General features: G+C 56.6%; 37 protein-coding genes and 1 tRNA gene. 21 read left to right on the forward strand and 17 right to left on the reverse strand.

What is annotated here, in order from left to right; translation table 11 throughout:
- Positions 1-912 precede the first annotated feature (912 nt).
- Positions 913-1902 (reverse strand): hypothetical protein, encoded by a 990-nt coding sequence (locus GTP69_RS28140; RefSeq protein WP_161057983.1) that lies wholly within the window; start codon positions 1900-1902, stop codon positions 913-915.
- A gap of 80 nt (positions 1903-1982) precedes the next feature.
- A complete protein-coding gene (locus GTP69_RS28145) occupies positions 1983-3986 on the reverse strand; it encodes a DNA primase family protein (RefSeq protein ID WP_161057984.1) in 2004 nt (667 codons plus the stop codon).
- Between the two features lie 769 nt (positions 3987-4755).
- On the opposite strand from GTP69_RS28145, the gene GTP69_RS28150 reads away from it, so the two are divergent.
- The gene (locus GTP69_RS28150; protein ID WP_161057985.1) at positions 4756-4917 is read left to right on the forward strand and encodes a hypothetical protein; all 162 of its coding nucleotides are present in this window, start codon (positions 4756-4758) and stop codon (positions 4915-4917) included.
- Between the two features lie 101 nt (positions 4918-5018).
- On the forward strand, positions 5019-5606 hold the full coding sequence (locus GTP69_RS28155) for a hypothetical protein (RefSeq protein WP_161057986.1): 588 nt from the start codon (positions 5019-5021) through the stop codon (positions 5604-5606).
- Positions 5607-5651: 45 nt separating this feature from the next.
- Here GTP69_RS28155 and GTP69_RS28160 read toward each other — a convergent pair whose 3' ends face one another.
- Complete coding sequence (locus tag GTP69_RS28160; RefSeq protein ID WP_161057987.1) at positions 5652-6101, reverse strand: hypothetical protein; 450 nt, start codon at positions 6099-6101, stop codon at positions 5652-5654.
- Between the two features lie 175 nt (positions 6102-6276).
- On the opposite strand from GTP69_RS28160, the gene GTP69_RS28165 reads away from it, so the two are divergent.
- The 5 genes from GTP69_RS28165 (at position 6277) to GTP69_RS28185 (ending at position 11380) form a co-directional block, all read left to right on the forward strand.
- On the forward strand, positions 6277-6819 hold the full coding sequence (locus GTP69_RS28165) for a hypothetical protein (RefSeq protein ID WP_161057988.1): 543 nt from the start codon (positions 6277-6279) through the stop codon (positions 6817-6819).
- A gap of 277 nt (positions 6820-7096) precedes the next feature.
- Positions 7097-8278: a radical SAM family protein gene (locus tag GTP69_RS28170; RefSeq protein WP_161057989.1), complete on the forward strand. Its 1182-nt coding sequence runs from the start codon at positions 7097-7099 to the stop codon at positions 8276-8278.
- 13 nt (positions 8279-8291) lie between these two features.
- Entirely contained in the window at positions 8292-9035 is a 744-nt protein-coding gene (locus GTP69_RS28175) for a hypothetical protein (protein ID WP_161057990.1), read from the forward strand.
- 296 nt (positions 9036-9331) lie between these two features.
- Positions 9332-9628: a hypothetical protein gene (locus GTP69_RS28180; protein ID WP_161057991.1), complete on the forward strand. Its 297-nt coding sequence runs from the start codon at positions 9332-9334 to the stop codon at positions 9626-9628.
- 585 nt (positions 9629-10213) lie between these two features.
- The gene (locus tag GTP69_RS28185; protein WP_161057992.1) at positions 10214-11380 is read left to right on the forward strand and encodes a tyrosine-type recombinase/integrase; all 1167 of its coding nucleotides are present in this window, start codon (positions 10214-10216) and stop codon (positions 11378-11380) included.
- A gap of 162 nt (positions 11381-11542) precedes the next feature.
- Here the strand turns inward: GTP69_RS28185 and GTP69_RS31910 are convergent, their stop codons facing one another.
- The 3 genes from GTP69_RS31910 to GTP69_RS28195 are packed head-to-tail and all read right to left on the reverse strand — an operon-like array spanning position 11543 to position 13429.
- A complete protein-coding gene (locus GTP69_RS31910; protein WP_371868170.1) occupies positions 11543-11938 on the reverse strand; it encodes a ubiquitination-like system serine protease family protein in 396 nt (131 codons plus the stop codon).
- Between the two features lie 35 nt (positions 11939-11973).
- Positions 11974-13170, reverse strand: coding sequence for a ThiF family adenylyltransferase (locus tag GTP69_RS28190; RefSeq protein WP_161057993.1), 1197 nt, complete (start codon positions 13168-13170; stop codon positions 11974-11976).
- Positions 13145-13429: a multiubiquitin domain-containing protein gene (locus GTP69_RS28195; protein WP_161057994.1), complete on the reverse strand. Its 285-nt coding sequence runs from the start codon at positions 13427-13429 to the stop codon at positions 13145-13147. The genes GTP69_RS28190 and GTP69_RS28195 overlap by 26 nt, the downstream gene beginning before the upstream one ends.
- A gap of 156 nt (positions 13430-13585) precedes the next feature.
- Between GTP69_RS28195 and GTP69_RS28200 the strand changes: the two genes are divergently transcribed.
- From GTP69_RS28200 to GTP69_RS28215, 4 genes are all read left to right on the forward strand, one after another.
- Positions 13586-14473 carry a BrxR family transcriptional regulator gene (locus tag GTP69_RS28200; protein WP_161057995.1) on the forward strand — a complete coding sequence of 296 codons (888 nt, stop codon included), beginning with the start codon at positions 13586-13588 and terminating at the stop codon, positions 14471-14473.
- 118 nt (positions 14474-14591) lie between these two features.
- Complete coding sequence (locus tag GTP69_RS28205; protein WP_161057996.1) at positions 14592-17693, forward strand: type I restriction endonuclease subunit R; 3102 nt, start codon at positions 14592-14594, stop codon at positions 17691-17693.
- A 14-nt stretch (positions 17694-17707) separates the two neighbouring features.
- Positions 17708-19342, forward strand: a complete 1635-nt coding sequence (locus GTP69_RS28210) for an HsdM family class I SAM-dependent methyltransferase (protein ID WP_161057997.1) — start codon at positions 17708-17710, stop codon at positions 19340-19342.
- Positions 19335-20510, forward strand: coding sequence for a restriction endonuclease subunit S (locus GTP69_RS28215; protein WP_161057998.1), 1176 nt, complete (start codon positions 19335-19337; stop codon positions 20508-20510). The genes GTP69_RS28210 and GTP69_RS28215 overlap by 8 nt, the downstream gene beginning before the upstream one ends.
- A gap of 438 nt (positions 20511-20948) precedes the next feature.
- Here the strand turns inward: GTP69_RS28215 and GTP69_RS28220 are convergent, their stop codons facing one another.
- Both GTP69_RS28220 and GTP69_RS28225 read right to left on the reverse strand, forming a co-directional pair.
- A complete protein-coding gene (locus GTP69_RS28220) occupies positions 20949-21722 on the reverse strand; it encodes a hypothetical protein (protein WP_161057999.1) in 774 nt (257 codons plus the stop codon).
- A gap of 183 nt (positions 21723-21905) precedes the next feature.
- Positions 21906-21981 (reverse strand) — tRNA-Phe (locus GTP69_RS28225).
- A gap of 77 nt (positions 21982-22058) precedes the next feature.
- On the opposite strand from GTP69_RS28225, the gene GTP69_RS28230 reads away from it, so the two are divergent.
- From GTP69_RS28230 to GTP69_RS28260, 7 genes are all read left to right on the forward strand, one after another.
- Entirely contained in the window at positions 22059-23279 is a 1221-nt protein-coding gene (locus GTP69_RS28230) for an FAD-dependent monooxygenase (RefSeq protein WP_161058000.1), read from the forward strand.
- A gap of 21 nt (positions 23280-23300) precedes the next feature.
- Positions 23301-24029 carry a DsbC family protein gene (locus GTP69_RS28235; protein ID WP_161058001.1) on the forward strand — a complete coding sequence of 243 codons (729 nt, stop codon included), beginning with the start codon at positions 23301-23303 and terminating at the stop codon, positions 24027-24029.
- Positions 24030-24057: 28 nt separating this feature from the next.
- Positions 24058-24516: a (2Fe-2S)-binding protein gene (locus GTP69_RS28240; RefSeq protein ID WP_161058002.1), complete on the forward strand. Its 459-nt coding sequence runs from the start codon at positions 24058-24060 to the stop codon at positions 24514-24516.
- A 10-nt stretch (positions 24517-24526) separates the two neighbouring features.
- Positions 24527-26749, forward strand: coding sequence for a xanthine dehydrogenase family protein molybdopterin-binding subunit (locus GTP69_RS28245; RefSeq protein ID WP_161058003.1), 2223 nt, complete (start codon positions 24527-24529; stop codon positions 26747-26749).
- Positions 26750-26754: 5 nt separating this feature from the next.
- Entirely contained in the window at positions 26755-27321 is a 567-nt protein-coding gene (locus GTP69_RS28250) for a nucleotidyltransferase family protein (protein WP_161058004.1), read from the forward strand.
- Positions 27321-29141, forward strand: a complete 1821-nt coding sequence (locus tag GTP69_RS28255; protein ID WP_161058005.1) for a M61 family metallopeptidase — start codon at positions 27321-27323, stop codon at positions 29139-29141. Before GTP69_RS28250 ends, GTP69_RS28255 begins: the two co-directional genes overlap by 1 nt.
- 144 nt (positions 29142-29285) lie before the next feature.
- Positions 29286-30458, forward strand: coding sequence for a GGDEF domain-containing protein (locus tag GTP69_RS28260; protein ID WP_229261189.1), 1173 nt, complete (start codon positions 29286-29288; stop codon positions 30456-30458).
- On the opposite strand, the gene trpC is transcribed toward GTP69_RS28260, so the two are convergent.
- The 7 genes from trpC to rpe form a co-directional block, all read right to left on the reverse strand.
- Positions 30455-31261, reverse strand: coding sequence for an indole-3-glycerol phosphate synthase TrpC (trpC, locus tag GTP69_RS28265; RefSeq protein ID WP_161058006.1), 807 nt, complete (start codon positions 31259-31261; stop codon positions 30455-30457). The two genes, GTP69_RS28260 and trpC, sit on opposite strands and share 4 nt — an antisense overlap.
- 68 nt (positions 31262-31329) lie before the next feature.
- The gene (locus GTP69_RS28270; protein ID WP_308494475.1) at positions 31330-31902 is read right to left on the reverse strand and encodes a LysE family translocator; all 573 of its coding nucleotides are present in this window, start codon (positions 31900-31902) and stop codon (positions 31330-31332) included.
- 2 nt (positions 31903-31904) lie between these two features.
- Positions 31905-32942, reverse strand: coding sequence for an anthranilate phosphoribosyltransferase (trpD, locus tag GTP69_RS28275; RefSeq protein ID WP_161058007.1), 1038 nt, complete (start codon positions 32940-32942; stop codon positions 31905-31907).
- Positions 32943-32959: 17 nt separating this feature from the next.
- Entirely contained in the window at positions 32960-33523 is a 564-nt protein-coding gene (locus GTP69_RS28280; protein ID WP_110846629.1) for an anthranilate synthase component II, read from the reverse strand.
- Between the two features lies 1 nt (position 33524).
- Positions 33525-35021: an anthranilate synthase component I gene (gene trpE / locus GTP69_RS28285; RefSeq protein ID WP_161058008.1), complete on the reverse strand. Its 1497-nt coding sequence runs from the start codon at positions 35019-35021 to the stop codon at positions 33525-33527.
- A gap of 214 nt (positions 35022-35235) precedes the next feature.
- Entirely contained in the window at positions 35236-35919 is a 684-nt protein-coding gene (locus tag GTP69_RS28290; protein WP_161058009.1) for a phosphoglycolate phosphatase, read from the reverse strand.
- Between the two features lie 2 nt (positions 35920-35921).
- Positions 35922-36587, reverse strand: coding sequence for a ribulose-phosphate 3-epimerase (gene rpe, locus GTP69_RS28295; RefSeq protein WP_161046591.1), 666 nt, complete (start codon positions 36585-36587; stop codon positions 35922-35924).
- A 158-nt stretch (positions 36588-36745) separates the two neighbouring features.
- On the opposite strand from rpe, the gene apaG reads away from it, so the two are divergent.
- Positions 36746-37120 (forward strand): Co2+/Mg2+ efflux facilitator ApaG/CorD, encoded by a 375-nt coding sequence (gene apaG, locus GTP69_RS28300; protein WP_161046592.1) that lies wholly within the window; start codon positions 36746-36748, stop codon positions 37118-37120.
- 100 nt (positions 37121-37220) lie between these two features.
- The gene (gene mltA, locus GTP69_RS28305; protein WP_161058010.1) at positions 37221-38450 is read left to right on the forward strand and encodes a murein transglycosylase A; all 1230 of its coding nucleotides are present in this window, start codon (positions 37221-37223) and stop codon (positions 38448-38450) included.
- On the opposite strand, the gene GTP69_RS28310 is transcribed toward mltA, so the two are convergent.
- Both GTP69_RS28310 and GTP69_RS28315 read right to left on the reverse strand, forming a co-directional pair.
- Positions 38447-38884 carry a universal stress protein gene (locus GTP69_RS28310; protein ID WP_161058011.1) on the reverse strand — a complete coding sequence of 146 codons (438 nt, stop codon included), beginning with the start codon at positions 38882-38884 and terminating at the stop codon, positions 38447-38449. The two genes, mltA and GTP69_RS28310, sit on opposite strands and share 4 nt — an antisense overlap.
- A gap of 33 nt (positions 38885-38917) precedes the next feature.
- Positions 38918-40141, reverse strand: coding sequence for an MFS transporter (locus tag GTP69_RS28315; RefSeq protein ID WP_161058012.1), 1224 nt, complete (start codon positions 40139-40141; stop codon positions 38918-38920).
- A gap of 126 nt (positions 40142-40267) precedes the next feature.
- On the opposite strand from GTP69_RS28315, the gene GTP69_RS28320 reads away from it, so the two are divergent.
- Entirely contained in the window at positions 40268-41044 is a 777-nt protein-coding gene (locus GTP69_RS28320; RefSeq protein WP_161058013.1) for an enoyl-CoA hydratase, read from the forward strand.
- Positions 41045-41306 lie beyond the last annotated feature (262 nt).

Here is a 41306-nt window from a genome sequence, read left to right on the forward strand (position 1 = left end):
TAGTAATGCCACGTCGATCACTCCAATTCCCCACTCAATGTCATGAGTAGGATTGTGAATTAAACGTGGGTCAGTTTCGTGTGCAAATTATGCGGCAAAGTGGGTCAGTTTTGGATGCAAATCAACATGGGGCAATTTGCACGCAAATTGCCCCATGTGAAAGCAATAAATCAGAGGAAAATCAAAGTCTTACTGGTACGAATTTGCACGATATTTTTCTACAAATAGTGCATAAATTTTGCAGATCAGATTCGATGAAAGCCGTCCTGGGCTGTTGCGCCAGAACGCAAATAGCAACCTGCCTCCTATGTCAAACCGGCTGCACAAACTCGGCTTCAGACAGCACCATCACGCGCGCGCTCTAGGAGGTGCCGCAGCCTATGTTTAAGTGCTCCAAGGCGACCGCCTTGCCGAAGATAAGGCGGCCCGGGGTAAGCGCCCAAATCACCCACAATAACGGGCAATATTGATCTATCGTCGTCGCTCTTGATGTTGAAAGCTTTGAAGCATGCGGCATGCGCAATAGACCAGACCAAATTGTTGCAGGTCGTACCAAAATTGAAGTACGAGCCTGCAACACCAAGGCCCTAGTACGGTGAATTCTCTGCTAGATAGGGCATAAATCTTCCGACAGCATGCGCGCATGTGCACGCGCAGCATGGATCGATATATCGCCCAAAATGCCGAGGATTTCGCCGTAGTCGTACTCGCCGTCAGTGTGCCGGTACATCACGGTGATAGCCCCGTCCATGCCCCGTATGTAGTGTAGGCCTTGAACGACAGGGTCGGCGTGTTGGCTTCCAAGCCTCCAGTTTTTTATGTTCATTCTAGAATTGCTTTCAAGTCAGTGGAAAATCTATTTACTCAGAATGAGGGCCGCCGAGCTCGACATGTTCGGCGACCAAGTAACCCTTACAAATTTTTGCGGCGCTGCTTCGCTATAGCATTGCGAGCAGCAGACTGATTCATCGAGTACGTGTAACCTATGTCGCTGGAAATTTCGAGGCCCAGGCCGCTATCCATCTCGATGGCAATTTTGGGCAGGGAACGAGCGTCCTCGGAAACCGTGAGGAGCGAAAGCTGATCATCGCCCTGAGAATTTTTTTTCTTGGCATAGTCTAAGAAGGCGATCAACTCATCCTGACACTCACTTGGCAACATGTCCATGACGTCGGCACTCTTCGGCCACTTCCAATCCGGGATTGCGATGATGGGCAATATCACGTGCGTTGGCGTGACGATTAGGTCCTCGTGAAGAACCTGGTCGATGTAGCCTGCAGCCACAAGCTTAGTGCCATAAAACCAGTAGATCGGAGCATCCAGGCAGACGTCGAATTCATAGCTGCCTTTGGCCGTTGGAAGCTCCAGATAGGCGATGACCTTTGCTAGCGGAGAGTGGAAGACAGAATCAGGCGCATCGACAATTCCGAACGCCTGGAACCCATCATCATTTTGAGGGTACACATTCAGCGTGACATCGCCTACGGTATGGCGTACCGTGATCGGCTCGTGCTCCAAGGCATCCTCAAGGTCGATTTCCTCGTTGTCGTAGTAGGAGTAGTACAACGTCTCGACTTCAGCGATAGCGTGGCCGGCAGCATAGGCGCGGCATAAATTGAAATGGTGAACGGCATGCTGCTTTCCCACCTCCTTGCCTTGCTTCTTGCGCTCCGCACTCAGGGTCTCCACAATGTCCTGAAAAGTCCAGTGTTCAAGAGCGCCGTGGCTTGCTGCGAAGTAGTCCAGCAGGCGCTTTACCTGCGCCGGGCTGCTATTAGTAAAACTCTCGATATCGATCTGCTGTTCATCGACAGGATCGATGGCGGAGCGTTGGACGCCCGCAATGAAGGCCGCAGCTTGGGGATCAATATTTTTGCTTGGGTTCGTATTATTGAAATTCATAATTTATTCTCACTTTGGGATGATGACGCCCGCCAAGCAGATGGCGAGCGCTGCGTCGTGATTGCGTTGAACGTTGGTTATTAGCCTTCAGTGCCCGTACTGTCGAGATCGCCGAACAGTTCGTCAGCGCTGACTTTCGTGCCCTTGCGCGCGATCGCCACCACGTTGCTGGCGGAAGGCACATCATCGGCCTCGGTGCTCACACGCATTTTGGCTGCGCGGATTGGCTTGCCACGCGACTTCCGTAAGGTCTCGATGCCAGCCTCGGACAGGCGGCGGCCGAAGATCGCAACGTTGGTAGGCTGGAAGCCGTTCGTCGTGCAGAACTCGCGATATGCTTGATACAGGATGCCGACAGGCGTACCGTTGGTGCATGGGTCGAGGCAATCGTGGTTGAACAGCGAAACGGAATCTGCCTCGATGCGGTATGCCTGGACAGTGGCGTCGGACGATGGCGGCGGCACGAAGCGACCGCGTTCGAGCAGCCGCGCCAGGCCTTCCAACGACCAGACCAAGATGCCAGCGAGCTCGCCGGTTAGCGTTTGGCTGAGATTGGCATCCCGTTCTTCCGGCGAGAACACCTTGTTGAAGGCGAGGATGCATGCGCGGCGCGCGAAGCCGCCAGACGTGTCCTTCAGGCGCGGCAGGTGGTTCGTGGCAGCGACCAGCTTGACAGTGGGAATGAAGGAGTACGGGTCCTTATATTTGGGTTCGGCATCAATCGGTTCACCTGACGTGATCGACTTCAGATGGCCGTCGACCAGCGTGCCGTCGGCGTTCATCTCCGTCGAGATGTTCAGCATCTTTCCTTCGAGCGTGGCGCGGACAGCGGTACGGTTGAGGCGGTCGAGGTGAGCCCAAGTGGTGTTCTCGCGGCCAACAAGGTTCGCCATTACTTCGAGCAACACGCTCTTGCCGTTTGCGCCTGCGCCGGTGAGCCAGAGGAAGCGTTCAAATTTATTGGAAGGCAGGAGAAGGTATCCCATCCATTCTTGCAGGAACTCTACACGCTCGGCGTAGTCTGGTTCTGCACCCCAAATTTCGAAAAGGAACGTCAGGAAGCGTTTCGCTTCGGCGGCAGGGTTCCACTCGATATCCAGTGCGCACATGCGGCGGTGCTCCGGGGCATGCGGAAGCAGTTCACGCGTTACAGGATCAAGTGTCCCGTTCTTCAGGCAAATCAGGCGACGCATCGCTTCTTGGCCTGCTTTGTCCTCTTGCACGTTGATCTCGTTCGCCAACTCCGAGCACATGATTTTCAACGTCTCGGTGGCCTCATAGGCGCCGGCTGCCGACAGGTCGGCATACTTTTCGAGAATGAACTTGGTAACTTCGACGCGCTGGTTGAGCTTGCGCCAATAGCCATCGGCATACACGCGGAAGTTTTCGTTGTAATACCAGAGGCCGCCCGCGAAGGCTTTGCGGACTTCGTCTGCGATTTCGCGGCAGGACATATCGTCCGACGATTTCGAGGACGATTTTTTCTTGCGCGCCTTCATGATAACGGTTTCGATCACGGGCGTGACCAGCAGCATTTCGACATCAACGGGTTTGTCGCCCTCGATCACCTCAACGAAAGCGTCCGCCTTACTGGCCTTGGGGTGGCTTGGCGTATAGAAGATATGGGAGATATCGCGCGTGGCCGTATCGGATTGCGCGCCCAGCAGGTAGTTCATCGCATCCCATGCGATCGGCCATTCAGCTGGAAGTATCGGGCGTGACGGCTGGAACACAGCGCGGAAGCAGTCGTTGCCGGTCACATGGCTGAAAGTGGAATAGATGATGCAGGTCCAGCCCTGCTGTTTGCAGCGCGCGATGAAAGCGTCCTTATTGCCGCTATCAATATCCAGGACGACGAAGTTCACCTGAACTGCATTTTCCTTCTTGCGGGTCGTGTTCGGCACGAACTCGGCACCAGAAAAGGCTCCGCCTTCTTTTTCTTCGCGCTCATCATGGACGCTGAACAGCGAGACGAGTTCGGACCAGTCAACCTCGTGTGACTGGGGACGGTTATCCTTGATGCTGCCGAACAGGCTGATGATGCGTTTATTCAGCGTGGTGGTAGCAGTGTGCAGCTTTTTCATTATGTCGGTCCTATCTGGGTTAGGTAGGCCGACGCCGATTTTTCAGTTCTTATGCTGCGATTTGCCGATCAATTCGGCTGTTAGCTAGCGAGGGCCGTTTCGTTCAAAAGAGGAACGAGAGGGGATGAGGATGGGGGAATAATTTCCACGGCGTCGGCCTTAACCCGCGTATGAACGCGTCATGTTAAGTTTATCGGTCACGACAACGATCAGCATTTAGATCTCGACTCCGAGACTGGCAGATCGTGGTAGTGGGGGCGACAAAACGATTCCCACAAAACTCTTAGGCAGATGGCAAGTGCGACGTAATTCAGTCGCGGGCCATCGGACCCGAATGTATTTGCTGGCGCGTCTGGTTGGTTCGAAAACCATCCTTAAGACGCTGAATCGACCGTATGGGCTAGGAGTAGCCTGTGGAAGGCCTGCCGTGTAATCTTGCGATTTTGTGGGTATTTGCTGTCCGCGCGGCAGGCGGAATTGGACAGCTCCCGATATACTTCTGTGTTGCTGGCCGGAATCATAGAGGGACTTTCGTGATTTCGTCAACAAGTATATAAATTTATTTTTGCGCCACGTTTTTGGCAGCGCAACGCCGAACAGCCACCGGTAGACAAATAGTTGTAGGACGCGCGCCCCGCCGATGGGCTCGGCTCGTAACGACAAAAAGTTGAGGTATATATAATTTTCATGGTTGAGCCCAGCCAGAGTCCGAGGCCTCGCAATGGTCTTCGGACTTTTTCATTTCAACGTAGAAAAGGAAATCCCACCCATGATTGACATCACGGCAAAACCGATCTGGACGTGGTCGAGCCAGAACTCGCCCGCACGTTCGCTCAGTACCCGAACAAGCAATGCAGGTGCAACAGTTCTCAAGCAAGCATTGCTGCCACGCAGCCTTGACCTCGCTTTCTCGCTCAAGTACCGGCGCTGACCTACCTGCAACACCCAGCATCAAACAATTTGAATCCCCATGACCGCAAAGTCATGGGGATTTTTGCTTTCTGAAGTAGGAACACACAACAGGAGATCGACATGACCAAAATGTCCCCCATGGATTCATCCGCGACGAGTACCGAATCATCAATACCCACCGACGCGACCACGCCGGAAGCTGCAATCACACAATCGTTCTGGCTGCTCAAGGAAGGCATTGCACCCAAGCTGGGCGCGCGCTCTGAAGGCAGCATCGGCTACAACGTGCTCGCTGACATTGGTCGTCAGCAGCTTTTCATTGCCATCACATCGAACAGGGGAGGTGGGTATTTCAGCAAAGAGCGGGTGGACTTTACGAAGATCGAAGCATGCCTGGATACATCCTTGCCTGCCAAGCCCTTTCCTTCAAAGACCTTCAAGGAAGCCTTCGTCGGTCGGAGCAGTAACAACGCCGGGTTCCTGACAACTGCCCTACGCAATGAAGGTTTGATTGCTGCAGCGCCTGAAGCTGAAACGCAGCATGTTCGTTCTGGCGATTGGGCTGCCTGGAAAAAAGTGATGCTCGCCGAGACCGGAAAACTGATCGAGATCGACATCAAGGGCGTTGACAAAAAGACGCTCGAAGCCGAGCCGATTACGGATCACATGGAACACAAAAAAACGCTGACGGTGCCGCGTAAAAAATAACCTCGCATCCCATTGCTGCTCAGCTCAGATCAAGAGCCGAATCGTTCAGTGCTGGGCGTCCTGCTCATCAAGGACGCAACGCACGATCTTTTCTACCAATCGCACGTTCGACGGCGACAGCCGCGTCAACAGATCAACGACAGGCGCTAACGCGGCCTGCTGCTGGCTGACGACAACGCCTCCCGCAGGATTGGCGGCATCATCATGAGCAATGCTGCTTGCCTTCGACGCCTTCCGTGCCCCCATCCCGAAGCGCAGCCATTGCGGCGATACGCCCAGCATATCGGCAAGCGCCAACAGCTTGGCTTGTGTCGGTATCGCCTCCGCAAATAGCCACTTTCGCATCGTCTGGGCGGCCATCTTGTGCTGCGGGTACAGGCGATTGAACTCGTTCGTTATCTGCGTGGGGCTGGAAACAGGTAGTCCTGCGCGGGCTAGCTCCTTCTTTAACCGGTCGCTGAACTGCTGCCTAATTGTTTCGTTTGTGTCATCCATGAAGCCGGACGGTATCAACTTATACAGTAACTATGTAGTACCAAGAAGTTTATTTAAAACCATATAGTTACTGTAAAATTACTCTGCGGCACTTAAATGCTCGGCTTCTGGACGCAAATATCCAGCATGGCCGGTACTCCCAAATTCTTCAATCGCTTCTCATAGGAATGTAATCGTGAAAAAAAACAAACTCGCCTTATTCGCCGCCGGGCTGTCGATCCTTTCCGCATCGGCTCTCGGGGCAACAAACCCATGCATCCCCTACGCAACCGAGGCCAATGCTGCAATTGCCAAGGCGCTGGCCGCTGATGCAGTCAGGACGTATAACGACATCTACTTCAACCGGAAGGGCGCCTTCATCCTCAAGTCAGACTACAGCGGCGAGAACTACGACTTCATCCTGAAGTCCTATACCCTCCCTGCCGGCCTGGGCAAGAAGATGTACTACCGGTTCACTGACGCGATCTTCAAAGGCACCCGCAACGATACCGGCGCTATCGTGTGCAGCATGCGCGGCGAGTATAGCGATGGCTTCTCAGTCCGCACCGATGTGCGCAACTTCGATATCAACCACGAAATAGTCTATAGCCGCGAAGAGCCACGAGGTGGCACAACATTTGTTCCTGCTGGCGTGGCGCGCTGGGTGATCATGTGGGCCATCACCAAAACGGTGGTTAATGATCCTGGCTACAAGGCCGAGATGGCGAAGTTCCAATAGCAGGCAGGAAGCGCCGAACTCACTATAACCTCCATCGAGCCGACAAGGCTCCCGCCAAGCGCCCGACGATCCCCGTGGATCTTCGGGCGCTTTTCATTTTCCCCTACCAAATCGAGGCTTCAATCATGAGCAATCAATCGCCGCGGCCAATCTTGACCTGGTCACGTAATCCCCCACAGCCAATAGGCGCGCGCTTCGTGCAGCGCTGCGCCGACTTCATCCACCATTTCACTCAACTGGCAAGCTGCATCATCGCCCCGCACCGAAAGGACCGGACATGAAACCGGACATCGTTAGACCGGTATCGCCAAACTTTACGATTATCGTCAACTGGAAAGCCAAGGGGTTCGGCTGCGCCAAGGCATGCTCTTACTGTAACTGGCGCGATTCGCCGCTGCTGCCACATGGCGGTCAAGGCACAGAGACAATTTCCGCGTTCATAACAAAATGTGATAAATCGTTTATCACAATTAGCGGCGGTGCAGATCCACTATACCGATTCGAGGAGTACGGCCCGCAATTGCTGGCAATGATCCAGACCATCAAGGAGCATGGCTACAAGGTCCGCATCATCACCCGCGAAATCCAGCACATCGCCGAGCTGCGGGACATCGTGGATTACGTCTCGGTGTCCCTGGACGCTGACGTACTGGACGCGCTCGGGCAATTTCAGCACGAATGGGATGGGATGGACGTCGAATACTCACTGGTCCTGCCACCGTTACCCACCTCGGACATCGCCACGTTAAAGCCCCAGTATTTTGCGCTATACCGCCATCTGGGTAAGCGCCTCGTACTCCGCGAAAACCTCAACAGCATCTACCCGCTCAATTTTGGCGAGCTGACCTTCGGACATAGCGGCATCGTGTTCGTCTCCAAGGAACTATGCTTATCCGGCCGCTACCTGTCTACGGTGGATTGCGTGGGCCATGACATCGTACTGGATACGGAGCGGCTGGCGCAGTACCTCATGAACGAACCGCGCCTGTATCTGTTCGGTGGCTTCGCCAAGCACCTGCTATCACCAAGGGTTCATCCAGAATTTACGGACATCGACCTTATCTCGCTGAGCGCCGATGTGATGCTGATTCTGGAAGATCAGTTTGCTTTCAAATTCAAAGAGGTATCGCAGTCAGCGGCCAGCTATCCACGCTACTTTCTTGGCAGGTCAGCTCGCGCGGGAAAAACCATCCAGCTCATTTTGATGAAGTCACCAGCAGACGCAATGAAATTTATTGCCGGTGCACAGTACGACGTGGACCGTGTGAGTTTCAGCGCCGGTCAATTCCATTTTGACGGCTCGGTTGGCGAGCAGGTCATACGCCGTGCCGTTAGCACCAAGCAGATAAATCTCGTCAGCGGTACGCGTGATCTCAGCTTGTTCAACATCAATCGCCCCATCGTCGAGCAGCGTCACAAAATCAAGCTGCTGCGCAAGGGGTTCACCATCAACGAATAGAGGAAATCAAACTATGCAAGCCAAGATCTATGTCTATATCAGCCCCGAGGCTATGGAGACGGTCAATACCATCAAGGACCTAGTTTACTATGACCGGGTTAGCCTAAGTGACGACCCGGCCACCGACCTCACGGCATCTCCAGGGTACTACCTCAACACCAATGCACTCAACCTTATCGAACTTCCTGCCGATGCTGAGGTAGCAATTCATCTAACACCTGCGAATGCCGCCACCTATCAACAGCATGTAAAAATCAAGGCTGAATTGCGGGGTGTGATATTTTCCGGCGCGCCAAATTTGCCGAACGACTATGCAAAGATCATCGCGTACTGGTCGCCACTCATTGCGACGTATCACCATCGCGGTGCCGTGTACTACCAAAACGTGTTGAATTCCTATTGCGTACAGCTTGTCGATCTCGACGGTATGGAGGATCCCGTCGTCGTGAACGATGCTGAACACGCTTCTGATTTCCTCGTCAGCGACGGCCTTGTCGTCACCGTCACCGGTCTAATGGCGATTGTGGAGGGTATGAATCCTGAGCAGTTCGTCGCACTGACGATTCCGATCAATCCAATCATGCTCGGCATCGAGATGGAGGGCTATCATTCTGAGGAAGACTACGCCATTCATCCCACCCCGCAAATGGAAACGCTGTACCTGCGCATCGCTGATATCTTGGCATCGCCAGACGTCAACCATATCGAAATTTCGGCCATCAGGGCAGAGCTGTTTGACTATGGTTATACGTACTGACGCCAATTGTCAGGACACCGACGACCGCAACGGTTAGCAACACGTTGAAACCCTACCAGTATGCGTTTGCGCAGCATCGCAAAATGAGCAGGTGCCTCCCGCCTCAAAAAAACTTCCTGAACATGCGCCATCGAAGGAACGTTTGAACGACTGCCGTGCAGCCGGAATCGATTACCCCAAAGATCGTGACGGCACATCAAGAAACAATATTCCGAAGCCAGAAGACGCTCCGTCCTGCACCACATTGTGCTGGGTGCGAATGCTTGCCATGTCTACTCACCAATAGAGGATTTTCTATGAACCAACCCACTACCAGCAATGCTATGTTATTCCCCCTGGGCGATCTCGTCGTCACACCCGGCGCGCTCCATGCACTCGAAAAAAATGGTGTCGTTCCAATGCGCCTGATCTCTCGACACATGCGCGGTGACTGGGGCGATGTGCCGCCCGATGATGCCGTTTCGAACACCGATGCCCTGCATATCGGCGCGCGTGTGCTTTCGAGCTACACATTGGCGGATGGTGCGCGTATTTGGATCATTACCGAAGCTGATCGTTCGGCCACCACGTTGCTACTGCCCGACGAGTATTGATCCGGCCGCCGTCGATAATACGGCCCGACTTTTTGGTGCGCTCTATATCGCTGCCGAAAAGTCTTGGTTGTTGCCTCCCTCCCTCCCCAGTTGATCGAAATTCAAATCACTGTTGGCGATTTCACTCGCACCTCGGAAATCACGTCGCGGGGAGGGAGGGAGGCAGGTTTTGAAAATTCCTGGCAGAGCGAAAACAGATTTACCAGAAATGGACCAGAGCCGGATTCGATGCCAGTTTCTATAATTTCCGTTTTGCCGGGAACCCTTGCGGATGTTGGCTCTATGGAGTGCACGGCCCGCCGCGCCACACGCGGACACAAGGACTAGTGAAACCACCGTCACGTTGTCTTAGTTTGCTTCTCTTTTTCTCACCAATGCAATTTTCTAAGCAATAGCAGAAGACGGCGGCGATACAAAGAACTCGTTGCCGCCCCGTTCTAGCGGCCTATCACAAACAGCCTTCTTGGAGGAAACGTGAACAACAATATAGGGAGGAAATTTTAGTAGGTCTCCCTTCAACCAACAACAGCCGCCCGTGGTGTCAGCCATCGGCGGCTTTTTTTATGCACTTTCAGGAGAACTTACATGGCAAGCCGCAAATACAATTTCACCACCAAGATCTGCGAAAAATTGGCTGGGCCAGCACCGGGATCGAAGGCAAAGGAGATTGAATATACTGATATGGCTACAAGCGTCAAGCTGATGGTATCGAAAAACCGCAAGACCTGGTACTGCCGTTATACCTTCAATGGCAAGAAGCCCGCGATTCGCATCGGGGAATTCCCCGGAATCTCGGTTGACGAAGCACGTAAGAAAGCTATCGAGTATGGCGCGATGGTCGATCGCGGCATCGATCCGAAATCTCAGATTGATATGGTCAAGGGCATGCCGACGTTTGCGGAATTCGCAAACGATGAGTACATGCCTTATGCTGAAAAACACAAGCGCTCCGCCGACATGGACGAGAGCAAGCTGCGCCTGCACATGCTCAAGGTATTTGGTCATAAGCGCATCTGCGACATTTCCCGACGTGACGTCGATATGTACCGTACCGCCATCGCTCAGAGCCACTCGAACGCCACAAGCAATAGGCACTTGGCACTGCTGTCGCGCATGCTGGGCCTCGCGATCGCCTGGGAACGCGGCATCGTAAAAAATCCCTGCGCCGGCATCAAAAAATTGCAGGAATCGAGCGATGTCGGACGCGCGTTGAAGTCCGATGAAATCAAGCGCCTGCAAATGGCCCTTGATGCTGAGCCTAACCGCCTCGGTGCTCAGGCGATCTTGCTCTTGATGTACACTGGCCTGCGCCATGCAGAAGTGCTCACGTTGCCGTTAAGCGCTGTCGATTTAAAGGAGGGGACGATATTCTTAAGCCATACGAAGTCTGGCCGCTCGAGATATGTCACGTTGAACCCGGTAGCGATCGATCTGCTCAAGAGCATTAAGCCGACGCCGGGTAGCCCCTGGGTATTCCCCGGCGTTGACCCGAAAAAGCCCATGAATAACATTCGCAAAGTCTGGATGCGGGCCTTGGCATCCGCGAAGGTCAAGCACGCGCGTATCCACGATTTGAGGCATTCACTGGCCGGTGCTGCTGCCGTGGCTGGTGTAAGTCTATACACCATCCAGAAGATGCTGGGCCATGCAAGTTCTCAGACGACCCAGCGGTATGCCCACCTTTCGGACAGCCGCGCGATGCGCGATGCATCCATGGCTGCTGTGACAATGCTCACCAATACTGATCGCTGATCAGCAAAATCATATTTCCCGCATGGGTGACTTCAAGTTTATCGAAGTCACCCATGCGGGATTTTTTTTGTCTCCGAACACCGCAAGCGGCCCGTGTGTGTGGAGCACACACAGCAGCGTGCCAGATTGCCGAATCTTACGCTCTCCATGCTCCAGATCTCGCTAACTGGAAGTGAGCCACTTTGTAAACCGCTTCCATAGCCCTGGTCCCTGCACAGTCGGAGGATTTGTTGGCGCGGCCCGCTTCTTGCCAGCCCGTGCGAAGTATTCTTGCTTTGCAGCTCGATCCAACCGACGGCCACGTTCTATCTCGGCTGCACTCATGTCTCCCGCCCACACGACCCGATTATTTCGAATCCAATAGTGCGACCGACACGGAAAGCTCCAGTTGCCAATCGAGGGGCGTAGCGTGACGCCTCCAGCCGCAACGGAAAGCGACCACTCTGTGGGCTTCAGCGGCGTCACCACCTTTTGACCACAGCCGCAGCAACATTTGTGAATCGCTGTGCCGTATTTCTTCGAGATGTACAGGACTCCTTCCTCGATTACCTTCGGCATCAGCTCCACATATTCAGGCCTCAGCTCACTGGCCTTCACGCTTTCTCGTCCTTCGTAATCATGTGCGTGTTAATGGCGTACACCGATTCGTGTTCCTGCATCCGGTCATCATAAATTCCGAAGTATTTCTTCCAGCGAATGACAGCCATGATGGCATTGAGCGCATTCAGTTCAGTCACCTGAATGTTCATGCCGTAGTCGTTATCGAGCTGGGTATCGTCCGTCGGCACGCGGCGCGCGAAGTGATCATGCTTCTTCGGCGAGCATAGAGTAGTCCTGACTTGACCAACCAATGTCGAGGCGTCTTTGGTCATCTGGATATGCATGCCCACATCGATAAAAGGCACACCGCGTGGAATCAAGACATTCGCGATGAGTTCCCGGACTGCCCCCTTATCAACGCAGATGAAGACGAAGTCGAACTCTGCCAACTGCTCCACATTTTCTTCTGTAACGTATTCAGCATGAGGCACAACCCCGCGACGCATGCTGCTGTAGATACGCGAATAGCGCAGTGCTTTCGACTCAGGCGACTGCAGTTCCGCTATTGATGTAGCTCCGGGTGCCCGGTAAGCGTTATGCGAGTAATAGGCATCGCCGTCAAACAGATGAATTTCGCGCACGTGGGTTTTGGCAACTTGATCCAAGATGAACGACCCCGTCCCCCCGAGACCAACAATGGCGATTCGCAAAGGCGAGAGCTTGCCGGCGAGCGCGCCGATACCAGCTCGGGTTGAAGCCGTATCCGCATAAAGAAATACAGAGTCATCAGTTGTCAAAATCGGCTTGTGCAGCTTCGCTGTAGCTTGCGGATCGACATGCTGTGCCGGCGCGGAAATGACGTTGACGTAATGAGACATTTTCGCGTGATAGTCTGGGTAGACGCCCGTTACCGGCGGCTTCGTCGAAAAGCCGTGGTCGGTGACAATGCCATCCCCCATATCGTTTCGACCACTCGAATGCACGATGCCTGAAATCGGCAAGCCGTTCACCGTGCAGGGGTGCTCACCGATGAACCATGCCTGATGATTTGCCGAAGCATTCGTCAAACCGTCCTCCTTGAGGAAAATCGGACAGACCAACGTGCCACGCAAAATTGTTCGTTGAGCGTTGAGGTAAGGAACATCGTGCACCAACAGATGCAGCCCTGTCTTGTGCACAATTTCCACGGAATATCCGTCATCCTGCAACCGCTGGAGGTCGGAATTACGACTTATCAGATCGGCCAACATTGAACACCATTCCTTTCTTCACTTTGATAGTGTCGCCGTCCACCATGGAGCCTTCAGGGCCATGCGGGTCGGAGTAGGTCACAGTCCAGGCAACGTTTTCACCGAACTGGCCGTCTGGAAACGCGAGCAAACACAACTCGCGAAACGTCAGCTCCTTCTGCTTAATTTCGAAGGGTTCCGCGTTGATAACAATCTCGAAGGGCTGGCCATGGTCCGCGCCTGCCGCAGCGTGTTCATTATGGGTAATTGGCTGATTCATAGTCGTCTTTCATCGACAGATGGAGGCCGGAACGTGGCCGATGAGTGAACTGTATCAGGATATTCATTACGTGGAAATAATTTTTATCACGTCATATTTTATTTTGCGACGAGCTCGACTAATGTATAATTGCGAGCTAACTTGGGGGAGTTGTTTATGGAATTACAGCGCGATACGCAGCGTGAACGCCTGTTTTACATTGATTTTTTGGCATTTTTTGTCGGCCAAGTTGCACGTAAGGACCTCGTGGTCCGGTTTGGCATCAGTGAGCCTGCTGCGACAAAGGATTTGTCCCTCTATGCAGAACTGGCCCCTGCCATGTTGGAATATGACCTTCGGCAGCGCTGCTATGTCTATGCCGGCGGAGCTCCACTCTTCACCCATGACGTTGACCAATCGCTGTACTCGCTGTCTGGGGAACGCGCAATTGCGCTCAACCCGGAGCATGCCAAGCGGCTGGCGAGCAGCGTACAGGCTTCAATAAAGAGAAAAGTACCGGTAGACCTTGTCGCTGCGCTGACCCGTGCGATGTACCAACACAAGCAAGTTTCAGCTACCTATGCGTCGCTGGAAAGCGGAGCAAGTGAACGCATCCTGTCGCCAGCAGCGCTGGTCCATGACGGTCTGCGTTGGCACATTCGCTGTTTTAACCATGCAAAGAAAAGGTTCACGGATTTCAACCTCGCGCGCTTCCACGCGGTAGCCGAAAGTGGCCCTTCGGAAAAATCGATAGACCAAGATCCCGAATGGACCAAGGAAGTTGCAGTTATCCTGGGGCCGCATCCCCAAGCAGACCATCCTGAAACTATCCGCTTCGACTATGACATGGAAGGCGATACCAAAATCGTTACCATGAGCTTGTGCCTGGTGCCGTACTTCTTACGACATTGGCACATAGACACAACACCGACTGGTACTAAGAACCCAAAAGAACATCAACTGTTCCTTCTGAATCGACAGGAGCTAATTGATCAAGAAATCGCGGGTTGGGTATTCGACGCGGACGTAGCTAAAGAAGCGCCGCTCACCGCTCGCTTCGAATAGGCAGGTACGGGAAGGTCCACCTTCCGAGCTGGATGAATAGGGGCACTGGAAGTGACACCGACGAATATTTCGAAATTGCGGTACTAAATTCCAACGATGTACAGGGAGAGCAAATCTGATGGTTTTCAGCGAGGACTCACGAGTCAAAATTCCATGCATCTTGCACTTGGTGCGGCTTGGCTACAACTATCTTTCCCTGAAAGATGCAACCTGGGATGAAGAAACCAACATCTTCCCGGAACTTTTCCGAGCAGCCATCGGGCAGATCAATCCGGGCATCGATGGCGGCGACATCGATCGCCTGTTTGCCGACGTCAAACTTTTGCTGGATAACGAAGACCTCGGCAAGGCCTTCTACGAAAAACTTACGGAACGTTCCGGCGTCCGGCTAATCGACTTCGAGAACTTTGACAATAACAGCTTCCATGTCGTTACAGAGTTGACGTGCAAGAACGGTGACGACGAGTTCCGGCCCGACATTACTCTGCTCATCAACGGCATGCCGCTGAGCTTTATCGAGGTCAAGAAGCCCAATAACCGCGAAGGCGTACTTGCCGAGCGCAATCGCATCATCACACGCAGCAGGAATCCGCGTTTCCGTCGTTTCGTCAACATAACGCAGCTGATGGTCTTCTCCAATAATATGGAGTACGACGATGGCTCGCCGCAGCCCATCGAAGGCGCGTTCTATGCTAGTCCGTCCTATGACTCGCCAGTTTTCAACTATTTCCGCGAAGAAGAAGCACTGGATCTAGCGACCCTGCTGGCAGAAGAGAATGACACCATTGAGAACGACGTGCTGCGCGACAACAATCTCAATGTTATCAAGCACAGCCCTGAGTTCCTCAGCAACAAATCGCCCGATGCGCCGACCAACCGCATTTGTACCTCACTGTTTAGTCGTGACCGGCTGGCCTTCTTGCTGCGATTCGCGCTTGTCTATGTAAACGAGACTGATGGGCTGCAAAAGCACGTCATGCGTTACCCGCAGCTCTTCGCTACCAAGGCGATCGAGCGCAAACTTGACGCTGGCGTGCGTAAGGGCATTATCTGGCACACACAAGGTAGCGGCAAAACTGCGTTGGCGTACTACAACACCCGCTTTCTGACTGACTATTTTCAGCACCAAGGCATCATTCCCAAGTTCTATTTCATCGTCGATCGACTTGATTTGCTCATCCAGGCGCAGCGGGAGTTTGCGGGGCGCGGGTTGGTGGTGCACAGCATTGATAGTCGCGAAGCCTTCGCCCGCGACATAAAGACCACGAAGGTCCTGCACAATAATACCGGCAAGCCTGAGATCACGGTGGTCAATATTCAGAAATTCCAAGATGACCCTGATGTAGTGCGAGTCGAGGACTATGACGTTAGTATCCAGCGCGTCTATTTTCTCGACGAAGTGCACCGCAGCTATAACCCACAGGGTAGCTTTCTTGCAAATCTCACTCAGTCGGATCGCAATGCAATCAAGATCGGGCTAACTGGTACGCCGCTACTCGGAGACGATTACAACTCTCGCGCGCTGTTTGGCGATTACATACACAAGTACTACTACAACGCGTCAATTGCCGACGGCTACACCCTGCGCTTGATCCGTGAAGAAATTGCCACTAACTACAAGCTCATTTTGCGAGAGGCGCTCGCCTCTGTGGAGTTGCAGCAGGGCGATATCGACCGAAACCTTATTTACGCACACCCGAAATTTGTCGAGCCCATGCTCGATTACATCGTGCGTGATTTTGAGAGGAGCCGCAGCGCTCTGGGTGAGGTTAGTATCGGCGGCATGGTTATTTGCGACAGCGCCGAACAGGCGCGCCAGATGTTCGAAATTTTTAACGCTATCTATGCAACTCCGTCCGCATCGACCTATGCCGTGCAAGACTCCGCGCAAGCATTGATTGCCGCTACAAAGCCGGAGAGCTATGCTGCTCGCGCACTGCTGGAGAACCGGGTTAAAAGTGCGGCGCTGATTTTGCACGACGTGGGCAACAAGGAGGAGCGTAAGCAATGGGTTGAGGACTTCAAAGCCGGAAAGATCGACCTACTGTTCGTTTACAACATGCTGCTCACTGGCTTTGACGCAAAGCGCTTGAAGAAGCTCTACCTCGGGCGGGTAATCCGTTCGCATAATCTGCTGCAAGCGCTCACCCGCGTGAATCGTACATATAAAGACTTTCGCTACGGCTATGTCGTCGATTTCGCAGATATCCGGAAAGAGTTTGATGCCACCAACAAGGCATACTTTGACGAATTGCAGGCTGAGCTGGGCGACGAAGTGGCGCATTACTCTAATCTGTTTAAGTCTACAGAAGAGATCGCTCAGGAAATCGAGTCCATCAAGGATATCCTTTTCAGTTTTGATATCGAAAATGCTGAAGTATTTTCCCGGCAAATCAGCCAGATTCAAGATCGCCCAACGGTGTTGGCGCTTAAGAAAGCATTGGCCGATGCGCGTAACCTTTACAACCTGATCCGGCTGCAGGGTGACAACACACTTCTACATCAGCTCGATTTCCAAAAGCTCAATCAACTTTACCGCGAAACCAGCAATCACCTTGATCTCCTCAATCTCAAGGAAAGCGTTGAGTCCAGTACTGATACCAGCAACCTACTTAATGTTGCGCTGGAAGATGTGCTGTTCATGTTCACCAAAGTCAAGGAAGAGGAGCTCGTTCTGGCCGACAAGCTGAAGAATACGTTGCGCCAGACTCGTGAAGCCCTGGCCAGTAACTTCGACCAGCAAGATCCGAAGTTCATTACCCTCAAGGAAGAGTTGGAGCGGCTGTTCAAGATAAAAAGACTTAACGAAGTCAGTCAGGCAGAAATGACCGCCAACATTGGCGCGCTGAGCGCCATTCACGAAAAGGTCAAGGAGTTGAATCGCCAAAACAACCTCCTTCGGGCGAAATACCGGGGCGATGTCAAATACACTCGTATTCACAAGCGGTTACAAGAGCGAGATGTAATGACGCAAACTGAGCGCCGCCTCTTTGAGGCACTCATCGGCGTCAAAGAGCTGGCCGATGAGCAAGTGCTGCAAAACACGCAGCTACTGGATAACGAAAGCTATTTTGGTCGAATGATGATGCCCATTGTGATCGGCGAGTTTCATACTAATCAGAAGATCGAACTAAATCCCGATGCTGCCCGCGCTATTAATCAGCTGGTGGTAGCCGAATACATGAATGAATTTACTGCCGGTTCTCGAACTGGCAACTGAACAGGAGTACAGCCTTGGTAATACAGGAATTTGAACAACGTACGCGCGAGCTGATCGACAGCCTTAAGGCCATCTGCGCTGCCTATGGTCTTGGCAATGATGGCAATGAATTCAAGATCATCACCCAGGTCTTTCTATACAAATTCCTCAACGATAAGTTCGCCTTTGAGGCCAAGAGAATTCGACCGGACCTGGCGAAGGCCGGTAAGTGGGAACAGGCGATCGCCAGTTTGAGTGCTGACGAGTTGGACATGCTGCAATTGCAAATGGGGCCTGACACCGCGCGCCTAAAACCTGAGCACTTTATCGCTCACCTGTGGAACCGCCAGACTGCACCGGAATTTGCCAAGTTGTTCGATGATACTTTGCGTGACATCGCCATCAGTAACAACGAAATTTTCGCGGTCAAGACCGACGGCGGTGCCAAGATCACCTTGTTCGACCGGGTTAGTGAGTTCATCACGGACCCGTCCAAACGCGATGCCTTCTGCCGCGCTATCATCAACAAGCTCGGGGATTTCAGTTTCGAGCGCATCTTTACTCAGAAATATGATTTCTATGCCGCGCTCTTCGAATATCTAATCAAAGACTACAACAAGGACAGTGGTGGCAAATATGCCGAGTATTACACCCCGCACGCCGTGGCTAAGATCATGGCTGCGATCCTTGTACCCGAAGCCGTGCGTGGAAAAATAAAAAACGTCAGTTGTTACGACCCGTCTGCAGGCTCCGGCACGTTGCTGATGAACATCGCCCACGCGATCGGCGAGCAGCGTTGTAGCATTTATTCGCAGGACATCTCGCAGAAATCATCGAGTCTGCTGCGCCTGAACCTGATATTGAACAATCTGGTCCACTCTATCCCGAACATCATTCAAGGCAACACCATGCTCCATCCCTATCACAGGGACGGTAAGGTACTCAGGCGGTTTGACTACATCGTTAGTAATCCGCCGTTCAAGATGGATTTCAGCGACTTCCGCAATGAGCTGGACACAAAAGAGCATCAAAAGCGCTTCTTTGCTGGGGTGCCCAACATCCCTAAACAGGCCGTGGACAAAATGGCCATCTATCAGCTCTTTTTGCAGCACATCATTCAGTCGCTTAAACCAGGTGGTAAAGCCGCAGTGGTAGTGCCTACTGGCTTCGTTACGGCGCAAAGCGGTATTGACAAAGCCATTCGCCAGCACCTGGTGGACAATAAAATGCTGGCTGGCGTAGTCTCCATGCCGAGCAATATCTTCGCCACTACAGGCACAAATGTCTCTATTCTATTCATTGATGCCGCTAACAAAAAAGATGTGGTGTTGATCGACGCTTCCAGCCTTGGTACCAAGATCAAGGATGGTAAGAATCAGAAAACATTACTCTCAGAAGAGGAAGAAGACCGCATCATTGCGACCTTCAACAGCAGAAATGCGACAGAGGATTTCTCAGTAATTGTGAGCTATGAAGACATCGTGGCTAAGAATTACAGCCTGAGCGCAGGACAGTATTTTGAGGTAAAAATCGAATACACCGATCTGACACCTGCACAGTTCGCAGCGAAGATGAAGCGGTTTACCAATAATTTGGACACGATGTTCAAGGAGTCGGCAAGTTTAGAACGAAAAATCATGAAGCAACTGGCGGCGGTGCGGTATGAGTAATGCAACTCCAAAGCGATTAGGTGACCTAATAAACCTAAAACGTGGTTACGATTTGCCTGAAAGTCAGCGGAAACCTGGCCCTTATCCTGTCATCAGTTCTGCAGGTATTTCTGGGTACCACAACGAGTACAAAGTTGAGGGGACAGGCGTTGTAACTGGGCGCTATGGAACTTTGGGAGAAATGTATTACGTCGAAGGTAAGTACTGGCCTCACAACACCGCACTATACGTCACAAGTTTCAAGGGTAATGATCCTAAGTACATCTATTATCTTTTGAGTTGCCTCGGCCGAATCCGTACGTCCGACAAAAGCGCTGTACCCGGCGTAAATCGCAACGAATTGCATGAAATGCCGGTTCCTGCCATAGATGACAAGAAACTGCAGGGAAAAATCGCCGCTGTCTTATCTGCACTCGACGCCAAAATCGACTGCAACAATCGTATCAATGCCGAGTTGGAAGTCATGGCCAAGACGCTCTATAGCTATTGGTTCGTACAGTTTGACTTCCCCGATGACAATGGTAAGCCCTATAAATTTTCTGGCGGTAAGATGGAATATAACCCAACCCTGAAAAGGGATATTCCAAAGGGATGGATAGGTTCAAGCATTTTGGCAGTGGCCGATTTGCTCGGCGGGGGAACGCCGACAAAGACGAAGGCCGAATATTGGGGAGGCGATATTCCCTTCTTTACGCCAACGGACGCAGACGGAACTATCTTTAAATTTTCTGCCGCAGATTACATTACTGATGCTGGCTTGAAGGGTAGTAGCACTAAGCTTTTCGGCAAGCATACTGTTTTCATCACTGCGCGTGGTTCTGTTGGCCGATTGGTATTGGCTGGTGTCGACATGGCTATGAATCAGTCCTGTTATGCGCTGCGTGCCAAGACGGGCGTCAGCCATGTATTTCTGTTCTTTCTAGCCAAAGAATTGATCCACCACCTGCAAGTCAAGTCTTCCGGGTCGGTATTTAATTCCATCGTCTCAAATGATATCGAGCTTACTAATCTTGCAATTCCTAAGGGTGAAATTATCAAAAAATTTGCAGCGGTTGTTGAGCCATTGTTCGAAAAAATTTCAAACAACACCAAGGAAAATCAGCGTCTTGTCGAACTTCGCGATTGGCTCCTTCCCATGTTAATGAGTGGCCAAGTCACGATAGCCTGACGAGAGCGGGCATTTTAGGAGTGACATCAGATTTGAGCGCTTCCGGTTGCAATCTGGAAGCGTGGAGTCATTGCGCTAGCAAGATATGGCCTGTCAACATGGCCACCGTGTCAGATATATCGCAAGCGGAGGTATAGGCAATATTCCTTCGGTGGTTAAGCGTACTGGAGATGGCCGGACACGAGAACTGTGATTCCACAAGCGAAACGCCGATTCGTATGAATCGGCGTTTTGCAAGGGATATTACTTGTTCCCTGTGTCTTAACGAGTATTTTGAGTGAAAGTTTAGCAGCACACGTCTGCCCGCCAAGCATGGGGGGGGCGGGGAGGGGGCGGACGATTGGGCGATTCGGACGATTTAGACTCTGTGCGGTTTATGCTTCCGCAGAGGCCAGCAGGAGCGAGACATGCGGCCTCGCGAAGGCTTGAACGAATAAGTCAAAGGTGCTTGAGTTTCATGTAGTCGATGCAAAACTTTTTCGACATCAATAGCAGTAGATCCATTGCCTCATTTAGATCTGTCATTGGAATCTTCTTTGTTAGTGGTGTCTGGCTACTTCCATGGCGCGCGTAAATTCCCAAGAATGCACTCTTATTGCAAGCGAGAGTGAATCTCTCGATTTCGACTGGTGGTGCAAAATTATCAATATTGAAGCCGCACTGCTTTGAAAGATGCCGAATAGTATCGAGGATCTTATAGAGAGTTCCCCAAGTCAGAATCTTCTCCATTGTGGTGTTGGTCGTGATAATCCCCAGTAAGAAAAGAAGTCCGCGTAGATCGGCATCGTTTTTTGAGGAGTTAAGCAACCAGGCTGTGAAGTCGGATTTCACGTCGATTCTGGCGATGCGGTCAATTGCCGGGTTCGACGAAAATGGCATTTCCTCAATGTCGCAAACATCAATGTGGTGATGTCGGCCGGTATCGAGGTGTAGAAACCCGGAGAAAGTTATCTTATTTGCTACGAAGCGTGCGTTTCCGGCAGCGGCATTCATTGCGCCGTTGAGCAGGATCTGCAAACTGTAAAGGCGGACAGCGGCGTCGTTAGGATCATCAACCGCGTCAAGATGATAGGAGTAAGCCGAGAACTGGTAACCTTGCTCATTATCGTAGGAAAAACCGATGTCGGTTCCGGGGAAATGGTTGCACATCGACGGAAGGTAACTCCCTCCATCGGCGAAAATTTCCCACTTGTGTGCTTGTTCAAAAGTCATATCGTTTTTTTATCAGTTGCTTGCGACGGGCGATGATACCTTAAACTGATTTATGCAATTCGGTCGGCGCTCGGCGTTGTTGAAATCGCTGCGCAAACCGGAAATAGGCCGGACACGAGGATTTCTTGAGCTGAAAACAAAAACGCCGATCAGCATGGATCGGCGTTTCGTCAAGGATGTTCTTGGTGGCCCGGGGCGGAATCGAACCACCGACACAAGGATTTTCAATCCTCTGCTCTACCAACTGAGCTACCAGGCCAAGGAGCAGAATTATAGCATCCCGCCGGAAAAGTGCAAGGGCCAATTTCCATTCATCACAAACGCTATAATGGCCGGATGAATAAGCCCACCACCTCCGCGGCGCTGCGCGTGATCGAAAGTGATATTTGCATAGTTGGCAATGGCGCGATTGCCAAGACCGCGGCGCTGGGCCTGGCCCAGGCCGGCCTGAGTGTGACGCTGCTGGGGCCGCCTTCGCCGCCGCCGGCGCCAGCGGCGGCCGATCCGGGGTGGGACGCGCGCGTTTATGCGCTCAATCACACCGCGCATCACCTGCTGTCGTCGCTTAAAGTATGGGATGCGCTGGACCACACGCGGGTGGCGCCGGTCGATGCGATGATCGTCCACGGCGACGGTCCGCATGCCGGCGGCTTGGCGTTCGACGCTTACGGCGCCCACACCAACGCGCTGACCTGGATACTGGAAGACCGCAACCTGAATCAGGCGCTGGACGCCGCGCTGCGCTTCGCCCAGAACGTCAAGACGGCCACCGGCCGCGCCACCGGTCTGCTGCGCGACGGCGACGGCGCCAGCGTGCTGCTGGATGACGGCACCAGTCTGCGCGCCGCGTTGGTGGTCGGCGCTGACGGCGCCCAGTCGTGGGTGCGCGGCCAGTGTGATATCGGCCTCGATTATCGTAGTTATAACCAGTGCGCCGTGGTGTCCAATTTTGCTTGCGAGCTGCCACACCATGGCGCCGCCCATCAATGGTTCACCGGCGCCGACGGCATCGTCGCCTTGCTGCCGCTGCCGGGTAACAAAGTGTCGCTGGTGTGGTCGGCGCCGGAGCAGCTGGCCGATACCTTGCGCGCCGAGTCGGCGCAGCAGATCGCCGACCGCCTGGCGGTGTTCGCGCGCGAGAAGCTGGGCGCCCTGACGCCGCTGCAGCCGGAGCTGGTGCGCGATTTCCCGCTGCGCCTGATCCGTCCGCACGCGATGACGGCGCCGCGCGTGGCGCTGATCGGCGATGCCGCCCACGTGGTGCATCCGCTGGCCGGCCATGGCATGAACCTGGGCTTCGGCGATGTGGCCCAACTGATCAAGACCCTGTCCGAGCGCGAGCCGCAGCGCGGCATCGGCGACGACCGCGTGCTGGCCCGCTACGCGCGCGCGCGCAAGGAAGACGTGCTGTTGATGCAGGTCACCACCGATGGTCTGGCGCGCCTTTTCGAGACCGATATCGAGCCCCTGCGCGTGGTTCGTAATTTCGGATTAAACTTGTTGGATAAATTACCTGTGCTGAAGCGTCGCCTGATCTCTCACGCGATGGGCAAGTAGTCAGTCGTTACCGGAGAAGTTATGAGAAAGAGTAAGTCCGTTTTGCTGTCGTTGTCGGTGTTGATGGCATCCTGCGTTGGCGCGCAAACCCCGCCGAGCACCGAAGCGATCAAGAAGCTGATCGAACCGCGCCTGGGCGTCAACGTCAAAGTCGATTCGGTCACCGAGACGCCGTACAGCGGCCTGTATGAAATCCGCATCGGCAGTGACATTCTGTACACCGACAAGACGGCCACGTATCTGATCAATGGTCATATTTTCAACTTGTCCACCGGCGCCGATCTGACGCGCGAGCGCATCGACGATATCACCAAGATCAAGTTCTCCGACCTGCCGCTGGATAAAGCCATCAAGACCGTCAAGGGCGATGGCTCGCGCGTGATCGCGGTGTTCGAAGATCCTAACTGCGGCTACTGCAAGCGTCTGCGCCAGACCACGCTGAAGGAAACCGACAACGTCACCATCTACACCTTCATGTACAACATCCTGTCGGATGATTCTTTCGTCAAGTCGAAGAACATCTGGTGCTCGCCGGACCGCAGCAAGGCTTGGGACGACTGGATGGTGAGCGGCAAAGCCGCAGCAGTGGCCGACGCCAAGTGCGAAGCGCCGAACGACGAGGTGGTGGAGCTGGGTCACAAACTGGGCATCCAGGGCACGCCGGCGATCTTCTTCGCCGATGGTTCGCGCATCCCTGGCGCGATCGACGCTAAAGCGCTGGAAGAAAAATTCAGCAAAGTTAAGCAGTAACCGTAGTAGTCCAACCAGGGAGATTCACATGATCACTTTGAACATCAACGGCAAGGATGTGCAGGTGGACGCAGATCCATCGACGCCCATCCTGTGGGCCTTGCGCGATAACCTCAACATGACCGGCACCAAGTTCGGTTGCGGCATGGCGCTGTGCGGCGCCTGCACCGTGCACCTGGGCGGCCAGGCGATCCGCTCGTGCGTGACGCCGATTTCGGCGGCCGAGGGCCAGAAAATCACCACCATCGAGGCGATGGAGTCCGACAAGGTCGGCAAGGCGGTGCAGGAGGCGTGGGTCAAGATCGACGTGCCGCAATGCGGCTACTGTCAGAGTGGTCAGATCATGAGCGCGACCGCGCTGCTGCGCACCAACAAGAATCCGTCGGACGCCGAGATCGACAACGCCATGGCCGGCAATATCTGCCGATGTGGCACCTATCAGCGCATCCGCGTTGCCATCAAAGACGCTGCCAAAGCGATTGCCTGAGGAGACCAGCATGCGTATCGAATGGCTTAATCAAGGAACGATGGTAAGCGGTTCCGCAACGGCGGCCGGCGTGTCGCGCCGCGGCTTCATGAAAGCCGGCGCAGTCGCCGGCGGCGGTTTGGTGCTGGGCTTCTTCATGCCCGGCGCGGGCCGCTGGGCCAATGCGCAGCAGGCGCCGGCCAAGGTCTACGAACCGAACGCCTTCCTGCACATCGCGCCGGATAACACGGTGACGGTGCAGGTCAACCGCCTGGAGTTCGGCCAGGGCGTGCAAACGTCGCTGCCGATGCTGATCGCGGAAGAACTGGACGCCGACTGGTCGCAAGTGCGCGGCGCGCTGGCGCCGGCCGGCGATCAATATAAAGATCCTGCGTTCGGCATCCAGATCACCGGCGGCTCGGGCAGTATCGCCCACTCGTACACGCAGTACCGCGAAATCGGCGCCAAGGCGCGCCAGATGCTGATCGCGGCGGCGGCCGAGCAGTGGAAGGTGCCGGCGGCGCAGATCAAGACCGTCAAGGGCACGCTGATCGGCCCTGCCGGTCAGAAGGCCACTTACGGTTCGCTGGCCGATGCGGCCATGAAGCAGCCGGTGCCCGCCACCGTGACGCTGAAAGATCCGAAGGACTTTACGCTGATCGGCAAGCCGACCAAGCGTCTGGACGCGCGCGCCAAGTCTACCGGCAAGCAGCAGTTCGGTATGGACTTCAAGGCGCCGGACAGCAAGGTCGCTGTCGTTGCGCGGCCGCCGGTATTCGGCGCCAAGGTCGCCAAGTTCGACGCCAGCAAAGCTAAAGCCATCAAGGGCGTGATCGATGTGCTGGAAGTGAAGACCGATCGTGGCGGCAGCGGCGTGGTGGTGATTGCCGACGGCTACTGGCCGGCCAAGAGCGCGCGCGATGCGCTGGTGATCGACTGGGATACCAGCGGCGTCGATAAAGTCAGCAGCGAGAAGCAGGTGGCTGAGTACAAGGCGCTGGCGCAGAAAGCCGGCACGCCGGTGCGCACCGCCGACACCTCCAAGCTGGCTGGCGCAGCGAAGAAAATCTCCGCTGTCTACGAGTTCCCGTACCTGGCGCACGCGCCGATGGAGCCGCTGAACTGCGTGGTCGATCTGCGCAAGGACGGCTGCACGGTGTGGGCCGGTTCGCAGTTCCAGACCGTCGACCAGGGCGCGATTGCCGCCACCGCCGGCCTGAAACCGGAGCAGGTGGTGCTGAACACGATGATGGCCGGCGGTGGCTTCGGCCGCCGCGCGGTGCCGACTTCGGATTATCTGGTGGAAGCGGTCAACATCGCCAAGGTATGGCAGGCCGCAGGCCACAAGGAGCCGATCAAGGTAATCTGGAGCCGCGAGGACGACATCAAGGGCGGCTACTACCGTCCGTCGCACGTGCACCGCGCCGACATCGGCATCGATGCCAAGGGCGAGATCGTGGCATGGGATCACGTCATCGTCGGCCAGTCGATCACCAGCGGCACGCCGTTTGAGCCGATGATGGTCAAGAACGGCGTCGACTCGACCATGGTTGAAGGCATGGGCGAACCTTACGAAGTGCCGCTGAACCTGAGCGCGCACACCGTCAAGGCTAATGTGCCTGTACTGTGGTGGCGTTCGGTCGGCTCGACCCATACCGCGTTTGTGATGGAAACCTTGATCGACGAAGCCGCGCACGCGGCCAAGATGGATCCGGTGGCGTATCGCAAAAAGCTGGTGGGCGAGAAGGGCAAGCGCCATATCGCCGCGCTGGATCTGGCAGTGGCCAAATCCGGCTACGGCAAGAAGGTTTTGCCGAAGGGCCAGGCCTACGGCGTGGCGGTGCACGAATCGTTCAACACCGTGATCGCCTATGTGGTGGTGGCGTCCGTGAAAAACGGCACGCCGAAGCTGCACAAGGTGACGGCGGGCGTCCACTGCAACACGGCGGTCAATCCACTGACCATCGAAGCGCAGATCCAGGGCGCGGCGCTGATGGGCCTCGGCATGACCTTGTCGGGCGCCGCCATCACGCTGAAGGACGGCGTGGTCGAGCAGCAGAACTTCAGCGACTACACCGTGGCGCGCATGACGGACATGCCGGTGATCGATGTGCACATCGTGCCATCGAACGATCCGCCAACCGGCATGGGTGAACCAGGCCTGCCGCCGCTGGCGCCGGCCTTCGCCAACGCTTTGTTCAAATTGACCGGCAAGCGCCTGCGCAAACTGCCGTTCGATCTGGCGAGCGCCTGAGCCGGATGGCGTTAGTCGGCATTCTGCTGGCAGCCGGACGCGGTCGACGCTTCGACCCGTCCGGCGTAGAAAACAAACTGCTGCAAACGCTGGCCGACGGTGAATTTGTCGTCGCCGCCAGCGCCAGAAATATGCTGGCCGCGCTCCCGCGCGTGCTGGCAGTGGTGCGCGAGGGCGACGACAAGGTCGCCGCGCTGCTGGGCCGTCTCGGTTGCGAGGTGCGCGTGTGCGCCGACGCCGACCTGGGCATGGCCGAATCCCTGATTACCGCAATCGAATTTACCAAGGGCGCCGAAGGGTGGCTCATCGGCCTGGGCGACATGCCCTTCGTAAGGCCAGACACCATGCGCGCATTGGCCGCTACAATAGAACGTGGCGCGCGCATTGCGGCGCCGGTGTATGAAGGGCGGCGCGGTAATCCGGTCGCCTTCAGTTCCTATCATTTGCCGTTGCTGCTGGCGCTGGAAGGCGACCAGGGGGCGCGCGCGATTTTAAAGAGCCATGCAGTGAGCGAAGTGGTGGTCGATGACGAAGGCGTGGTGCGCGACATCGACACAAAACAGGATTTATGATGAAAAAACCGAGCAAAACCCTCCCGGCTATCGCCTATACCATCGTTGGCCATGATCTGGCGGCGCATTTATTCCACGTCGCGGTGACGGTGGCCGCGCCGGCCGAAGGCGGCCAGATTTTCGCGCTGCCGGCGTGGATACCGGGCAGCTATATGATTCGCGAGTTTTCGCGCAATATCGTCCGCATCCGCGCCGAATCGAAGGGCGAGCCGGTCGAGTTGACCAAGCTGGATAAGCATTCGTGGCAGGCCGCGCCGCTGGCCGACCGCAGCGCCGCGCTGACCGTGCACTACGAAGTCTACGCCTGGGACTTGTCGGTGCGCGCCGCGCATCTGGACCAGAACCATGGCTTCTTCAACGGCACCAGCACCTTCCTGCGCGTGCTGGGCCAGGAAGAGCTGCCGCACGTGGTGGACATCCAGCGTCCGGCCGACGAAGCCGCCGCCGTCTGGCGCGTGGCCACCTCGCTGCCGGAGCTGAAAGCGAAACGTTATGGTTATGGCACGTATATCGCATCCAGCTACGATGAGCTGATCGACCATCCGGTGGAGCAGGGCGACTTTGCGCTGGCCACCTTCAAGGCGCATGGCATCCCGCACGACATTGTCATCACGGGCCGCGTGCCGAACCTGGACCTGGCGCGCCTGAGCGCCGACCTGAAAAAAATCTGCGAAACGCAGATCGCCTTCTTCGAGCCAAAAACCAAAAAAGCGCCGATGGACCGCTACGTCTTCATGACCATGGCGGTGGGCGACGGTTACGGCGGCCTGGAACATCGCGCCTCGACCGCGCTGATCTGCAACCGGGGCGACCTGCCGACCACGGCGGCCAAGGGCAAGGACATCAGCGACGGCTACCTGCAATACCTCGGCCTGTGCAGCCACGAGTACTTCCACACCTGGAACGTCAAGCGCATCAAGCCGGCCGCGTTTGCGCCGTACAACCTGCAAGTCGAGAACTATTCGCCGCTGCTGTGGCTGTTTGAGGGCTTTACCAGTTATTACGACGATTTGATGCTGGTGCGCGCCGGTATTATCGGCGAGCAGGCGTATTTCAAATTGCTGGGTAAAACCGCGGGCAGCGTATTGCGCGGCGCCGGACGCACCAAACAAAGCGTGGCTGATTCCAGTTTCGACGCCTGGGGTAAATATTATCGCCAGGATGAAAATGCGCCGAATGCTATCGTCAGTTATTACACCAAGGGTTCGCTGATTGGTTTGGCGTTGGATCTGAGTATTCGGGCTAAAACCGGTGGTGAGAAATCGCTGGATGATGTAATGCGCGCTTTGTGGCAACGTTATGGCCGCGACTTTTATACTGGTGGCGGCCGTGGCGTCACGCCGGCGGAAGCGGAAGCCTTATTCGATGAAATCAGCGGTGGCCGCTTCAAGCCATTCTTCGATAAATATATTCGCGGTACGGAAGATTTGCCGCTGGCTAAATTGCTGGCGCCATTCGGCGTTAAATATAACGATGAGCGCAAATCGTCCAAGCCGAGTTTTGACGCCAATCTGGGCAAGGACGGCAATGATTGCAAACTGTCCGCCGTCCATGAGAATGGCGCTGCCCAGCAGGCTGGATTGTCGGCCGGCGATATTCTGATTGCCGTCGATGGCTTGCGCGTTACCGCGACTAATCTGGATGCGCTGCTTTCCCGTTATGCAGTCGGTGAAACGGTGGAGGTCTACGCCTTCCGCCGCGATGAATTAATGCGCTTCGATTTGACGCTGCAAGGCGACCGCGTGCCAGGCATTACCCTGACCCTGGAAGCGGCCGGTAAAAAATCGGCCGGCCCGTTACGCCCGAGCGCTAGCCGCTAAAATAACGCTGAAAAAGGCCGCATCCACCGATGCGGCCTTTTTTTCGCTCATTCCATGCCAGTTTTTGGCATGTACTAGCCAAGTTCCGGCGTAACTGGGGCGAAATTTCCATCCACGCGGCTTTGTGGTTTAGAATCGCCGCACATGAATTTGCCCGACCCCAACACCATACTGCTGATGGCAACGCTCATGGCTGCCGCCATGAGCGTCGTGCTGTACTCATCGCATTTGAACTTCCCCAGGGAAATCCACGGCTTGCGCGAATGGGCGCAGGCGTTGGTATTGCTGGTGGGCGGCGTGGTGCTATTTGCCGTGCACGGTCAGTCCAATATTCTGCTGCTCTTCTCCAATATTGTAATGACCTGGGGATTGGGATTAATGATGATCGGCACCGAAAGGTTTTATGAGGTGCGGCCATCCTGGTGGTTATTCCATTTAAGCTGGATATCAGTCGTGGTGGTGATATGGTATTGGCTATGGATTACACCTAGCTTTAGCATGCGTGTCGCTATTTGTTCGATCACAGTATTCATACTGCATGCACGCGCCATTTACGTCATATTGAAACGCGGCGATTACCATTTCTCCATGTGGTTTTTCGTTACGCTGATGACGATAGAATCTATTATGGTCGGCCTGCGCGGTGTGTTGGCCGTAACCAGCAATAGCGATGTTAATCTGCTCGGCGCTGGTACCTTTGCCAGCCTGTATCTGGCCACTGCGCATTTCATGACGCTGATGATGACGGTAGGTTTTATGACCGTATGCACCCGTCGCCTGCAAATTACGCTGGAGCGCCGCTCGACGCTGGATCCATTAACCCAGACATTAAATCGTCGTGGCTTTGCCGATATTTACGCCAAAGAACATGCCTTGATGCGCCGGGAAAGCACATTCCTGACGATACTGAATATCGATATCGATTACTTTAAACGGATTAACGATAACCACGGCCACGCCGTGGGCGACCGGGTGCTGGTCGATGTAGCGCAAATGATTGCCAAAGCCTTGCGCGCGTCCGACCACGTGGCGCGTTTCGGCGGCGAGGAATTCGTCGTGCTGCTGCCGGCCACCGGGCTGGATCGGGCGCTGCATATCACCGAACGCATCCAGTCGGCGCTGTGCACCGCCCGTCCCGGCGTGCCGCCATACACCGTCAGCATCGGCGTGGCGTGCCAAACCAGCGCGGACGAAAGCCTGGACAATCTGCTGATCCGCGCCGACAAGGCGTTGTATTGCGCTAAGGAAAGAGGCCGCAACCGTTACGAGGTCGCGGCAGAAGTGGTGCAGCCGCTGCGGGCTGCAGCCAGGGCTTAGTTCATTTCGAACAGGCGCGCCAGCTCGGCACCCGGGTCTTGCGCGCGCATGAAAGCTTCGCCGACCAGGAAGGCGTGCACATTGGCGGCGCGCATGCGCTGCACGTCGGCCGGCGCCAGAATGCCGGATTCGGTGATCACCAGTTTTTCCGGCGGCATGCGGTCCAGCAGGCCGAGGGTGTTCTCCAGCGACACCTCGAAGGTGCGCAGATTGCGGTTGTTGACGCCCACCAGCGCGGTTTTCAGCTTCAGCGCGGCGGTCAGTTCGTCGCCGTCATGGGTTTCCACCAGCACGTCCATGCCCAGTTCGTGGGCCACGGCTTCCATTTCCGCCATCAGGCCGTGATCCAGCGCAGAGACGATCAACAGGATCGCATCGGCGCCCATCGCCCGTGCTTCGTAGATCTGGTAGACGTCGACCATGAAGTCCTTGCGCAGCACCGGCAGCGAACAGGCGGCGCGCGCCTGCTGAAGGTAAGCCACGGAGCCCTGGAAGAACTGCTCGTCGGTCAGCACCGACAGCGCGGCGGAGCCATTGGCTTCGTAGCTGGCGGCGATGTCCGCCGGACGGAAGTCGGCGCGCAGCACGCCTTTCGACGGTGAGGCCTTTTTGATTTCGGTGATGACGCCGGCGTGGCCGGCGGCGATCTTGGCGCGCAGGCTGGTTTCAAAGCCGCGCAGGCCGGCGCGCAGTTCGGCGTTGGATTCCACCTCGTCGCGCAGGCTGGCGAAGCTGCGGTATTTTTTGGCGGCTGCCACTTCGTCGGCTTTCACCGCCAGGATTTTGTTCAGAATATCAGACATTAATGTTGCTCCGAGAGTGCAAGGCGCACGCCGAGGGCCAGGAACAGGCCACCCATGGTGCGGTTCAGTCACAGCGACACCAGCGGCTTGATGTTCAAGCGCGTGCTGGCAAAGGCGGTGAATAAGGCCAAGCCGTGGCAATACAGCATGCCATTAAAATTAAAAATCGCGCCGAGGATGATGAAGGCCAGCGGCTTGTTGCTGGAATCGGCCGCGATAAATTGTGGCACGAACGCCAGGAAGAACAGCGCCACTTTGGGATTCAGCACATTGGTCAGAAAACCTTGCAGAAAGATCTTGCGCCACGCCAGCGGCTGCACCGCTGGCGCCTCTGCTTGCGGTTCCTCGCCGCGCAGCCTGGCGCGCAGCATGCCGATGCCCATGTAGACGATGTACGCCGCGCCGATCCACTTCACCACCGTGAAAGCGGCGGCGGAGGTGGACAGCAATGCCGACAAGCCCAGCGCCGCAGCCAGGATATGCACCATGGTGCCGGTGCAGATGCCCAGCGTGGCGGCCGATCCGGCGCGCCAGCCTTGCGTCGCGCTGCGCGTCATGATCAGCAGCGAATCGGGACCGGGCATGAGGTTCAGCAGCAGGCCCGAGATGATAAACAGCGTCAGGTCATGGATGCCGAACATGCTCAGTTATCCTTGCCGAGCGTTTGCGTGACGGTGACGAATTGATCGATCTTGCGCAGCGCCGCGCCGGAGGTAATCGCAAAGCGCGCGCGCTTCAGGCCATCCTCGATCGAGCTGGCCACACCGGCCGCGTATAGCGCGGTGCCGGCGTTGAGCGACACGATATCGTAGGCCGGACCGGCTTCGCCGCGCAGCGCTTCCATCATGCGCTGTTTGGATTCCGCCGCATCGGCCACCTTCAGGTTACGGCTGGCGATCATCTGCATGCCGAAGTCCTCCGGGTGAATCTCGTACTCGCGGATCTCGCCGTTCACCAGTTCACCGACCAGGGTGGAGGCGCCCAGCGACACTTCGTCCATATTGTCCTGGCCATACACCACGATGGCATGCTGCGCGCCGAGGCGTTGCAGCACGCGCACCTGGATACCCACCAGGTCAGCGTGGAATACGCCCATCAGGATATTCGGTGCGCCGGCCGGATTGGTCAGCGGTCCCAGAATATTAAAGATCGAGCGCACGCCCAGTTCCTTGCGCACCGGCGCCACATGCTTCATGGCCGCATGGTGGTTAGGCGCGAACATGAAACCGATGCCGGTCTGCGCGATCGATTGCGCAATCTGCTCCGGCTTCAAATTGATGTTGGCGCCCAGCGATTCGATCACGTCGGCGCTGCCCGACGATGACGACACACTGCGGCCGCCATGCTTGGCCACGCGCGCGCCGGCCGCCGCCGCGACGAACATCGCGGTGGTGGAGATATTGAAGGTGTGCGCGCCGTCGCCGCCGGTGCCGACGATGTCCAGCAGGCCGGTGGTGTCGGCCATCGGTACCTTGGTGGAGAACTCGCGCATCACTTGCGCGGCGGCGGCGATTTCGCCGATGGTTTCTTTTTTCACGCGCAGGCCCATGGTCAGGGCCGCGATCATGGTCGGCGACATTTCGCCGGACATAATCTGGCGGAACAGGTGCAGCATCTCGTCGTGGAAAATCTCGCGGTGTTCGATGCAGCGCACCAGCGCTTCTTGGTGGGTGATAGGCATGGCTTTTCCTTCTTTAATCAGCGGACGAGGAAGTTCTTCAACAGTTGGTGGCCGTGTTCCGACAGGATCGACTCGGGGTGGAACTGCACGCCCTCGATGTCGTATTCCTTGTGTCGCACGCCCATGATTTCACCGTCGTCGGTCCATGCCGTCACTTCCAGGCAGGACGGCAGCGAGCTGCGCTCGATGGCCAACGAGTGATACCGGATCACTGTGAAGGGAGAAGGGAGGTCTTTGAAGACGCCCACACCCGTATGCGCGATTAAAGAAGTTTTGCCATGCATGACCTGCTTGGCGCGGATTACCTTGCCGCCGAACGCTTCGCCGATGGCCTGGTGGCCAAGGCACACGCCCAGGATCGGCTTCTTGCCGGCGAAGTGCTTCAGCACCTCGATCGAGATACCTGCCTGCGACGGGTCTTTCGGACCCGGCGAAATGCAGATGTGGTCCGGATTCAGCGCCTCGATCTCCGCAATCGTGATTTCATCATTGCGGTAGACGCGCACGTCTTCACCCAGTTCGCCGAAATACTGCACGATGTTGTAGGTGAAGGAGTCGTAATTGTCGATCATCAGCAGCATGTTAGAACTCCCCATCCAGACCATCTTGCACTTGCTCGGCGGCGCGCAGCACAGCACGCGCCTTGTGTTCAGTTTCCTGCCATTCCATTTCGGCGATCGAGTCGGCGACGATGCCGGCGGCGGCCTGCACGTACAGGTTGCCGTCCTTGATCACGCCGGTGCGGATCGCGATCGCCACGTCCATTTCGCCGCCGAACGACAGGTAGCCGCAGGCGCCGCCATAGATGCCGCGCTTGGAGATTTCCAGTTCGTCGATGACTTCCATCGCCCGCACTTTCGGCGCGCCGGTCAGCGTGCCGGCCGGGAAGGTGGCGCGCAGCACGTCCAGGTTGGACAGGCCGTCTTTCAGCTTGCCCTCGACGTTGGAGACGATGTGCTGCACATGCGAGTATTTTTCGATGATCAGGCGGTCGGTGACCTTGACGCTGCCGATTTCCGAGATGCGGCCCAGGTCATTGCGCGCCAGGTCGATCAGCATCACGTGTTCGGCGATTTCCTTTTGGTCCGCCAGCAGTTCCCTGGCCAGTTCCGCATCGCGTTCCGGCGTGGCGCCGCGCGGGCGGGTGCCGGCGATAGGACGCAGCGTGACTTTTTTCTCGCCGTCCGGCGCGGTCTCGTTGCGCACCAAAATCTCCGGCGAGGCGCCGACGATCTGCATGTCGCCGAAATTGTAGAAATACATATACGGCGACGGGTTCAGCGAACGCAGCGCGCGGTACAGGCTCAGTGGCGAATCGACATACGGCTTGCGAATGCGCTGGCCGATCTGCACTTGCATCAAGTCGCCGGCCAGCACGTATTCGTGGGCCTTGGCGACGGCTTTCAGATAATCTTCTTTGGCGAATTCGCGCACGGCTTCGGTGCGCACCGAGGCGCTGGTCACCGGCGCTTCGACGCCACGGCGCAGCATGATGCGCAGGTCTTTCAGGCGCTGCTTCGCTTTCGAATACGACTCCGGCTGCGTGGTGTCGGCGTAGACGATCAGATACAGCTTGCCGCTCAGGTTATCGATGACGGCCAGTTCCTCGGTCACCATCAGCTGGATGTCGGGCAGGCCCAGATCATCTTTCTGCGCGCCGTTGGCCAGGGTTTTCTCGATGTGGCGCACGGTGTCGTAGCCGAAGTAGCCGGCCAGGCCGCCGCAGAAGCGCGGCATGCCGGGACGGATCGCCACTTTAAAGCGCTTCTGGTAGGTCTCGATGAAGTCCAGCGGATTGCCGTCGTGGGTCTCGATCACCGTGCCGTTCTTGACGATCTCGGTGCGGTTGCCGAAGGTGCGCAGCAGCGTGGTGGCCGGCAGGCCGATGAAGGAGTAGCGGCCGAAACGCTCGCCGCCTACCACCGACTCCAGCAGGAAGGTGTTCTTGCCGGCGTTCTGGGTCTGCGCCAGTTTGAGGTACAGCGTGAGCGGGGTTTCGAGGTCGGCGAAGGCTTCCGCGATCAACGGGATGCGGTTATAGCCGTCGGTGGCCAACGATTTGAATTCGAGTTCGGTCATATCTTCTCTCCATGCCGCCGGAATAAGGAGGTGTGCCAGCGGTGGTGTGTTCAAAAAACCTGTCGCGCATGGGAATGCGGACGAGAGCAATCAATTCGGCTTAGTTTTGCCAGGATTGCCAGCGTCGCCAAAGCCAGGCCTCAATCGAGCCTGTTTGGTTGACGGTGTGTTTTTTGGTGAGAGACATTTCGGTCAGGTTTGGTTCAGCTAACGGTTAATTATGCGAACGGATCAGGCTTGCCGCTTCTAGCAGCGTATTAACTATACCATCGGAATCGATGTCGTGTATAGACTCTCCGTGGTTATAACCATATGGCACGGTCAGCACCGGGCAGCCGGCGGCGCGCGCGGCCTGGGCGTCGTTGGAGGAGTCGCCGATGGCCACCACCTGCGACGGCGGCAGGTCGAAGTCGGCGCACACGGTTTGCAGCGGCAGCGGGTCCGGCTTCTTGCGCGGCAGCGAGTCACCGCCGTAGACCACCTCGAAAAAGCCGTTCAGGCCTTTCTGCTTCAGCAGCGGCGTGGTGAAGGCGATTGGCTTGTTGGTCACGCAGGCCAGGCGCAAGCCTTGCGCCTGCATCGCGGTCAGGCCGGCGATCACGTCCGGATACAGCACGCTGTGGTTGCCGTTGATGCTCAGGTAGTGGCGCTGGTAGGCATCCATCGCTTGCGCAAACACTGCCTCGATGCGGTCCGCGTCCCAATCCAGCGCCAGGACGGAGCGGATCAGGTTTTCCGAGCCTTTGCCGACCATCAGCGCGATTTGCTGCTGCGTGATCGGACCCAGGCCCAGTTCCGCGCGCATGCCGTTGATCGCGACATGGAAGTCGGGGATCGTGTCCAGCATGGTGCCGTCGAGGTCAATGATTGCGGCGCGCACGCCTGCCAGTACGCTCATTCTTATGCCTTGGCCAGGTTGGCGCGCATGGCGTCGATCACGGCCTTGTAGTCCGGCTGGCCGAAGATGGCGGAACCGGCCACGAAGGTGTCGGCGCCGGCGGCAGCGGCAGCGGCGATGTTGTCGATCTTGATGCCGCCGTCCACTTCCAGCAGGATGTCGCGGCCGGAGTCGTCGATCAGGCGGCGCGCTTCAGCGATTTTCTTCAGCGCGTGCGGAATGAAGGACTGGCCGCCGAAGCCCGGGTTGACCGACATGATCAGGATCATGTCGATCTTGTCCATCACGTGTTCGAGGTAGCTCAGCGGCGTGGCCGGGTTGAACACCAGGCCGGCCTTGCAGCCGTGGTCGCGGATCAGTTGCAGCGAGCGGTCGATGTGGTCCGACGCTTCCGGGTGGAAGGTGATGATGTTGGCGCCGGCCTTGGCGAAGTCGGGGATGATGCGGTCGACCGGCTTGACCATCAGGTGCACATCGATCGGCACCTCCACGTGCGGACGGATCGCCTGGCACACTAGCGGGCCGATGGTCAGGTTGGGAACATAATGGTTGTCCATCACGTCAAAGTGGATCATGTCGGCGCCGGCCGATACGACGTTGCGTACTTCTTCACCCAGGCGGGCGAAGTCGGCGGACAGGATGCTGGGAGCGATGCGGAAAGTGGTCATGGCTTTGGGCTGGCATTGAAAAAGATGCGTTATTTTACGCTGGTCCACGCCATTGCGCCTGTTTTCAGGTGCGCCGTCCTTGCATACAGGGCGGATTTGCGGTGCAATGGATGCTTGATGATATATGATCGCCAAGCTTGCTTTTTAGAGGAATGTTGATGCCCACTTATGAATTTACCGTGTCGGTCAGAACCCAGTACCTGCCGGACCAGTCGGACCCGGAACGCACTAATTTTGTGTTTACGTACTCGATTACGATCAAAAACACCGGCACGGTGGCGGCGCAGCTGATCTCGCGCCACTGGGTGATCACGGACGCCAACAACCATGTGGAAGAAGTGCGCGGACTGGGCGTGGTCGGCCATCAACCGCTGCTGCAGCCGGGCGAGGTGTTCGAATACACCAGCGGCGCCGCGCTGCAAACCACGCAGGGTTCGATGGTCGGCGAATATTTCTGCGTGGCCGAGGATGGTCACCAGTTCGAAGTCAAAATCCCGGAATTCGTGCTGTCGCTGCCGCGCACGCTGCATTGATCAGATTATTTCTTGCCCTTCATGGTCCACCAGACGATGAACACCAGCAGGAAAAACGCCACGCCCGCTTCCACCATTAATACCCACATAGTTATCCTTTATGTTATCTCCACGTCGTAGTCTACCTGTTTCGCTGAGCGTCGTCGCGCTTGCGCTGGCCGCTTGTACTTCCACGCCGCTGCCGCCTGAAAAGCCGGCCGAACCGGTGCCGCCGGTGTTTGTGCCGGTGCCGCCGGTCGCGCCCGTGCCGCCAACCCCAACGCCGCCGGCCCAGCCGCCCAAGCCGGGCGCGCTGCAAATGGTGCCGGCCACCTTCGCGCAGCTGCCGGGCTGGGAGCGCGATGATTTGCGCGCCGCCTGGCCGGCTTTCACCTCCTCATGCTCGGTGCTGATCAAGCAGGCGCTGTGGAAGGAGCCGTGCACCGTGGCCCGCACCGTCAACGGCAACGATGACAAAGCCATCCGCACCTTCTTCGAAGCCTTCCTGGAGCCGAACCAGGTGATCGCCCCCGACGGCGCCACCGACGGCCTGATCACCGGCTACTACGAGCCGCTGCTGCACGGCGCCCGCAAGAAGGGCGGCCCGTACCAGACGCCGTTGTACAAGGTGCCGGACGATATGCTGACCATCGACCTGGCCAGCGTCTATCCGGAGCTGAAGGGCATGCGCCTGCGCGGCAAGCTGGTGGGCAAGAAGGTGGTGCCGTATTCCACCCGCGCCGATATCGAATCGGCCAATTTCAGCGCCAAGGAGCTGCTGTGGGTGGATGACCCGGTGGAATCGTTCTTCCTGCAGGTGCAGGGTTCGGGCCGCGTGCAACTGAGCGACACCGGCGAAACCGTGCGCGTGGCGTATGCCGACCAGAACGGCCAGCCGTATAAATCGATCGGCAAGTATCTGGTAGAGAGGGGCGAGCTGACGCTGGAACAGGCTTCGGCGCAAGGCATCAAGGCATGGATCGCCGGCCATCCAACCCGCATGCAGGAGCTGTTCAACGTCAATCCGAGCTATGTGTTCTTTAAAGAGGAGCGCTTGCCGGACCCGAAAGTGGGGCCGAAAGGTTCGCTGGGCGTGGCGTTGACGCCGCAACGTTCGGTGGCCATCGACGCCACCCAGCTGCCGCAGGGCGCGCCGGTGTTCCTGTCCACCACCCAGCCGAACAGCGATATTCCGCTGCAGCGGCTGGTGATGGCGCAGGATACGGGCGGCGCGATCCGTGGCGCGATCCGGGTCGACTACTTCTTTGGCTTCGGCGCCGAGGCGGCCGAGAACGCGGGCCGCATGAAGCAGCGCGGCGCGATCTGGGTGCTGCTGCCGAAGAAGTTTTAACGCAATACCAGAACGGGCAGCGTGGTGTGCGACAGCACGCTCTGGGTTTCGCTGCCCATCAACAGCTTGCTCAGGCCCGAGCGGCCGTGCGACGCCATCATGATCAGGTCGCAGCCGTGCTTCTCGGCGGCTGCCACAATCTCTTCATAGGGATTGGGCGACATCGCAATAATCCCCTCAAATGGAATCCCTGCCGCATTGGCGGCCGCCGCCACCCGCTCGATATGGGCGCGGGCGGCGTCCTGCATCTGGGTTTCGTACTGGCCGGCGTCGATCACGGCGCCACTGTCGCCCAGCGATGGCAGCAGCAGCGGCTGGATCACCGTCAGCGCCGTGATGCGCGACTGGTGCAGGCGGGCGAATTCCACCGCAATCGCGGTGGCTTTGTCGGACAGCTCGGAGCCGTCCGTCGGCAGCAGTATGGATTTGAACATGGCTAACTCCTGTCATTGAACACTGGAGCCAGCCTACTGGCTAGTCAGCTTTTCTGGCGCACGGATGGCCACAGCCAGGACGATCATCAGCACGACGGCGCCGGCCGCCACGCAGGCCAGGCCGGTGCGGATGCTGAAATGTTCGCCGAGGTAGCCGCCGGCCAGCGCGCCGAGCGGCGCAATCGCCCCGGTCAGGAAGCGCATGGTCGACATCATGCGACCCAGGTAGGCGTCCGGCGTGACCTTCTGGCGCAGCGTGGTGTAGGGCAGCAGGAACAGCATCACGCCGCAATCGAGGAAGTAGGACACGATGGCGCAAGCCGACGCGCTGCCCACGGGAGAACCGAACAGATTGGGTGGTATCAACGGCATGACGATATACGCCACGGTGCACAGTCCCATGCCGACCAGCATCGCGCCGGTCGGGCCATAACGATTGCTGAGCGGCTTGAGCAGCAGCGAACTGGTCAGCACGCCGAAGCCGCCGGCCATCTGCACCGCGCCCAGCATGCCGGCGCTCATGCCCAGTTCGCGCGTGGAAAAAATCACACTCAGCGCCACAAAGCCATAAAACAGCATATGCCAGCAGCCCGAGGCCCAGGCCAGCGCGCGCAGCAGCGGCTGGCGCCAGATGAACAGGATGCCGTCGTGGATGTCGCGCAGCGGATGCTTGTTGGACGGCGGCGGCTTGGGATCGTTGGCCTTCAGCTTGCGCAACAGCCCGATCGAGACCAGGAAGCCGATGGCGTTCAGCAGCACCGCGTAGGGCGCGGTCAGCCACTGGATCAGCAGGCCGGCAAAGCCGGGCGCCACCAGGCGGGCGATGGAGTCGGTGGCGGTGAACTTGGATTGGGCGTCGGTTAGCTTGTCGCGGCCGATCATATTGGTCAGGAACACCTGTTCGGCGCCACCGCCCACCACCGCGCAGGCGCCGGAGATGAACGACACCGCATACATCCACTCCACCGTCAGCAGGCCCAGCCACCATGCCAGCGGGATGCTGGCCAGGGACGTGGCCTGGATCGCCTTGCTGGCCAGCAGGATCGGCAGCTTGCGGTTGCGGTCGAGGAAAACGCCGGCGGGCAGGGCCAGCAGCGCAAACGGCAGCGCCGCCGCCGCGCCCATCATGCCCATCTGCGCCGGCGAGGCTTTTAATAGCAGCACCGCACACAGGGGCAGCGCCAGTCCGCTGATATAGCTGCCGAAGCCATTCAGGATGGCGCTCGACCAGTAACGGCGGAAATCGCCGTTGCGCATCAATTCGTCGTTGCGGAGGGCGTTAAGAATGGGAGGCTCTTTAGTGCGGGTTGCCAAATTTCAATCATACCAGCGCCGGAGATAGGCGCTACAATCGGCCGGTAAATTTTCCACCTGGAGGAACGTATGCCATATGAAGACCTGATCGTTGAAGTGCACGACAAAGTAGCCCTGATCCGTCTGAATCGTCCGAAGGCGCTGAATGCGCTCAACGACAATATGATGAACGAGCTGGGCGACGCCTTATATAAGTTCGATGCCGACCCGGTCATCGGTTGCATCGTGCTGACCGGCAGCGAGAAAGCGTTTGCCGCCGGCGCCGACATCGCGGCCATGGTGGACTACACCTACCCGGATACCCATCGCGACAACTATATAGGCCGCAACTGGGAGCACATCCTGCGCATTCGCAAGCCGGTGGTGGGCGCCGTAGCCGGCTACGCGCTGGGCGGCGGCTGCGAGCTGGCCATGATGTGCGACTTCCTGATCGCTGCGGACAACGCCAAGTTTGGCCAGCCGGAAATCAAGGTTGGCGTCACGCCGGGCGCCGGCGGCACCCAGCGCCTGCCGCGTGCCATCGGCAAGGCCAAGGCCATGGACCTGCTGCTGACCGCCCGTACCATTGATGCCGCCGAAGCCGAGCGCATCGGCCTGGTGTCGCGCGTAGTGCCGGCCGATAAGCTGCTGGAAGAAGTGCTGACCGCAGCCAAGCAGATCGCCGCCATGCCGACTTCGGTGGCCATGCAGATCAAGGATGCGGTCAACCGCGCCTTTGAAACCACGCTGTCGCAAGGCGTGGCATATGAGCGCCAGTTGTTCCAGTCCGGCTTCGGCACGCCTGCGCAAAAAGAGGGCATGAAAGCTTTTCTCGAAAAGCGCTTGCCAAACTTCGAGGGGCTTTGATATAGTTCGGTCCCTCGCGAAACGAAGCATGCAAATGCTGAATGAAGCGAGAAAAAAGAAGGTTGACGAAATGCTGCAAACGCTTCATACTCTTCCTTCTTCGCTGACAGACAAAACGATTTGTCAGCATGCAGTACAGAATGATCTTTAAAAATTTACAGTCGATAAATGTGGGCGTTTGATGCTGCAACAAAAAGCATTAAATGCTCAACAAAGAAATATTCAGTAGAAATACTGTCAGTATTTTTGAGAAGAGCGAACC

This window comes from Duganella levis (assembly GCF_009857605.1).
In the GTDB taxonomy this organism is placed as follows: domain Bacteria; phylum Pseudomonadota; class Gammaproteobacteria; order Burkholderiales; family Burkholderiaceae_D; genus Rugamonas; species Rugamonas levis.

Excerpts from the sequence above, each read along its gene's own strand:
- GTP69_RS28140 (WP_161057983.1), bottom strand. The coding sequence starts at position 1,902 with ATGAATTTCAATAATACGAACCCAAGCAAAAATATTGATCCCCAAGCT.
- GTP69_RS28145 (WP_161057984.1), bottom strand. The coding sequence starts at position 3,986 with ATGAAAAAGCTGCACACTGCTACCACCACGCTGAATAAACGCATCATC.
- GTP69_RS28150 (WP_161057985.1), top strand. The coding sequence starts at position 4,756 with ATGATTGACATCACGGCAAAACCGATCTGGACGTGGTCGAGCCAGAAC.
- GTP69_RS28155 (WP_161057986.1), top strand. The coding sequence starts at position 5,019 with ATGACCAAAATGTCCCCCATGGATTCATCCGCGACGAGTACCGAATCA.
- GTP69_RS28160 (WP_161057987.1), bottom strand. The coding sequence starts at position 6,101 with ATGGATGACACAAACGAAACAATTAGGCAGCAGTTCAGCGACCGGTTA.
- GTP69_RS28170 (WP_161057989.1), top strand. The coding sequence starts at position 7,097 with ATGAAACCGGACATCGTTAGACCGGTATCGCCAAACTTTACGATTATC.
- GTP69_RS28175 (WP_161057990.1), top strand. The coding sequence starts at position 8,292 with ATGCAAGCCAAGATCTATGTCTATATCAGCCCCGAGGCTATGGAGACG.
- GTP69_RS28180 (WP_161057991.1), top strand. The coding sequence starts at position 9,332 with ATGAACCAACCCACTACCAGCAATGCTATGTTATTCCCCCTGGGCGAT.
- GTP69_RS28185 (WP_161057992.1), top strand. The coding sequence starts at position 10,214 with ATGGCAAGCCGCAAATACAATTTCACCACCAAGATCTGCGAAAAATTG.
- GTP69_RS31910 (WP_371868170.1), bottom strand. The coding sequence starts at position 11,938 with ATGCCGAAGGTAATCGAGGAAGGAGTCCTGTACATCTCGAAGAAATAC.
- GTP69_RS28190 (WP_161057993.1), bottom strand. The coding sequence starts at position 13,170 with ATGTTGGCCGATCTGATAAGTCGTAATTCCGACCTCCAGCGGTTGCAG.
- GTP69_RS28195 (WP_161057994.1), bottom strand. The coding sequence starts at position 13,429 with ATGAATCAGCCAATTACCCATAATGAACACGCTGCGGCAGGCGCGGAC.
- GTP69_RS28200 (WP_161057995.1), top strand. The coding sequence starts at position 13,586 with ATGGAATTACAGCGCGATACGCAGCGTGAACGCCTGTTTTACATTGAT.
- GTP69_RS28205 (WP_161057996.1), top strand. The coding sequence starts at position 14,592 with ATGGTTTTCAGCGAGGACTCACGAGTCAAAATTCCATGCATCTTGCAC.
- GTP69_RS28215 (WP_161057998.1), top strand. The coding sequence starts at position 19,335 with ATGAGTAATGCAACTCCAAAGCGATTAGGTGACCTAATAAACCTAAAA.
- GTP69_RS28220 (WP_161057999.1), bottom strand. The coding sequence starts at position 21,722 with ATGACTTTTGAACAAGCACACAAGTGGGAAATTTTCGCCGATGGAGGG.
- GTP69_RS28230 (WP_161058000.1), top strand. The coding sequence starts at position 22,059 with ATGAATAAGCCCACCACCTCCGCGGCGCTGCGCGTGATCGAAAGTGAT.
- GTP69_RS28235 (WP_161058001.1), top strand. The coding sequence starts at position 23,301 with ATGAGAAAGAGTAAGTCCGTTTTGCTGTCGTTGTCGGTGTTGATGGCA.
- GTP69_RS28240 (WP_161058002.1), top strand. The coding sequence starts at position 24,058 with ATGATCACTTTGAACATCAACGGCAAGGATGTGCAGGTGGACGCAGAT.
- GTP69_RS28245 (WP_161058003.1), top strand. The coding sequence starts at position 24,527 with ATGCGTATCGAATGGCTTAATCAAGGAACGATGGTAAGCGGTTCCGCA.
- GTP69_RS28250 (WP_161058004.1), top strand. The coding sequence starts at position 26,755 with ATGGCGTTAGTCGGCATTCTGCTGGCAGCCGGACGCGGTCGACGCTTC.
- GTP69_RS28255 (WP_161058005.1), top strand. The coding sequence starts at position 27,321 with ATGAAAAAACCGAGCAAAACCCTCCCGGCTATCGCCTATACCATCGTT.
- GTP69_RS28260 (WP_229261189.1), top strand. The coding sequence starts at position 29,286 with ATGAATTTGCCCGACCCCAACACCATACTGCTGATGGCAACGCTCATG.
- trpC (WP_161058006.1), bottom strand. The coding sequence starts at position 31,261 with ATGTCTGATATTCTGAACAAAATCCTGGCGGTGAAAGCCGACGAAGTG.
- GTP69_RS28270 (WP_308494475.1), bottom strand. The coding sequence starts at position 31,902 with ATGTTCGGCATCCATGACCTGACGCTGTTTATCATCTCGGGCCTGCTG.
- trpD (WP_161058007.1), bottom strand. The coding sequence starts at position 32,942 with ATGCCTATCACCCACCAAGAAGCGCTGGTGCGCTGCATCGAACACCGC.
- GTP69_RS28280 (WP_110846629.1), bottom strand. The coding sequence starts at position 33,523 with ATGCTGCTGATGATCGACAATTACGACTCCTTCACCTACAACATCGTG.
- trpE (WP_161058008.1), bottom strand. The coding sequence starts at position 35,021 with ATGACCGAACTCGAATTCAAATCGTTGGCCACCGACGGCTATAACCGC.
- GTP69_RS28290 (WP_161058009.1), bottom strand. The coding sequence starts at position 35,919 with ATGAGCGTACTGGCAGGCGTGCGCGCCGCAATCATTGACCTCGACGGC.
- rpe (WP_161046591.1), bottom strand. The coding sequence starts at position 36,587 with ATGACCACTTTCCGCATCGCTCCCAGCATCCTGTCCGCCGACTTCGCC.
- apaG (WP_161046592.1), top strand. The coding sequence starts at position 36,746 with ATGCCCACTTATGAATTTACCGTGTCGGTCAGAACCCAGTACCTGCCG.
- mltA (WP_161058010.1), top strand. The coding sequence starts at position 37,221 with ATGTTATCTCCACGTCGTAGTCTACCTGTTTCGCTGAGCGTCGTCGCG.
- GTP69_RS28310 (WP_161058011.1), bottom strand. The coding sequence starts at position 38,884 with ATGTTCAAATCCATACTGCTGCCGACGGACGGCTCCGAGCTGTCCGAC.
- GTP69_RS28315 (WP_161058012.1), bottom strand. The coding sequence starts at position 40,141 with ATGCGCAACGGCGATTTCCGCCGTTACTGGTCGAGCGCCATCCTGAAT.
- GTP69_RS28320 (WP_161058013.1), top strand. The coding sequence starts at position 40,268 with ATGCCATATGAAGACCTGATCGTTGAAGTGCACGACAAAGTAGCCCTG.